This window comes from Microbacterium sp. LWH10-1.2, assembly GCF_038397765.1.
Lineage (GTDB): Bacteria > Actinomycetota > Actinomycetes > Actinomycetales > Microbacteriaceae > Microbacterium > Microbacterium natoriense.
Map to the genome: position 1 here is coordinate 3,715,429 of NZ_CP151638.1, position 54,686 is coordinate 3,770,114.

At 70.4% G+C, this 54,686-nt stretch carries 56 protein-coding genes (2 of these 56 only partly in view); 32 read left to right on the forward strand and 24 right to left on the reverse strand.

From position 1 onward, the window contains the following. The 9 genes from MRBLWH10_RS17365 to MRBLWH10_RS17405 form a co-directional block, all read right to left on the reverse strand. On the reverse strand, positions 1–404 hold the 5' portion of the coding sequence (locus MRBLWH10_RS17365; RefSeq protein ID WP_341940881.1) for a glycoside hydrolase family 130 protein. It extends 586 nt beyond the left edge of the window; 404 of the gene's 990 nt are visible here — the first part of the coding sequence; its start codon is at positions 402–404; the stop codon falls past the left edge of the window. Positions 405–419: 15 nt separating this feature from the next. Further along, the gene (locus tag MRBLWH10_RS17370; RefSeq protein WP_341940882.1) at positions 420–1,262 is read right to left on the reverse strand and encodes a carbohydrate ABC transporter permease; all 843 of its coding nucleotides are present in this window, start codon (positions 1,260–1,262) and stop codon (positions 420–422) included. Then, a complete protein-coding gene (locus MRBLWH10_RS17375; RefSeq protein ID WP_341940883.1) occupies positions 1,259–2,155 on the reverse strand; it encodes a sugar ABC transporter permease in 897 nt (298 codons plus the stop codon). Before MRBLWH10_RS17375 ends, MRBLWH10_RS17370 begins: the two co-directional genes overlap by 4 nt. A 4-nt stretch (positions 2,156–2,159) precedes the next feature. Further along, the gene (locus tag MRBLWH10_RS17380) at positions 2,160–3,434 is read right to left on the reverse strand and encodes a sugar ABC transporter substrate-binding protein (RefSeq protein ID WP_341940884.1); all 1,275 of its coding nucleotides are present in this window, start codon (positions 3,432–3,434) and stop codon (positions 2,160–2,162) included. Further along, a complete protein-coding gene (locus MRBLWH10_RS17385) occupies positions 3,431–4,462 on the reverse strand; it encodes a LacI family DNA-binding transcriptional regulator (RefSeq protein WP_341940885.1) in 1,032 nt (343 codons plus the stop codon). The genes MRBLWH10_RS17380 and MRBLWH10_RS17385 overlap by 4 nt, the downstream gene beginning before the upstream one ends. A gap of 114 nt (positions 4,463–4,576) precedes the next feature. Next, positions 4,577–4,927: a hypothetical protein gene (locus MRBLWH10_RS17390; protein ID WP_341940886.1), complete on the reverse strand. Its 351-nt coding sequence runs from the start codon at positions 4,925–4,927 to the stop codon at positions 4,577–4,579. A gap of 21 nt (positions 4,928–4,948) precedes the next feature. Beyond that, positions 4,949–5,863 carry a DnaJ domain-containing protein gene (locus MRBLWH10_RS17395; protein WP_341940887.1) on the reverse strand — a complete coding sequence of 305 codons (915 nt, stop codon included), beginning with the start codon at positions 5,861–5,863 and terminating at the stop codon, positions 4,949–4,951. A gap of 339 nt (positions 5,864–6,202) precedes the next feature. Then, positions 6,203–6,856 carry a YigZ family protein gene (locus MRBLWH10_RS17400; protein ID WP_341940888.1) on the reverse strand — a complete coding sequence of 218 codons (654 nt, stop codon included), beginning with the start codon at positions 6,854–6,856 and terminating at the stop codon, positions 6,203–6,205. 177 nt (positions 6,857–7,033) lie between these two features. Next, positions 7,034–8,014 (reverse strand): aldo/keto reductase, encoded by a 981-nt coding sequence (locus MRBLWH10_RS17405; protein ID WP_341940889.1) that lies wholly within the window; start codon positions 8,012–8,014, stop codon positions 7,034–7,036. A 260-nt stretch (positions 8,015–8,274) separates the two neighbouring features. Between MRBLWH10_RS17405 and MRBLWH10_RS17410 the strand changes: the two genes are divergently transcribed. The 3 genes from MRBLWH10_RS17410 (at position 8,275) to MRBLWH10_RS17420 (ending at position 10,757) form a co-directional block, all read left to right on the forward strand. After that, entirely contained in the window at positions 8,275–9,525 is a 1,251-nt protein-coding gene (locus MRBLWH10_RS17410; protein ID WP_341940890.1) for a sensor histidine kinase, read from the forward strand. Then, positions 9,522–10,145, forward strand: coding sequence for a response regulator transcription factor (locus MRBLWH10_RS17415; RefSeq protein WP_223585551.1), 624 nt, complete (start codon positions 9,522–9,524; stop codon positions 10,143–10,145). Before MRBLWH10_RS17410 ends, MRBLWH10_RS17415 begins: the two co-directional genes overlap by 4 nt. A gap of 177 nt (positions 10,146–10,322) precedes the next feature. Beyond that, positions 10,323–10,757, forward strand: a complete 435-nt coding sequence (locus MRBLWH10_RS17420) for a DUF2871 domain-containing protein (protein ID WP_341940891.1) — start codon at positions 10,323–10,325, stop codon at positions 10,755–10,757. Between the two features lie 108 nt (positions 10,758–10,865). Here MRBLWH10_RS17420 and cycA read toward each other — a convergent pair whose 3' ends face one another. Together cycA and MRBLWH10_RS17430 are read right to left on the reverse strand one after the other, a co-directional pair. After that, positions 10,866–12,314: a D-serine/D-alanine/glycine transporter gene (cycA, locus tag MRBLWH10_RS17425; RefSeq protein WP_341940892.1), complete on the reverse strand. Its 1,449-nt coding sequence runs from the start codon at positions 12,312–12,314 to the stop codon at positions 10,866–10,868. 109 nt (positions 12,315–12,423) lie between these two features. Beyond that, positions 12,424–13,221 (reverse strand): GntR family transcriptional regulator, encoded by a 798-nt coding sequence (locus MRBLWH10_RS17430; protein WP_308116168.1) that lies wholly within the window; start codon positions 13,219–13,221, stop codon positions 12,424–12,426. Positions 13,222–13,346: 125 nt separating this feature from the next. Here MRBLWH10_RS17430 and iolC point away from each other — a divergent pair, with 125 nt between their 5' ends. Genes iolC through MRBLWH10_RS17470 form a run of 8 tightly spaced genes read left to right on the forward strand, consistent with a single transcriptional unit; the run spans position 13,347 to position 22,374 of the window. Next, positions 13,347–14,303, forward strand: coding sequence for a 5-dehydro-2-deoxygluconokinase (gene iolC / locus MRBLWH10_RS17435; protein WP_341942606.1), 957 nt, complete (start codon positions 13,347–13,349; stop codon positions 14,301–14,303). A 1-nt stretch (position 14,304) separates the two neighbouring features. Beyond that, positions 14,305–15,201, forward strand: a complete 897-nt coding sequence (locus tag MRBLWH10_RS17440) for a deoxyribose-phosphate aldolase (RefSeq protein WP_181155935.1) — start codon at positions 14,305–14,307, stop codon at positions 15,199–15,201. 9 nt (positions 15,202–15,210) lie between these two features. Beyond that, positions 15,211–16,749 (forward strand): CoA-acylating methylmalonate-semialdehyde dehydrogenase, encoded by a 1,539-nt coding sequence (locus tag MRBLWH10_RS17445; protein ID WP_341940893.1) that lies wholly within the window; start codon positions 15,211–15,213, stop codon positions 16,747–16,749. A 7-nt stretch (positions 16,750–16,756) separates the two neighbouring features. Further along, complete coding sequence (gene iolB, locus MRBLWH10_RS17450; RefSeq protein ID WP_341940894.1) at positions 16,757–17,695, forward strand: 5-deoxy-glucuronate isomerase; 939 nt, start codon at positions 16,757–16,759, stop codon at positions 17,693–17,695. Beyond that, complete coding sequence (gene iolD / locus MRBLWH10_RS17455; RefSeq protein ID WP_341940895.1) at positions 17,692–19,617, forward strand: 3D-(3,5/4)-trihydroxycyclohexane-1,2-dione acylhydrolase (decyclizing); 1,926 nt, start codon at positions 17,692–17,694, stop codon at positions 19,615–19,617. Before iolB ends, iolD begins: the two co-directional genes overlap by 4 nt. After that, positions 19,614–20,531, forward strand: coding sequence for a sugar phosphate isomerase/epimerase (locus tag MRBLWH10_RS17460; RefSeq protein WP_341940896.1), 918 nt, complete (start codon positions 19,614–19,616; stop codon positions 20,529–20,531). The genes iolD and MRBLWH10_RS17460 overlap by 4 nt, the downstream gene beginning before the upstream one ends. Positions 20,532–20,569: 38 nt before the next feature. After that, a complete protein-coding gene (iolG, locus tag MRBLWH10_RS17465; protein WP_341940897.1) occupies positions 20,570–21,580 on the forward strand; it encodes an inositol 2-dehydrogenase in 1,011 nt (336 codons plus the stop codon). Continuing rightward, positions 21,577–22,374 (forward strand): TIM barrel protein, encoded by a 798-nt coding sequence (locus MRBLWH10_RS17470; protein ID WP_341940898.1) that lies wholly within the window; start codon positions 21,577–21,579, stop codon positions 22,372–22,374. The genes iolG and MRBLWH10_RS17470 overlap by 4 nt, the downstream gene beginning before the upstream one ends. 315 nt (positions 22,375–22,689) lie before the next feature. Here the strand turns inward: MRBLWH10_RS17470 and MRBLWH10_RS17475 are convergent, their stop codons facing one another. Further along, positions 22,690–23,874, reverse strand: coding sequence for a Gfo/Idh/MocA family oxidoreductase (locus MRBLWH10_RS17475; protein ID WP_341940899.1), 1,185 nt, complete (start codon positions 23,872–23,874; stop codon positions 22,690–22,692). 158 nt (positions 23,875–24,032) lie between these two features. Here MRBLWH10_RS17475 and MRBLWH10_RS17480 point away from each other — a divergent pair, with 158 nt between their 5' ends. From MRBLWH10_RS17480 to MRBLWH10_RS17500, 5 genes are all read left to right on the forward strand, one after another. Further along, positions 24,033–25,016 carry a sugar ABC transporter substrate-binding protein gene (locus MRBLWH10_RS17480; RefSeq protein ID WP_341940900.1) on the forward strand — a complete coding sequence of 328 codons (984 nt, stop codon included), beginning with the start codon at positions 24,033–24,035 and terminating at the stop codon, positions 25,014–25,016. Positions 25,017–25,072: 56 nt separating this feature from the next. Next, a complete protein-coding gene (locus tag MRBLWH10_RS17485; protein ID WP_105675938.1) occupies positions 25,073–26,116 on the forward strand; it encodes an ABC transporter permease in 1,044 nt (347 codons plus the stop codon). Continuing rightward, complete coding sequence (locus MRBLWH10_RS17490; RefSeq protein ID WP_341940901.1) at positions 26,113–27,018, forward strand: ATP-binding cassette domain-containing protein; 906 nt, start codon at positions 26,113–26,115, stop codon at positions 27,016–27,018. The genes MRBLWH10_RS17485 and MRBLWH10_RS17490 overlap by 4 nt, the downstream gene beginning before the upstream one ends. Positions 27,019–27,155: 137 nt before the next feature. Then, positions 27,156–28,628, forward strand: coding sequence for an MATE family efflux transporter (locus MRBLWH10_RS17495; protein WP_341940902.1), 1,473 nt, complete (start codon positions 27,156–27,158; stop codon positions 28,626–28,628). Positions 28,629–28,726: 98 nt separating this feature from the next. After that, positions 28,727–29,146: a hypothetical protein gene (locus MRBLWH10_RS17500; RefSeq protein WP_341940903.1), complete on the forward strand. Its 420-nt coding sequence runs from the start codon at positions 28,727–28,729 to the stop codon at positions 29,144–29,146. A 29-nt stretch (positions 29,147–29,175) separates the two neighbouring features. On the opposite strand, the gene MRBLWH10_RS17505 is transcribed toward MRBLWH10_RS17500, so the two are convergent. Together MRBLWH10_RS17505 and MRBLWH10_RS17510 are read right to left on the reverse strand one after the other, a co-directional pair. After that, the gene (locus tag MRBLWH10_RS17505; RefSeq protein ID WP_341940904.1) at positions 29,176–30,879 is read right to left on the reverse strand and encodes an AMP-binding protein; all 1,704 of its coding nucleotides are present in this window, start codon (positions 30,877–30,879) and stop codon (positions 29,176–29,178) included. A gap of 89 nt (positions 30,880–30,968) precedes the next feature. Further along, positions 30,969–31,436, reverse strand: coding sequence for an Lrp/AsnC family transcriptional regulator (locus tag MRBLWH10_RS17510; RefSeq protein WP_341940905.1), 468 nt, complete (start codon positions 31,434–31,436; stop codon positions 30,969–30,971). 112 nt (positions 31,437–31,548) lie between these two features. Between MRBLWH10_RS17510 and MRBLWH10_RS17515 the strand changes: the two genes are divergently transcribed. From MRBLWH10_RS17515 to MRBLWH10_RS17530, 4 genes are all read left to right on the forward strand, one after another. Next, a complete protein-coding gene (locus MRBLWH10_RS17515; RefSeq protein ID WP_341940906.1) occupies positions 31,549–32,754 on the forward strand; it encodes a PLP-dependent aspartate aminotransferase family protein in 1,206 nt (401 codons plus the stop codon). Between the two features lie 336 nt (positions 32,755–33,090). Beyond that, entirely contained in the window at positions 33,091–34,497 is a 1,407-nt protein-coding gene (locus MRBLWH10_RS17520; protein WP_341940907.1) for a hypothetical protein, read from the forward strand. Between the two features lie 143 nt (positions 34,498–34,640). Continuing rightward, entirely contained in the window at positions 34,641–35,255 is a 615-nt protein-coding gene (locus MRBLWH10_RS17525; RefSeq protein WP_341940908.1) for an ATP-dependent Clp protease proteolytic subunit, read from the forward strand. Beyond that, positions 35,252–35,842: an ATP-dependent Clp protease proteolytic subunit gene (locus MRBLWH10_RS17530; protein ID WP_341940909.1), complete on the forward strand. Its 591-nt coding sequence runs from the start codon at positions 35,252–35,254 to the stop codon at positions 35,840–35,842. The genes MRBLWH10_RS17525 and MRBLWH10_RS17530 overlap by 4 nt, the downstream gene beginning before the upstream one ends. 286 nt (positions 35,843–36,128) lie before the next feature. Here the strand turns inward: MRBLWH10_RS17530 and MRBLWH10_RS17535 are convergent, their stop codons facing one another. The 4 genes from MRBLWH10_RS17535 to ribA form a co-directional block, all read right to left on the reverse strand. After that, positions 36,129–36,467: a helix-turn-helix transcriptional regulator gene (locus MRBLWH10_RS17535; protein WP_341940910.1), complete on the reverse strand. Its 339-nt coding sequence runs from the start codon at positions 36,465–36,467 to the stop codon at positions 36,129–36,131. An 86-nt stretch (positions 36,468–36,553) separates the two neighbouring features. Beyond that, positions 36,554–37,429, reverse strand: a complete 876-nt coding sequence (locus MRBLWH10_RS17540; RefSeq protein ID WP_105677533.1) for a helix-turn-helix transcriptional regulator — start codon at positions 37,427–37,429, stop codon at positions 36,554–36,556. Positions 37,430–37,900: 471 nt separating this feature from the next. Then, the gene (locus MRBLWH10_RS17545) at positions 37,901–38,359 is read right to left on the reverse strand and encodes a MarR family transcriptional regulator (RefSeq protein ID WP_341940911.1); all 459 of its coding nucleotides are present in this window, start codon (positions 38,357–38,359) and stop codon (positions 37,901–37,903) included. Next, positions 38,359–39,018 (reverse strand): GTP cyclohydrolase II, encoded by a 660-nt coding sequence (gene ribA / locus MRBLWH10_RS17550; protein WP_105677470.1) that lies wholly within the window; start codon positions 39,016–39,018, stop codon positions 38,359–38,361. Before ribA ends, MRBLWH10_RS17545 begins: the two co-directional genes overlap by 1 nt. 102 nt (positions 39,019–39,120) lie before the next feature. Here ribA and MRBLWH10_RS17555 point away from each other — a divergent pair, with 102 nt between their 5' ends. Then, positions 39,121–39,411 carry a hypothetical protein gene (locus MRBLWH10_RS17555; protein WP_341940912.1) on the forward strand — a complete coding sequence of 97 codons (291 nt, stop codon included), beginning with the start codon at positions 39,121–39,123 and terminating at the stop codon, positions 39,409–39,411. 90 nt (positions 39,412–39,501) lie between these two features. Here the strand turns inward: MRBLWH10_RS17555 and MRBLWH10_RS17560 are convergent, their stop codons facing one another. Next, positions 39,502–40,389, reverse strand: a complete 888-nt coding sequence (locus tag MRBLWH10_RS17560; protein ID WP_341940913.1) for a DMT family transporter — start codon at positions 40,387–40,389, stop codon at positions 39,502–39,504. Positions 40,390–40,658: 269 nt separating this feature from the next. Between MRBLWH10_RS17560 and MRBLWH10_RS17565 the strand changes: the two genes are divergently transcribed. Beyond that, entirely contained in the window at positions 40,659–41,495 is an 837-nt protein-coding gene (locus tag MRBLWH10_RS17565; RefSeq protein ID WP_341940914.1) for a sulfurtransferase, read from the forward strand. Here the strand turns inward: MRBLWH10_RS17565 and MRBLWH10_RS17570 are convergent. Continuing rightward, positions 41,483–42,406: a hypothetical protein gene (locus MRBLWH10_RS17570; RefSeq protein ID WP_341940915.1), complete on the reverse strand. Its 924-nt coding sequence runs from the start codon at positions 42,404–42,406 to the stop codon at positions 41,483–41,485. The two genes, MRBLWH10_RS17565 and MRBLWH10_RS17570, sit on opposite strands and share 13 nt — an antisense overlap. A gap of 298 nt (positions 42,407–42,704) precedes the next feature. Here MRBLWH10_RS17570 and MRBLWH10_RS17575 point away from each other — a divergent pair, with 298 nt between their 5' ends. From MRBLWH10_RS17575 to MRBLWH10_RS17585, 3 genes are read left to right on the forward strand one after another with little or no spacing between them, the layout of a single operon-like run. After that, positions 42,705–43,355 (forward strand): acyl-CoA synthetase, encoded by a 651-nt coding sequence (locus tag MRBLWH10_RS17575; RefSeq protein WP_341940916.1) that lies wholly within the window; start codon positions 42,705–42,707, stop codon positions 43,353–43,355. Next, positions 43,352–43,705 (forward strand): hypothetical protein, encoded by a 354-nt coding sequence (locus MRBLWH10_RS17580; protein WP_105677477.1) that lies wholly within the window; start codon positions 43,352–43,354, stop codon positions 43,703–43,705. The genes MRBLWH10_RS17575 and MRBLWH10_RS17580 overlap by 4 nt, the downstream gene beginning before the upstream one ends. Positions 43,706–43,760: 55 nt before the next feature. Continuing rightward, on the forward strand, positions 43,761–45,191 hold the full coding sequence (locus MRBLWH10_RS17585; RefSeq protein WP_341940917.1) for an MFS transporter: 1,431 nt from the start codon (positions 43,761–43,763) through the stop codon (positions 45,189–45,191). Between the two features lie 137 nt (positions 45,192–45,328). On the opposite strand, the gene MRBLWH10_RS17590 is transcribed toward MRBLWH10_RS17585, so the two are convergent. From MRBLWH10_RS17590 to MRBLWH10_RS17600, 3 genes are read right to left on the reverse strand one after another with little or no spacing between them, the layout of a single operon-like run. Then, entirely contained in the window at positions 45,329–45,670 is a 342-nt protein-coding gene (locus tag MRBLWH10_RS17590) for a hypothetical protein (RefSeq protein ID WP_341940918.1), read from the reverse strand. A gap of 5 nt (positions 45,671–45,675) precedes the next feature. Continuing rightward, positions 45,676–47,058 (reverse strand): adenylosuccinate lyase, encoded by a 1,383-nt coding sequence (purB, locus tag MRBLWH10_RS17595; protein WP_341942607.1) that lies wholly within the window; start codon positions 47,056–47,058, stop codon positions 45,676–45,678. Between the two features lie 22 nt (positions 47,059–47,080). After that, the gene (locus MRBLWH10_RS17600) at positions 47,081–47,530 is read right to left on the reverse strand and encodes a low molecular weight protein-tyrosine-phosphatase (RefSeq protein WP_258132734.1); all 450 of its coding nucleotides are present in this window, start codon (positions 47,528–47,530) and stop codon (positions 47,081–47,083) included. A 201-nt stretch (positions 47,531–47,731) separates the two neighbouring features. Between MRBLWH10_RS17600 and MRBLWH10_RS17605 the strand changes: the two genes are divergently transcribed. Next, positions 47,732–47,995 carry a hypothetical protein gene (locus tag MRBLWH10_RS17605; RefSeq protein ID WP_341940919.1) on the forward strand — a complete coding sequence of 88 codons (264 nt, stop codon included), beginning with the start codon at positions 47,732–47,734 and terminating at the stop codon, positions 47,993–47,995. 8 nt (positions 47,996–48,003) lie between these two features. Further along, on the forward strand, positions 48,004–49,278 hold the full coding sequence (locus tag MRBLWH10_RS17610) for a hypothetical protein (RefSeq protein WP_341940920.1): 1,275 nt from the start codon (positions 48,004–48,006) through the stop codon (positions 49,276–49,278). Positions 49,279–49,326: 48 nt separating this feature from the next. Here MRBLWH10_RS17610 and MRBLWH10_RS17615 read toward each other — a convergent pair whose 3' ends face one another. Next, a complete protein-coding gene (locus MRBLWH10_RS17615) occupies positions 49,327–49,731 on the reverse strand; it encodes a phage holin family protein (RefSeq protein WP_105677266.1) in 405 nt (134 codons plus the stop codon). Positions 49,732–49,879: 148 nt separating this feature from the next. Between MRBLWH10_RS17615 and MRBLWH10_RS17620 the strand changes: the two genes are divergently transcribed. The 5 genes from MRBLWH10_RS17620 to MRBLWH10_RS17640 form a co-directional block, all read left to right on the forward strand. Beyond that, positions 49,880–50,143 carry a hypothetical protein gene (locus MRBLWH10_RS17620; RefSeq protein WP_341940921.1) on the forward strand — a complete coding sequence of 88 codons (264 nt, stop codon included), beginning with the start codon at positions 49,880–49,882 and terminating at the stop codon, positions 50,141–50,143. Between the two features lie 18 nt (positions 50,144–50,161). After that, complete coding sequence (locus tag MRBLWH10_RS17625; protein WP_341940922.1) at positions 50,162–51,229, forward strand: histidinol-phosphate transaminase; 1,068 nt, start codon at positions 50,162–50,164, stop codon at positions 51,227–51,229. An 85-nt stretch (positions 51,230–51,314) separates the two neighbouring features. After that, positions 51,315–52,442 (forward strand): pyruvate dehydrogenase (acetyl-transferring) E1 component subunit alpha, encoded by a 1,128-nt coding sequence (gene pdhA, locus MRBLWH10_RS17630; RefSeq protein ID WP_341940923.1) that lies wholly within the window; start codon positions 51,315–51,317, stop codon positions 52,440–52,442. A 94-nt stretch (positions 52,443–52,536) separates the two neighbouring features. Continuing rightward, complete coding sequence (locus tag MRBLWH10_RS17635) at positions 52,537–53,517, forward strand: alpha-ketoacid dehydrogenase subunit beta (RefSeq protein ID WP_341940924.1); 981 nt, start codon at positions 52,537–52,539, stop codon at positions 53,515–53,517. Between the two features lie 124 nt (positions 53,518–53,641). Next, a protein-coding gene (locus MRBLWH10_RS17640) for a dihydrolipoamide acetyltransferase family protein (RefSeq protein WP_223585582.1) crosses the window boundary here: on the forward strand, positions 53,642–54,686 show its 5' portion. It continues 305 nt past the right edge of the window; the window shows 1,045 of its 1,350 coding nt (coding positions 1–1,045); it begins with the start codon at positions 53,642–53,644; its stop codon lies off the right edge, out of view.

Sequence of the window (54,686 nt, forward strand, 5' to 3'; positions counted from 1 at the left end):
TCGAACAGCGGGCCGTGCTTGGTCCAGGTGCGCAGATCGGTCGAGGTCGCCAGGCACAGCTGGGCGCTGCGGCGGTCCCAGCCCGTGTAGGTGAGGTAGTAGGTGCCGTCGATCAGCGCGACGCGCGGGTCCTCGCAGCCGTAGCGCTCGTAATCCTCGGACGGGGAGAGGATCGGAGCATCCTCTCGCGTGAAGGTCACCCCGTCGCGGGAGCGGGCCATGCCGATGTGCGACACGATGTCGTCGGCGTGCGCGCGGTACAGCAGCACGACCTCGTCGCCGTCGACCAGCGCGGCCGGGTTGTACAGGTTGGCCGACTCCCAGCTCTCGCCGCGGGGGCGCAGGATGGGGTTGCCCTCGTAGGGGGTGAACGGTCCGAGGGGGAAGGATGCTCCGGTGAACATGGATGCCTTTCTGGGCTAGCCCTTGACGGCGGCGCCGAGGTCGGTGGCGGTGAAGAACCGCTGGAAGACGATGAACAGGATCACGACGGGGAACGCGAGGGCGGTGGCGCCCGCGAGGATCGCGCCGTTGGGGTTGGCGGTGGACTGCGCCACGTTCGAGATGTAGTTGGCGAGGGACACGGCGAGCGGCTGCAGGCTCGAGTCCTTGGTGATGAGGAACGGCCACAGGAACTCGTTCCACGGACCGATGAAGGTCACCAGCACGACGGTCACGAGCACCGGTCGGATCAGCGGGAGCGCCACCGAGGTCAGCAGGCGGATCTCACCTGCCCCGTCGATCCGCGCCGCCTCGAAGATCTCCACGGGCAGCGCCTTGAAGAACTGCGTGAAGATGAACACCGCGGTCGTGTTGATGAGGAACGGCAGGATCATGCCCAGATACGAGTCGCCCAGGCCGTAGCTGCGCGTGATCTGCACGTACAGCGGGATCATGAGCAGCTGGAACGGCACCATCTGCACGAGCAGCATGAGCACCCAGATCACCCCGCGACCGCGGAAGTCGAGCCGGGCGATCGCGTAGCCGGCGAGCAGCCCGAACACGACGGTGCCGAGCAGCACGCCCGCCGTGAAGATGAGCGAGTTCAGCAGGGAACCCGCCAGGTCGATGCGCGAGTCGATGGCGACGAAGTTGTCGACCGTCCACCCGCTCGTCGGGAAGAGCTCGTTCGGGGAGTTCGTGGGGTTCTTCTGGAACGCCCCCACGAGCATGAAGTAGAACGGGAAGGCGAAGCCGATCGCCGCGATCGTGAGCACGATGATGCTCAGGATGCGGGGGACTGAACGTCTGCGGGTCATCATCGCTCCCTGGTCGCGCGGTTGGCGGCGAGCGACAGCATCCCGACCAGGACCACGAGGATCATGCCGATCGCCGCTGCGGTGTCGGGGTTCTGCTGCTGGATGCCCAGCTGGTAGATGAGCAGCACAGGGGTGGACGAGGCGCCGTCGGGGCCGCCGCCGTTCGTGAGCAGGTAGGGCTCGGTGAAGAGGTTGGCGCCGGTGATGATCGAGAGGATCAGCACGAGGGTCGTCGCGCTGCGGACGCCGGGCACGGTCACGTGACGGAAGCGGGAGAGGATGCCGGCGCCGTCGGTCTCGGCCGATTCGTACAGCTCCTTCGGCACGTTCTGCAGTGCTGCCAGATACAGGAGGATGTAGAAGCCCAGCTGCTTCCACGTCACGTACAGCGCGATCATCGGCATCGCGAGTCCGCTGTTGACGAGCCATGAGGGGTCGGGGGCGAGCGGGCCGAGGATCGTGTTGATCAGTCCGTTGCCCGAGAACAGCAGCATCCACACGCCCACGAGCGAGACGCTCGCCGTCAGATACGGCACGTAGAACGCCACGCGGTAGGCGGCGACCCAGCGGATGCCGGTGTTCAGCGCCGCCGCGAGGATCAGCGACAGCACCGCGGTCAGCGGCACGTTGATCACGAGGAACACGAGCGTGTTGCGGAACGAGCCGATGACCCGCGGGTCGGTGAGCACCGTGACGAAGTTGTCGAAGCCGACGAACGGGCGCTCGACCTCCGTGCCGGGGGCGGTGAAGAAGTAGTCGTGGAAGGCGATGTAGACGGCGAAGGCGAGCGGATAGGCGAAGATCGCGATCACGAAGACGAAGTACGGCAGCGCGAAGAGGCCGCCGATCGGCTGCGCACCCAGCCATCGGGTGCGCAGCCGCCGGTTGTCGGTCATGACGTCACTCGGCGACGAGCTTGTCGATCTTCGAGGCCGCCGTCTTCAGGAACTCGTCGATGGAGGTCTTGCCGAAGATCACGGCCGACGAGTACTCGTCGCGGAAGGCCTGCCAGGCCTCGACGGAGTTCGGGATGCTGGGCACGTCCGCCGTCGCCTCGACCTGCTTCGCGAAGGCCGTGTAGTCCGGGTTCGCGGAGAAGTAGTCGGGGTAGGTGCCGGCGAGGTCGGTGCGCATCGGCATCTGACCGGTGAGCTCCAGCAGCTGGCCGTCGCTGTCCTCGTTCGTGGAGAACTGCAGGAAGTCCCACGCGGTGCCCTGGTTCTTGCACGCCGTGAACATCGAGACGCTCTTGGAGTCGGCGAAGGTCGTCGGGTTGTCGCGACCGTCGCTGGTCGGCACCGGCATGAAGCCGACGTCGACGGTGTCGGCGTACGACGGGATGGCCCACGGGCCGGCGAGCTGCATGGCCGTGGTGCCCGCCGACATCGCGTCGTCGGTCGAGGCCTCGTTCGGGGCCAGCTTCTCGTCGTAGATCGTCTTCCAGAACTCGGCGACCTTCTTTCCGGCATCCGAGTCGAACGTGGCCTTGCCGTCTTCGACCAGCATGGTGCCGTCGGTCTCGGCGAGGTACAGCGGATAGAAGTCGAACCACGGCTGGTAGAACTCGCTCGTGGGCGCCGGCCAGATCGCGCTCTGCACACCCGAGGCCACGATCTTCTTGGACCCCTCGAGGAAGGCGTCGTAGGTGTTCATCTGCGGGTCTTCGGGGTCGATGCCCGCGGCCTGGAAGAGCGCCTTGTTGTACATGACCATCACCGGGTTGGACTTCCACGGCAGCTGGTAGAAGCTGTCGTCGGTCTTGTAGGCGGCGAGCTCTCCGCCGCGCGAGGTGATGTAGTCGTCGCCGCCGTCGAGCTTGCTGAGGTCGACGAGGCCGCCCTGCTTGACCCATCCGGAGACGGCGGCCGGGGCCACGTTGTACACGAGGCACGGTGCGGTGCCGGCGGTGATCGCCGCGGTGATCGCCTCTTCGGAGGAGGATCCGGCCGGGATCTCCTGCGCGGTCACCTTCTCGTCGGGGTGCTCCTTGTTCCAGGCGTCGACGACGGCGTGACCCCAGGCCACCTCCTGCTCGTTGTTCGACAGCCAGACCTTGATCGGACCCTTTCCGTCGGCCGAGCCGGCGGTGGTGCCGGCTCCTGCCGAGCATCCGGTCGCGACGAGCGCGAAGGCGCTGACTGCGCCGACGAGTGCTGCTGCACGGATCTTCTTCATGGTGTCCTCCTCGACACGGTGGGTGTAGCTGCCGACGGCGCCGCTGTGCTCTCGCGGAAGTGCACGACGTTGCAGTCGACGATCTCGGTGCGCGGCTGCGCTCCGAGGATGTCTGCCCGCAGGAGGCGGGCGGCCGCGCGACCTCGCGCGGCGGGGTCCGACGAGACGCTGGTCAGCGCCGGAGAGAGGTGGGCGGAGAGGTGGTCATCGTCGAATCCGGCGATCGCGAGGTCGTCGGGGATCGAGAGGCCCTGCGAGCGTGCGTAGGACAGGCCGGCGATCGCCATCGTGTCGTTCGCGTAGACGATCGCGGTGGGGCGCTCGGGAAGAGCGAGCAGCTCCTCGGTCAGCGCGCGTCCGCTCGCTGCGGTGAAGTCGCCCTCGCGCAGCAGCTCGTCGCCGCCGATCTCGTCGGTGTAGGCCTCGGCGCGGGCTCGGGAGTGCACGTAGGCGAGCGGGCCGGAGATGTGCGCGATGCGCTCGTGACCCGCGTCGCGCAGGTGGGCGATGATCTCGCGCACGGGGGTCGCGTCGTCGGTGCGGACGCACGAGAACGAGTGCGGCTGGTCGTAGGCGCCGACCAGGACCGTCGGCAGCTCTAGCTCGTCGAGGAAGGGCACGCGCCAGTCATCGTCACGCAGGTCGAGCAGGAGCGCTCCGTCGGCGCGGCCGTGGGTGAGCGAGCGGTAGGCGCGCTCCTCGGCGTCGCGGTCGGGGACCACCTGCAGGATGAGAGCCGTCTCGGTCTCGGCGAGCACGGACTCCACGCCGGCGATGAAGGCGGGGAAGAACGAGTCGTTCGCGATGACCTCGGGGTCTCGGGCGAGGACGACCGCCACGGCGTTGGCGCGGCGGTTCGCGAGGGCCCTGGCGCTCTGGCTGGGCGCCCAGTTGAGCTTCTCGGCCGCCGCGAGGACCTTCGCGCGGGTCTCCTCGGAGATCGGGCGGTTGCCGCTCAGGGCGTGCGACACCGTCGCCTTCGTGACGCCGGCCTCGCGGGCGACATCGGCGATCGTCGTGCGGCTCATGCCACCTCCTCGTGGAAAGACCGGAGTGAACCGGTTTGATGAGTGTAAACCGGTTTGATTGACCGCGTCAATGCTCGGCGCGGATCCCGTCAGTTGTGAGGGGAGCGGATGTCGCTACGCCAGTCGGTTCCCGAAGAGAGGAAGGGTCAGCGCCTCACGGCCCGCGACGTAGGTGATCACCAGCAGTGCCATGAGCAGGACGATGCCGATGAGCGGAGCGAGCACCACACCGCGACTGCGCCGCAGCAGGAGGATCGCCGCCCCCGAGACGATCAGAAGGACGAGAGCGCCGATGTAGAGGGTGTTCACGATGGCGGCGTAGGCGGCGTAGTCGCACGACGTCGCCGTGCAGCTGGCGATGCTGAGAGTCTCGAGGAGCGTCGTGCCGGCCGCGAGGACACTGAGGAACAGCTGCACGATCCACACCAGGAATGCAGTTGTTGCACGGCCGGTCGAGTCGCTCATGCCTGTAACGTAGCGCGCCGCTCAGACGAATCGCACGGTCTGCTGCAGGCGCGTGCGGACGTCGAAGAGCTCGTTGCCGCCGATCGCGCGCACCCCCGGCACGCCCTGGCGGAGCACCATGCCCAGCGCGCTCCGGCGCACGACGACGACCGGGATGCCGCGCACGGTGCCCAGCGGAGTGACGGCCTGCACGAGGTCGTCGTCCGGCAGCACGACGATGGCGCCGCCGAACCGCACCCGTGCGGCACGTGCCGTCACGCGCATGCGTCCGAGGAGCGCGGTGACGGGTGCGCGGACCCCGACGGTCGGGCCCGTGATCTCGCCGCGGCGGAATCCGACCACCCCGCCGAAGTCCTCCGACATCACGCCGTAGAGACCGGACGGGCTGAGGACGACGTGATCGAGCTTGTCGTCGGCATCCGCCCCCGTGGCCACGTCATGCCAGATCGTGAAGCCCATGCCGAGGTCGGAGACGGTCCGGGCCGTCTCCTCCTCCGCCAGCGCATCGGCGAGCAGCCGGCGAAGTTCGCGCGGCGCCTGACGGACCAGCGCGGGGTCGTAGGGATCGGGGACCTCCACGCCGACGCCCGCCCACTCGCGGATCAGCGTGATGTAGCGCTCTCGGCGCCATCCGCCGGGGTGTCCGTAGGAGCGGGCGCGCGGCCGTGTGTCCGGACGGGCGGTCTGCACGCGCCATCCGCTCCACTCGCTCTCCGCGACGAAACCGTGCCCGCGGTCGTACGCGGCGCGGCCCTCGGGGGTGCCGATGAGCTCCCACGCGTACTGCACCTGGATGAACACGGCGGCGTCGCCACCCGTGTCGGGGTGCGTCTGGCGCAGGCGCAGCCGGTAGGCGCGCCGCAGCTCGTCGTGGTCGACCGTCGGGTCGACGCCGAGCACCTCGTACGCCGACGCCGAGAGCGGGCTGTCGAACATCTCGCTCCTTCCGGCAGCTCTGATCCAGCGTATCCGCCGTGCCGGGGTGCGGACGCCCCGCACCGATCGCACCCCGTTCGCCGGGGAGAAACCCAGAGCGTCGGATGCCGGCGCGGCGTGCCACCCGGTCGACACGCCGCGCCGCGTGCAGATGCTCTGGGGTTTCCCGCAGAGCCTGGCGGGATGCTGCCGTCGTGAGGCCGTGCACTCGGCGAGGTAACGCGAGGGCGATGGGCGATGGATGGCCGACGGACTCCGGCGTCGGGCGGGAGCGGCCGGACGGGACTTCGGCGTCGGGCGGGCGCGGGTGGACGGGAACGTGGATGCGGGGGCGGGCGGTCAGCCGGGCACGTCGACGATGCGCTCGGCGCCGAAGACGGGCGTCACAGCGCCGGCGGATGCGGCGGCGAGGTCGTCGGCCAGGGAGGCGAGCGCCGCGGCGGGCGCCCAGAGCTCGAGCGTCGCCGCCGCGCCGTAGCTCGGTGCGCCCAGCGTCGCGCCGTGGTGGCCGGCCCAGTCGCGCAGCAGGTTGTCGTAGCGGCCGGCATCCGCGTGGGGCACGACCACCGTCGCCTGCGTGAGCGACTCCCGCCGCACGGGCGACGCGAGATCCAGCGCCTCCGAGACGGCCGTGGAGTAGGCGCGCACGAGTCCGCCGGCTCCGAGCTTGACGCCGCCGAAGTACCGGGTGACCACGGCCACGACGTCGGTGAGCTCCCGGCGCCGCAGCACCTCGAGCATCGGGATGCCGGCTGTGCCAGACGGCTCTCCGTCATCCGATGACCGCGCCTGGTCGCCGAGCAGGCCGGTGACCATCGCACTGCAGTTGTGCCGTGCGTCCCAGAACCGTTTGCGGATGCCGGCGATGACGGCATCCGCCTCCGCCACCGAGGCGACGGGCTCGACGTGGGCGATGAACCGCGACTTCTTGATGACGAGCTCGTGCTCCACGCCCGCGGCGATCGTCGTCGGGTAGCTGCGGTCTGTGCTCACCCCGCCACGCTAGCCCCGCCGCGTGCGCACGTGAAGTCGCTGAGTGCACGGCATCCCGCCGAGTGCACGTGAACCCGGCCTGTGGGCGTGACGTCGCCGAGTGCGCGTGAAGTCGACGGCGATCCTGACGGCGACTCCGACGCGACCCGACGCGACCCGGCCGCGGGAAGTGCGGGGTCAGCGGTCGATGAAGGACATCTGCTGGGGGTTGTAGCGGGCGCCGTGGACCCGCGTGGCCAGCTGATCGAGGGCGGACATCTCGTCGGCGGACAGCGCGACGGCGGTCGAGCCCGCGTTCTCGGCGATGCGCGCCGTGCGGCGCGTGCCGGGGATGGGCACGATCCACGGCTCGCGGGCGAGCAGCCACGCGAGGGCGATCTGTCCGGGGGAGGCGTCCTTCGCGGCGGCGAGAGCGGCGACCTGACCGACGAGCTCCTGGTTCGCGGCGCGGTTCTCCTCGCTGAAGCGCGGGATCGTTCCGCGGATGTCGCCCTCGGTGAAGGGCGTGCTCTGATCGACCGTGCCGGTCAGGAAGCCCTTGCCGAGGGGGCTGAACGGCACGAAGCCGATGCCGAGCTCGGCGAGCACGGGAAGCACGGACGCCTCGGGCTCGCGCGTCCACAGCGAGTACTCGCTCTGCAGGGCCGTCACCGGGTGCACGGCGTGCGCGCGCCGGATGGTGTCCGCCGACGCCTCGGAGAGGCCGAAGTGCCGAACCTTGCCCTCGGCGATCAGCTCGCCGACCGTCCCGGCCACGTCGTCGATCGGCACGTCCGGGTCGACGCGGTGCTGGTAGAACAGGTCGATCGTGTCGGTGCGCAGCCGTCGCAGCGAGGCTTCGGCGACCCGTCGGATCTGCTCGGGCCTGCTGTCGAGGCCGACGCTCTTGCCGTCTTCGATCTTCCAGCCGAACTTCGTCGCGATCACGACCTGGTCGCGGATCGGCGCGAGGGCCTCTCCGACGAGCTCCTCGTTCACGTAGGGACCGTAGACCTCCGCCGTGTCGAAGAAGGTGACGCCGAGGTCGAGCGCCGAGCGCAGCACGTCGATCATCTCCTCCCGTGTGCCGGGATTCGGCCCGTAGCTCTGCGACATGCCCATGCAGCCGAGTCCGACCGCCGAGACCTCGAGGCCCTGTCCGAGTGTGCGCGTGTGCATGGGGTGTCCTTCCGTCGGCATCCTGTCGTTCCGACGCTACGCCCGCCTCCCCCTCCCGAGGGAGGCCCTGCCGCACCCCCTCTTGGCAGGCCCTCCATCGCCGTCGAGCGCACATGATCTCGCCGAGCGCACGGACTGTCGGCGCGGGGATGCCGTGCACTCGCCGAGTGCACGTGAACTCGACGGCGGCAGGCAAGGGCGAAGGGGCGGTCAACCGAAAGGTGGAGGCGTGCGAGGGGGTGGGGAGGAAGAATGTGAGGATGCCGTCTCCTGATCACCCCGCCGCCGAGCCCGTGCGCGTGCGCACCTGGGCGGGGCTGATCGGCTCCGTGCGGGTCGGGCAGGCCGTGATCACCGTGGTGCTCGTCGCGATCGGTTCGTGGCGGGCCGCGCTCGACGGCGTGCCCCTGCCGTGGGTGCTGGCGATCAGCCTCGTCTTCCTCGGCTGGTACGGCGGCGGCCTGGTGCTGAGCGAGCGCACCGCGGACCGTCGCCTCGCCGCCGGCTGGCTGCTCGGGCTGACGCTGATCTGGCTCGGCGCCGTCGCGCTGTCGCCGGAGTACGTGTGGCTCGCCTTCGCGCTCTGGCTGCTCTCCGGTTTCGTGCTGCGGATGCGGTGGGCGGCTCCGCTGAGCATCCTGATCCTCGCCGTCGTCATCGCGGCTCCCGTGCTGCACCACGGCACCACCAGCTACGCCAACGTGATCGGCCCGCTGGTCGGCGGGGTCTTCGCGCTGGGGATCTCGCGCGGATACCTCGAGCTCGTCCGCGACGCGCGCGAACGGCGTCGGCTCATCTCCTCGCTCGTCCAGGCGCACGAGGAGATGGCGGCCCTGCAGGACGAGCTCGCGCGCACGCAGCGCGAGTCCGGAGCGAGCGCCGAGCGCACCAGGGTGTCGCGCGACATCCACGACACCGTCGCGCAGAGCATGGCGTCGATCGGCATGCTGGCTCGGACCGGGACGGAGCAGGATGCCGACCCCGACCGCGCGCTCGAGCAGATCGCCGCGCTCGCCGCAGAGGGACTGGCCGACGCCCGACGCATCGTGAACGACCTCATGCCGGCGGAGCTGGAGCAGGCCGCCCTCGGCGACGCGCTCGGACGGATGCTGCGGCGCCTGTCGGACGAGACCGGGATCTCGGCGACGCTGCAGGCCGACGACCTCCCCGCGCTCGGCCTCGACGCCGAGGTCGCGCTGCTGCGCACGGCCCAGTCGGCGCTCGCGAACGTGCGCACGCACTCCGGCGCCTCGCGGGTGGTGGTGACGCTGGCGGATGCCGGCGACACGGTGCGCCTGGACATCGTCGATGACGGACGCGGCTTCGATTCCGCACGACTCGACGCGCCGGGGCCGGACGGCGGCTACGGCCTGCGCGCGATGCGGGCGCGGCTCCGCGAGCTCGGCGGCGGACTCGACGTGGAGAGCGCCCCAGGCGACGGCACGGCGCTCTCGGCCCATGTGTCGGTCGGAGGGTGCCCGTCGCCCCGCGGCGAGGGGAGAGCGTCATGACCGCGCTGCGCGTGCTGCTCGTCGACGACCACCCCATCGTGCGGGCGGGCGTGCGCTCGTTGTTCGACCGCCGCGACGACATCGAGGTCGTGGGGGAGGCCGCATCCGGTGAGGAGGCGGTGGCGCTGTCGCGGCATCTGCACCCCGATGTCGTGCTGTGCGATCTGCGCCTGGGCTCCGGCATGGACGGCGTCCAGACCACCGCTGCACTCCGCGCGCAGGAGCCGGCCCCCGCGGTGATCATCCTCACCACTTTCGATCGAGATGCGGAGATTCTCGGGGCGATTGAGGCAGGTGCAGCGGGATATCTGCTGAAAGACGTCGCTCCTGACGTGATCGTGCAGGCGATCCGTCACGCCGCCGCAGGAGGGCTCGTGCTCACCCCCGAGCTCAGCGAACGCGTCGTCGAGGTCATGCGGGCACCGCGGGTGCGGCTCACCGAGCGCGAGCTCGACGTGCTGCGGCTCCTCGACACCGGCTCATCGAACCGGGAGATCGCGAAGACGCTGTTCGTCACCGAGGCGACGGTCAAGACGCACCTCGTGCACGTGTTCGAGAAGCTCGGCGCCGACAGTCGCGCCCGGGCGATCGCGATCGCCCGGGACACCGGCATCCTCTGACCTCTCTGATGTCTCGCCGGTCGCAGATTCGCACGGCGCTGCCGTTCCGTGCGGGTGTAAGGCCGTGCGGGCTGTGCCGCGCCGTGCCGCGCACTGCCCGTGCATCTCAACCGAACGATGGATCCGGTGCGGGTGCCGCGGCGCGAGGCTGGAGTCAGCCTCGAAAGGACACCCCTCATGCGCAAGCTCTTCTACGCCGCGTTCGCCTACATGCTCGTCGGCGTGCTCTCCGGACTCTTCTACCGCGAGTTCACCAAGGCCAACGGCTTCCCCGAGGGGCAGTTCACCCAGCTCGGTCTCGTCCACACGCACGTGCTCGTGCTGGGCTTCGTCGTGCTGCTGATCGTGCTGCTGCTCGAGAAGGCGTTCGCACTGAGCGAGAGCCGCCTGTTCGGCTGGTTCTTCTGGATCTACAACGCCGGACTCGTGCTCACCTCGGCGATGCTCGTCTGGCACGGATGCCTCACGGTGCTCGGTCGGGAGTCGTCCGCCATGATCTCCGGCATCGCGGGGCTCGGTCACATCCTGCTCTCGGCGGGCATGGTGCTGCTGTTCCTCGCGCTGCGGAAGCGCCTGTTCGCTGCGAAGCCGGCCGCGGTGGCCTCCGCCTGAGCCGGGTCCCGGGTTCCTGGTTCACAACTCCTCAAGAAACAGGGCCGACAGACGAGGATCGGCCGATTCCGGGCGGAATCGGCCGATCCTTGAGGAGTTGTGAACGCGTTACTCCGCGGAGTCGTCGCGCAGGTGCGCGATGTGGGCCTCGTGACGGGAGATGTGGTTCGGAGACCTGCGCACGAAGAGCCACGCCACGACGAGCAGCGCGAACCAGATCGGCGTCACCGCCAGCGCGGTCAGGGTGTCGGGCTGCGTGGTCAGCGCCCACAGGATGAACACGAAGAACGCGAGCACCACGTAGGGCATGAACAGACCGCCCGGCATGCGGAACACCGAGCCCGCGGCCTTCTCCTTGCGCGTGCGGCGGTAGACGATGTAGCTGATCAGGAAGATCGTCCACACGAACATGAAGCACACGGCCGAGACCGTGGTCACCATGTCGAAGGCGGTGCCGATGTCCTTGCCCGCGTACAGCAGCACGACGCCCGACAGCAGCAGGATGCAGGAGAGGAACAGCGCGTTCTGCGGCACCTTGCGCGACGACAGGCGGCCGAAGATCTGCGGGGCGTCGCCGTCCTGCGCGAGTCCGAACACCATGCGCGAGGTGGAGTAGATGCCCGAGTTCGCGCTCGACATGGCCGAGGTCAGCACGACGAGGTTCACGACCGTCGCGGCGATGCCGAGGCCCGCGAGGGCGAACATGGCGATGAAGGGACTCTCGCCCGCGACGTACTCGGTCCAGGGGGTCACGGCCATCAGAACGATGAGCGCGCCCACGTAGAACAGCAGCACGCGGATCGGGATGGCGTTGATCGCCTTCGGCAGGTTGCGCGTCGGGTCCTTCGTCTCGGCCGCGGCCGTGCCGACGAGCTCGATGCCGACGAACGCGAAGACGGCGATCTGGAAGCCGGCGACGAAGCCCATGAAGCCGTGCGGGAACATGCCGCCGTGGTCCCACAGGTTCGCGAACGACGCGGTGCCGGCGTCGTGCTGGAAGCCGGTGAAGATCATCACGAGGCCGGTGATGATGAGCGCCACGATCGCGACGATCTTGATGAGCGCGAACCAGAACTCCATCTCGCCGAAGGCGGCGACCGTGGGCAGGTTCAGCGCGAGCAGGATGATGATGACGAGCAGGCCGGGGATCCACAGCGGGATGCCGGGGATGAGCGCATCCGTGTACCCGGCGATCGCGATGACGTCGGCGACGCCGGTGACCACCCAGCAGAACCAGTAGGTCCACCCGGTGAAGAAGCCGGCCCAGGGGCCGAGGAGGTCGCTGGCGAAGTCGCTGAACGACTTGTACTTGAGGTTCGACAGCAGCAGCTCGCCCATCGCCCGCATGACGAAGAACAGCATGAAGCCGATGATCATGTAGACGAAGATGACCGACGGGCCGGCGACCGAGATGGTCTTGCCGCTGCCCATGAACAGGCCGGTGCCGATCGCCCCGCCGATCGCGAGCAACTGGATGTGGCGGTTGCTCAGCGCCCGCCGCAGGTGCTCCTCCTCGCCGGTGCCCTTCGTGGTGCCCCCTGAGTGCTGATTCGTCACTGTTGATCCTCCGGTCGTCGTCGACTGCGCCCGCGCGCGGGCACGGTGTGCAGGCTAATACAAGCGGATGCCGTCGCCCGGACGATCCGCGGAGGGTCAGCCGGATCGGCTACTTCGCGACGAGCGTGGTCTCGAAGCTGTACATGTCGGGGCGGTAGCAGTGGTGGCCGTACTCGATGGCCCTGCCGGAGTCGTCGAAGGCGATGCGCTCCATCGTGAGCACGGGGCCGCCGTCGTCGATGTCGAGCAGTGCGCTCTCGTCTCCTTCGGCGCGCCGGGCGCCGATCTTCTGCTTGGCGATCCGGATCGTCACGCCCCGGGCGCGGAGGATCTGGTAGAGCCCGCGGGTGCCGAGGTCGTCGGTGGTGATGTCGCGGAACTCGCGGGGGAGGTAGTTCTCCAGCACGGCCACCGGCATCCCGTCGGTGCTGCGCTGGCGGCGGATGTAGACGACGTCCTCACCGACCGGCACGCCGAGTCCCACGGCGACGGCGTCGGTCGCGGGGACGACCTCGTGCGCGAGCACGCGGGTGCCGGGCTCGTGGTGGGAGCCCTGGAGGTCTTCGTAGAGGCTGGTCAGCTCGACCTGGCGGGTGACCTGTCCCTGCACGACCTGCGTGCCGATGCCGCGGCGGCGGACGAGCAGTCCCTTGTCGACGACCTCCTGGATCGCGCGACGCACGGTGGGGCGGGAGAGGCCGAGTCGCTGGGCGATCGCGATCTCGTTCTCCAGGCGGGCGCCGGCGGGGATGGCGCCGGAGTGGATGGCCCCTTCGAGGCGGCTGGAGACCTGGTAGTACAGCGGCACGGGGCCGGTGCGGTCGAGGTCGGCGAACAGCTCGTCCGGCCAATGGGGCTCGTCGCCGGCCATCGTTCCCTCCCCGGCCCGCGTGGTCGCGGGGTCCATGTTCCGACAATCTTACGTCTGCAACTTCGGCGGGCGGGATCTCTTGCGCGGACACACCTATGTGCTATTGTTAGGACATTCGAGCATCGAAGTGGATGCCGACGTACAGAGAGGTGTTCGCGCGCATGACCGAGACGCAGGACGCACCCGAGATCATCGCCTTCGGACGCCTCGGAGTGGACCTCTATCCGCTGCAGAGCGGGGTCGGCCTCGAAGACGTGACGAGCTTCGGCAAGTACCTCGGCGGCAGCGCGGCCAACGTGAGCGTCGCCGCGGCGCGGCACGGGCGCCGCTCGGCCCTCGTCTCGCGCGTGGGCGACGATCCCTTCGGCCGCTACCTGCTCCGCGAGCTCGACCGCCTCGGCGTCGACCCCTCCGGCGTGGCCGTCGATCCGCTGCTGAAGACGCCCCTGACGTTCTGCGAGATCTTCCCGCCCGACGACTTCCCGCTGTACTTCTACCGCGACCCGAAGGCGCCCGATCTGAATCTCGACGCCGACCAGATCGACCTCGACGCCGTGCGTGCGACCGATCTCCTCTGGCTCACGGTCACCGGCCTCAGCCAGGAGCCCAGCCGCTCCGCCCATCTCGCAGCGCTCGCTGCCAGGGGGCGCGCTCGGCACACGGTGCTCGACCTCGACTACCGCCCGATGTTCTGGAGCGATCCGGCCGCAGCGTCCGCGCAGGTGGATGCCGTGCTCGACGCCGTGACCGTGGCCGTGGGCAACCGCGAGGAGTGCGAGATCGCCGTCGGCGAGACCGACCCGCACCGCGCAGCCGACGCGCTGCTCGACCGCGGCATCGAGCTTGCGATCGTGAAGCAGGGGCCCAAGGGCGTGCTCGCCAAGACCCGAGACGAGACCGTCGAGGTGCCCCCGCTGGTCATCGACGTCGTCAACGGCCTCGGCGCCGGCGACGCGTTCGGCGGCGCCCTGTGCCACGGCCTGCTGAGCGGGTGGGAGCTCGAGCGGATCATCCGCTTCGCGAACGCGGCGGGGGCGATCGTCGCCTCGCGCCTGGAGTGCTCGACGGCCATGCCCACGACGGCGGAGGTCGACGAGGCGATGGCAGGGGGGAACTGACATGGGCATCCTGACGGCATCCGACTTCGCGCGGCTGCGGGAGATCCGCTCGCGACGTCCGCACGAGATCACCGAGGCGCTGCGGGCGCGCACGCGGCGCGAGATCCTGGGAGCCGACGACCGCATGTTCATCGTCGCCGCCGACCATCCGGCCAGGGGCGCGCTCGCGGTGGGACCGGACGCGACGGCCATGGCCGACAGGTACGACCTGCTCGACCGGCTCGCCACGGCGCTCTCGCGACCGGGCGTCGACGGCGTGCTCGGGACCCCCGACATCATCGACGACCTCGCCGCTCTCGGCCTGCTCGACGGAAAGGTCGTGGTGGGCTCGATGAACCGCGGCGGCCTCCGCTCGGCGACCTTCGAGATGGACGACCGCTTCACGGCCTACGACGTGCCGAGCCTCGTCGACTCCGGGCTCGACTTCGCGAAGACGCTCATGCGCATCAACTTCGACGACGAGGGCACCTCGGCGACGCTCGAGGCGACCGCCCACGCCGTCACGCAGGCCGCCGCCGCTCGACTGCCCATCATGCTGGAGCCGTTCGTGAGCCAGTGGAAGGACGGGCACGTCGTCAACGACCTGACGCCGGATGCCGTCATCCGCTCGATCGCGATCGCCGCCGGCCTCGGTGGCAGCAGCGCGTACACGTGGATGAAGCTGCCCGTCGTGGCCGACATGGAGCGCGTGATGGCGGCGACGACCATGCCGACCGTGCTGCTCGGCGGCGACTCTCCCGACGACCCCGACGAGACCTTCGCCGCCTGGGAGGACGCGATGTCGCTCCCCGGCGTGCGGGGCCTCACCGCGGGTCGCACCCTGCTCTACCCGCCCGACGGCGATGTCGCCGCGGCCGTCGACATCGCGGCCCGACTCGTCCACCCCACGCTGATCTGAGGAGCCCGCATGACCATCGACACGACAGCCGCCCTCGCGGGTGTGCAGGAGATCGGCCACTGGATCGACGGGGCGCCGCGCCCCTCGACGAGCGGCCGCACCGCCGACGTCTTCAACCCCGCGACCGGAGCCGTGATCGGCCGGGTGGCGCTCGCCGACGAGGCCGAGATCGCCGAGGCGATCGCGTCGGCAGAGCGTGCGCAGAAGGCCTGGGGCGCCACGTCGATCGCGAAGCGCCAGGCGGTGCTGTTCGCATTCCGCGAGCTGCTGAACGCCCGCAAGGGCGAGCTCGCCGAGATCGTCACGCGTGAGCACGGCAAGGTGCTCTCCGACGCGATGGGGGAGATCCTCCGCGGACAGGAGGTGGTGGAGCTCGCCACCGGGTTCCCGCACCTGATCAAGGGCGCCTACTCGGAGAACGTCTCGACCGGCATCGACGTGTACTCGATCAAGCAGCCGCTGGGCGTGATCGGCATCGTCAGCCCCTTCAACTTCCCGGTCATGGTGCCGATGTGGTTCTTCCCGATCGCGATCGCCGCCGGCAACGCCGTGGTGCTCAAGCCCAGCGAGAAGGATCCGTCCGCCGCTCTCTGGATGGCCGAGCTGTGGCGCGAGGCCGGGCTCCCCGACGGCGTCTTCACGGTGCTGCAGGGTGACAAGCTCGCGGTCGACGGCCTCCTCACGAGCCCCGTCGTGCAGTCGATCTCGTTCGTCGGCTCGACCCCCATCGCGCAGTACATCTACGAGACGGCATCCCGTCACGGCAAGAGGGTGCAGGCGCTCGGCGGTGCGAAGAACCACATGCTGGTGCTCCCCGACGCCGACCTCGACCTCGTCGCCGACCAGGCGATCAACGCGGGCTACGGCGCCGCGGGCGAGCGGTGCATGGCGATCTCCGTCCTGATCGCGGTGGAGCCGGTGGCGGACCGGCTCATCGAGAAGATCACCGAGCGGATCTCCCGGCTGCGCGTGGGCAACGGCGCGGGGGATGCCGACGGCGAGCCCGACCTCGGCCCGCTGATCAGCGGCGCGCACCGAGAGAAGGTGTCGGGCTACGTCGACATCGCGGCCGCCGATGGGGCGCGCATCGTGGTGGACGGCCGCGGCTTCGTCGTCGACGGGCACGAGGACGGCTTCTTCTTCGGACCGACGCTGATCGACGAGATCCCGCTCACATCGCGGGCGTACCGCGAGGAGATCTTCGGCCCGGTGCTGTCGATCGTGCGCGTCGAGACGTTCCAGGAGGGGCTCGACCTCATCAACTCCGGCGAGTTCGGCAACGGCACGGCGATCTTCACGAACGACGGCGGCGCCGCGCGGCGCTTCCAGACCGAGGTGCAGGTCGGCATGATCGGCATCAACGTCCCGATCCCCGTCCCCGTCGCGTACCACTCCTTCGGCGGCTGGAAGGCCTCGCTGTTCGGCGACGCGAAGGCGTACGGTGTGCACGGGTTCGAGTTCTTCACGCGGGAGAAGGCGGTCACCAGCCGCTGGCTCGACCCGGCGACGCACGAGGGCATCAACCTCGGATTCCCGCAGAACCGCTGAGGCGCGCATGAACGACGAGACCGGATGGTTCCATCGCCGCGGCGCGCTCGCCGGCGAGGGGTGGGAGAGCGTGGTCGACGACGGCATCCCCGGCTGGCAGCACACGGGTCTGCGCGTGGGCGTGCTGACCGAGGGCGAGTCCCTCGCGCTGGACGGCGGCGGGCAGGAGCGCATCGTCGTGCCGCTCGCCGGGAGCTTCACGGTGGAGGTCGTCGAGCGGGGGTCCGCGTCGACCGTGGACCTCGCGGGCCGCGCGTCGGTCTTCGACGGTCCGACCGACGTGCTCTACCTCTCCACCGATGCGACGGCGATCGTGCGGGGGAGCGGCAGGGTCGCCGTCGCCTCGTCGCCGACGACCGAGGTCCGGCCGACCAGACGCATCGCGGCGGCAGAGACCCCCGTCGAGCTCCGCGGTGCGGGTGCGTCGAGCCGCCAGGTGCACAACTTCGGCACCCCGCAGGCGCTGGATGCCGCCCGGCTCATCGTGTGCGAGGTCATCACGCCAGCAGGCAACTGGTCGTCGTACCCTCCGCACAAGCACGACGAGAACGTGCCCGGTCACGAGTCGCGGCTCGAGGAGATCTACTACTTCGAGGCGGCTCGCGCCGACCGGTCGACGCAGGGGGCGGATGCCGCGTTCGGGCTGTTCAGCACCTACTCCTCTCCCGCCGGCGACATCGAGATCGACGCGATGGTCCGCACGGGCGACATCGCCCTCGTGCCCTTCGGCTACCACGGCCCTGCGGTCGCCGCCCCAGGCTACGACCTGTACTACCTGAACGTGATGGCGGGGCCGGACCCCGAGCGCGAGTGGCTGATCAGCGACGACCCCGCGCACGCGTGGGTGCGCGACGCGTGGGCCTCGCAGCCGATCGACCCGCGCCTGCCCTTCCCCGAGGGCGCATCGGCGCACGACGACGAGCACGACGAAGGAGGGCCGCGATGACGGCGACCAGGAGGATGTCGGTCAGCCAGGCGCTGATCGGGTTCCTTGCGAACCAATGGACGGTCGACGGGGAGATCCGCGAACGGACGATCCCCGGCGTGTTCGGCATCTTCGGACACGGCAACGTCGCCGGCATCGGCCAGGCGCTGCGCCAGCTCGACGTCGAGAGCCCCGGCCTCATGCCGTACCACCAGGCCCGCAACGAGCAGGCGATGGTGCACCAGTCCGTCGGCTTCGCGCGGATGCACCGCCGAAGGGCGACGTTCGCCTCCGCGGCATCCGTCGGCCCCGGCGCGACCAACATGCTCACCGGCGCCGCGCTCGCCACGACGAATCGGCTGCCGGCGCTACTGCTGCCGAGCGACACCTTCGCGACGCGCGTGGCCGACCCGGTGCTGCAGCAGCTGGAGCAGCCGTGGGACATCGGGCTCACCGTCAACGACGCGTTCCGTCCGCTCTCGCGCTTCTTCGATCGCGTGCAGCGGCCGGAGCAGCTGTTCTCGATCGCGCTGAACGCCCTTCGCGTGCTCGTCGACCCCGCCGAGACCGGCGCCGTCACGATCGCGCTGCCGGAGGACGTGCAGGCCGAGAGCATCGACGTGCCGCTGTCGTTCCTCGCCGAACGCGAGTGGCACGTGCGCCGGCCCGTCCCCGAACGCGGTGCGCTGGAGCGGGCCGTGCGGGCGATCCGCGCCGCGAAGCGCCCGTTCGTCGTCGCGGGCGGCGGCGTGATCTACTCGGGCGCAGAGGAGCAGCTGCGCGCCTTCGTCGAGGCCACCGGCATCCCCGTCGGCACGACGCAGGCCGGCGGCGGCAGCCTCGCCTGGGACCACCCGCAGTACCTCGGCGGCGTCGGGGCCACGGGCTCGACCGCGGCGAATCGGCTCGCCGCCGAGGCCGACGTCGTGATCGGCATCGGCACGCGCTACAGCGACTTCACCACGGGGTCGCGCACGGCGTTCCAGCATCCGGGTGTCGAGTTCGTCAACATCAACGTCGCCGCGTTCGACGCGTACAAGCACGGCACGCAGCTGCCCGTGATCGCCGACGCCCGCGAGACGCTGGTCGCGCTCGCAGAGGCGCTGCCCGTCCGGATCGTGAGCGACGAGTACGCCACCCGCATCGCCGGGGAGAAGGCGGAGTGGGATGCCGCGGTCGACGCGGCCTTCGCGCCATCGGGCCTCGCACGTCCCGGCCAGCCGGAGATCATCGGCGCCGTCCAGGCGGCCACCGACCCGGAGGACGTGATCGTCCAGGCCGCTGGTTCCCTGCCCGGCGACCTGCACAAGCTCTGGCGCGTGCGCGACCCGCTCGGCTATCACGTCGAGTACGCGTTCTCGTGCATGGGGTACGAGATCGCCGGCGGCCTCGGCGCCAAGCGCGGCGCCCTCGCCTCCGGCTCCGACCGCGACGTGGTCGTGATGGTGGGGGACGGCTCGTACCTGATGCTGAGCTCCGAGCTCGCCACGGTCGTCGCCGAGGGCATCAAGCTCATCATCGTGATCGTGCAGAACCACGGCTACGCCTCGATCGGCCACCTGTCGGAGACCGTCGGCTCGGAACGGTTCGGCACGCGCTACCGGATGCAGGACGATCCGGCGCACGCCGAGCGGCTGCTGCCGGTCGACCTCGCCATGAACGCGCGCAGCTACGGGCTGGACGTCGTGGAGATCCCGGCGACGGCATCCGCGATCGACGACCTGTCGGCCGCGCTCGCCGCAGCGAAGGCCTCGCCGCGGTCGACCGTGATCCACATCGAGAGCGACCCGCTGCTCTACGCCCCCGACGGGGAGGGCTGGTGGGATGTGCCGGTGCCGGAGGAGGCATCGCTGCCGACGACCCGTCGCGCACGCCGCGAGTACGAACAGCGCCGGACGGCGCAGCGCCCGCTGCTGGGCGCGGAAGACGGAGGAGAGGCATGAAGGCGACGGTGGCCGGCGCCCCGGTGAGCTTCGGCGTGTTCGAGCTGACCCCGGAGGGCGCCGAGACGATCAGCCCCGACGACCTGCTGGCGACGCTCGCCGAGTCGGACTACCGCGGCGTGGACCTGGGCCCGTCCGGCTTCTTCGGGCGGGGCGCGCGGCTGCGGCAGCGGCTGCGGAGCCACGGGCTGGAGCTCGCCGGAGGCTGGGTGCAGCTGCCGTTCTCCGACGACGACGCCTTCGAGGCGGCGCTCCCGGAACTGCACGAGGCGCTGCGCGCGTTCTCCGACGCCGCGGAGGACGGCCCCGATCGGCTGCCGCTGCCCACGCTCGCCGACGGAGGCTCGAGCATCCGCCAGGGTGCGCCGGGCCGCGGAGGCGAGGTCGACCCGCTCGCCGAGGCCGCGTGGGGGAGGCTGCTCGCGAACACCGAGCGCGCCGCGGGCATCGTGCGCGCGGCCGGCTTCGAGCCGACCTTCCACCACCACGCCGGCACGTTCGTGGAGTCGCCCGACGAGATCGATCGGTTCCTCGCGAACGTCGACGTCGATCTCACCCTCGACACCGGTCACCTCTTCATCGCCGGGGGAGACCCGCTCGACGCCGTGCGCCGCTGGGGAGACCGCATCAACCACCTGCACCTGAAGGACGTCGACCTCGGCGAGCTGACGCGCGTGCTCTCCGCCGGCGGCGGGATGCGCGAGGTCTGGTCGTCGGGTTCGTTCGTCGCGTTCGGCGCGGGCGACATCGACCTCGCCGCCGTGATGGATGCCGTCGACGAGCGCGGCTTCGACGGCTGGATCGTCGTCGAGCAGGACGTGCTGAACGGCCCCGACGTCTCCCTCTCCGAGTTCCGCGCCGCGCGCGGGGCCGACCAGATCCGCAACCGCGAGGCGCTGCGCCCCTGGGCGTGACCCCTTCTCCCCGACCCCTCTCCCCGAAGGACCGCACGATGTCACACGCTCCCCTCCGCTTCGGCCTGATCGGCACCGGACGCATCGGCCAGGTGCACGCCGCGAGCATCGCCGCCGACCCCGACGCGCAGCTCTCCTGGGTCGCCGATCCCTTCGTCGACGGCGCGCGCCGCGTCGCGGCGACGTACGGCGGCACGGCGACCGACACCCCCGACGAGGTGTTCGCCTCGGGCGAGGTCGACGCGATCCTCATCGCCTCGCCGACGCCGACGCACGTCGACCTCATCGCGCGGGCGGTGGATGCCGGCATCCCCGTGCTCTGCGAGAAGCCGATCGACCTCGACATCGCGCGGGTCGAGGCGCTGCGTCCCCGGGTCGCGTCGGCCGGGGTGCCGGTGGCGCTCGGCTTCAACCGCCGCTTCGACCCCGCGTTCGCGTCGGCCAGGGCCCGCGTCGCCGCGGGTGAGATCGGCGCCCTCGAACAGCTCACGATCATCAGCCGCGACCCCTCGGCCCCGCCCGCCGACTACGTCGCCGTGTCCGGCGGGATCTTCCGCGACATGACGATCCACGACTTCGACATGGCACGGTTCTTCCTGCCCGAGATCGTCGAGGTCTCGGCATCCGGGTCGACGACCTTCGACGCCGGCGCCGCCCAGCACGGCGACTTCGACACCGCCGTGACGACCCTGCGCGCGGCATCCGGCGCCCTCGTCACGATCGTCAACTCACGGCACAGCGCCGTCGGCTACGACCAGCGCATCGAGGCCTTCGGCGGCACCGGGATGCTGCAGGTCGCGAACGCGCCGACCAGCCTCGTCAGCCTGTCGACCGCGGATGCCGTCGAGGCGAAGCCCCCGTACGAGCCGTTCTTCCTGGAGCGCTATGCCGCCGCCTACGCCGCGGAGCTGCACGAGTTCATCCTGCTCGCCCGCGGAGAGGAGTCGACGAGCCCGACGTTCGAGGACGGCCGCGCGGCGCTGATCCTCGCCGACGCCGCGCAGCGTTCGGCGACCGAGCGCGTCGTCGTGCCGGTCGACCTGCGATGAGCGCCGTCGAGCAGCCTGCCCGCTACCGGCTGGCCGCGTCGGCCGAGATGCTCTACACCGACCTCGATCTGGTCGAACGCGTCCGCCGTCTCGACGAGCGCGGCTTCGAGGTCGAGATCTGGGACTGGAGCACCAAGGACCTCCCCGCGCTCGCCGCCACCGGCGCGGTGTTCTCGTCGATGACGGGGTACCTCCGCGGCGACCTCACGACGCCCGAGGGCATCGCCGACCTCCTCGCGACGGCGGAGGAGTCGCTGCGGAAGGCGGAGGTGATCGACTCACCCCGGCTGAACCTGCACGGCACGGGGCTGGCGCCCGGCGGCCTTCCGGTGCGCCCGCAGACCGAGGTCGCCCCGCACGAGTGGGAGATCGCGGCGGACACCCTCGCGCGACTGGCCGCGCTGGGCGCGCGTGAGGGGCGCGTGTTCACGCTGGAGAACCTGAACACCGCCGTCGACCACCCCGGAACCCCGTTCGCCCGCGCCGCCGACACGCTGCGTCTGGCGCGGGCCGTGGACTCCCCGTGGCTGCGCCTCAACCTCGACCTGTACCACGCGCAGATCGGGGAGGGGAACCTGATCGAGCTCGTGCGGGAGGCGCTGCCGTGGGTCGGCGAGATCCAGGTCGCTGATGTGCCTGGTCGCTGCGAGCCGGGCACGGGGGAGATCCGCTACGAGGCGATCGCCGCTGCGCTGCGCGACCTCGGCTACGACGGGGTGATCGGCCTCGAGGGCTGGGCGCGCACCGACACGGATGCCGCGCTCGACGCGTTCCGGAGCGCCTTCGGGGCCTGAGCCCCCCCGCACCCTCGCGCCCTCGCTCGCGCCCTCGCTCGCGCCCTCGCGCCCTCGCGTGAGGGGTCATGTTGTGCGGGGTGCGGGCCCTTTGGCGCGACGTTTTGTGGCTCTTCACGCGGGTGCTCTTTGTGGTGCTTGGTGTGAGGGGTCATGTTCTGTCGGGTACGGGGCCCATGACGCGACGTTCTGTGGCCCCTCACGCGTGTGCTCTTGTGGCGCCTCACGCGTGCGTTGTGCGACACCTCGCGTGAGCGTGACTCACACGCGAACGGCACACGCGAGCGGGACCCACGAGACGAGAGGAGCGGAGGGTCACGCGTCGTACGTCGTGGGGCCCGTCACCTCGGGCACGGACTCCCAGGCTCCGGATGCCGTGCTCCGCAGCGCGGCATCCACGATCTCCGCCGCCGACCACGCATCGGATGCCGACGGCGCGAGCTGCCTGCCCTCGGCGACGGAGCGCAGGAACAGCGAGGCCTCGATGGTCTTCAGGTCGTCGAAGCCCATGCCGGTGCCGGCCCCGGGCTGGAAGCGCGCGAAGTCGCCGTAGTCGGGCCCGGCCATGACGGTGCGGTAGCCGGAGGCGTCGTCGGCCAGCTGGAGCTCGTTCAGGCGCTGGAAGTCCCACCGCAGCGAGCCCTTCGTGCCGTACACCTCGATGCGGTACTCGGCGCGGGGGCCGATCGCGACGCGGCTGGACTCCAGCACGGCGACCGCGCCGGAGTCGAAACGGGCGAGGATCGCGGCGTAGTCCTCGTTCTCGACGTCGCCGCGGGGGCCGTCGTCGGCGCCCTTGCTGAAGTGGCTGGCCGCGCCGGCCGACGGCAGGGGACGGCTGCGGATGAAGGTCTCGGTGAGCCCGCTGACGGAGCTGATCCGGCCGACGATGTACTGCGCGAGGTCGGCCCCGTGCGAGAGCAGGTCGCCGAGCACGCCGCTGCCCGCGCGATCGCGGCTGAACCGCCACGTGAGGGCGCCGTCGGGATCGGCCGAGTAGTCGGCGAGCAGGGCGACGCGCACGTTCGTGATCGTGCCGAGCGCCCCGTCGCGCACCAGGCGCCTGGCGTGCGCGATGGCGGGGGCGTGCCGGTAGTTGAAGCCCACCGAGGTCACGAGACCCGCGTCGAGAGCGCCCTGTGCGATCTCTCGCGACTCGCCGGCGCCGCGGCCCATCGGCTTCTCGATCCAGAACGGCTTGCCCGCAGCGATGGCGGCCAGGGCGATCTCGTGGTGGAGGAAGTTCGGCGAGCAGATCGAGACCACGTCGACGTCCGGGTGGGCGATCAGCTCGCGGTAGTCGGAGACGGTCTCGCGGTAGCCGAGCACGTCGGCGGCGTGTTCGCGGCCCCCGGCATCCGGGTCTGCGGCGACCGTGAGGTCGGCGACGACGGGCAGGTCGGGGTAGTGCCTGTGCGCCTCCAGATAGGCGCGTGAGTGCAGGCGCCCCATCCATCCGACCGAGACCAGACCGACGCCGATGTGCTTCTTCGTCACCACGGGCGACTCCTTCCGTTGGACACAGCGTATACCCCGAATGGAGATGTTGACAGAATGTATTGACATTTGGACTCCACGGTGTCAGGATCGCCCTGACACCGACGTCACCAGGTGGGACGTGTCGACGTCGACAGGATCCGCATCGAAGGGAAACCGAAATGAAGAAGCGCCTCATCGGCGTTCTGGGGATCGCCGCCGCAGCCGCGCTGCTGCTGTCGGCGTGCTCTGGAACCGGACAGGAACCGACGACCGACTCGCAGGGCGGCGGCGACACCAAGTCCTCAGGGCTGAGCTACGCCGTGGTCACGCACGCAGCGCCCGGCGACGCGTTCTGGGACCGCGTCAAGTCCGGCGCGGAGAAGGCCGGAGCCGACTACGGCGCCGACGTCACCTACAACTCCGACCCCGACCCCGCGAAGCAGTCGCAGCTCATCGACAACGCGATCGCGCAGAAGGTCGACGGCATCGTCGTCTCCATGGCCAACCCCGACGGCGTCCAGGCGAGCGTCGAGCGCGCCGTCGCCGCCGGCATCCCGGTCGTGACCATCAACTCGGGCATCGAGAAGTTCAAGGAGTTCGGCGCGATCACCCACGTCGGGCAGAGCGAGTCGATCGCGGGAGCCGCTGTCGGCGAGCGCCTCAGCACGGAGGGCGCGACCAACGCCCTCTGCGTCATCCAGGAAGCGGGCAACATCGGGCTCGAGGAGCGCTGCAAGGCCGCGGCCGGCGCGTTCGGCGGCACCATGGAGAACCTGCAGGTCGACGGCACGAACGATGCCGAGGTCAAGGCGACCATCAAGTCGAAGCTGCAGGCCGACCCCTCAATCGACGCCGTGCTGACCCTCGGCGGCCAGTACGCGATCGACGCGGTCGGCGCCGTCGAGGAGTCCGGCAGCGCGGCGAAGGTCGCGACCTTCGACCTGTCGGAAGACGTCGTGGCCGCAGTGGCCGACGGCAAGATCCTCTTCGCGGTCGACCAGCAGCCGTACGTGCAGGGCTTCCTCGGGGTGACCGCGCTCTACCTCAAGAGCATCAACGGCAACGACATCGGCGGTGGGGAGCCGATCTACTCCGGACCGGCGTTCGTCACGAAGGACAACGCGGCCCAGGTCGCGGAGTTCGCCAAGAAGGGCACGCGCTAACACCGGCGGAGGGGGCGGGATGACACCCGACCCCTCGTCCGGCGAAAGGACTGAAGATGACAACGACGGACATCGTCACGGTGGGCAACAGACCGCGACTGGAACGGCGGCCGCTGCGCACTCTGCTCGTGCGGCCCGAGATGGGAGCGCTCGTCGCAGCGCTGGCGGTGATGATCTTCTTCTCCGTCTACACGAAGAGCTTCATGACCACCGCCGGAGCGGGCGTCTGGCTCGAATCCGCATCGACCTTCGGCATCATGGCCGTGGCGGTCGCCCTGCTCATGATCGGCGGGGAGTTCGACCTCTCGGCGGGTGTGCTCACCGGCTTCACCGCTCTCGTGGTCGGCATCCTGACCACCCGGTACGGGCTGAACATCTGGGTGGCCGTGCTCGTCTCGCTCGTGCTGGCCCTCGCGATCGGCGCCCTCAACGGCCTCCTCGTGATGAAGACCGGGCTGCCGAGCTTCATCATCACCCTCGGCACGTTCTTCGTCCTGGCGGGCATCGACCTCGCCGTCACGAAGCTCATCACCGGCCAGGTGGCCATCCAGGGCATGACCAAGGTGCCCTACTACGACAGCATCCAGCCCCTCTTCGGCTCGTCGATCGAGATCGGCGGCGGCACCTTCTACATCTCGGTGCTCTGGTGGTTCGTCGTCACCGCCGTCGCGACCTGGGTGCTGCTGCGCACCCGGCCGGGCAACTGGATCTTCGCGGTCGGCGGGGCGGTCACGTCATCCCGCCAGGTGGGCGTTCCCGTGCTCAAGACCAAGATCGGCCTGTTCATGGTCACGGCCGGTGCGGCGTGGCTGGTCGGCATGATCTCGCTGTTCCGCACCTCGACGGTGCAGGCGAACACGGGCGTCGGGCAGGAGTTCATCTACATCATCTGCGCGGTCGTCGGCGGCTGTCTGATGACGGGAGGCTTCGGCTCCGCGATCGGCGCGGCGCTGGGCGCCCTCATCTACGGCATGGTCTTCCAGGGCATCACGTTCGCCCAGTGGGACACGAACTGGCTGCGCACGTTCCTCGGAGCGATGCTGCTGCTGGCGGTGTTCCTGAACCACTGGGTGCGACTCAGGGCGGGAGGAGTGAAATGACCGCGGTCAGCACGACGGCGCCCGTCGTCGAGGTGCGCGACATCGGCAAGAGCTACGGTCCGGTGAACGCGCTCGCCGGAGTCAGCACGACGGTGAACGCCGGACAGGTCACGTGCGTCCTGGGGGACAACGGCGCCGGCAAGTCCACGTTCATCAAGATGCTGGCCGGGGCGCACACCCCCTCCAGCGGCGAGCTGCTCGTCGACGGGGTGCAGGTGACGTTCTCGTCGCCGAGGGCGGCGCTGGATGCCGGCATCGCCACGGTCTATCAGGACCTCGCTGTCGTGCCGCTGATGCCGGTCTGGCGCAACTTCTTCCTCGGGTCGGAGCTGACGAAGGGCTGGGGGCCGCTCCGTCGGCTCGACGTGAAGCGCATGAAGCAGATCACGTACACAGAGCTCGCCAACATGGGCATCGACCTGCGCGACGTGGATCAGCCGATCGGCACGCTGTCGGGAGGAGAGCGCCAGTGCGTCGCGATCGCCCGTGCGGTGTACTTCGGCGCGAGGGTGCTGATCCTCGACGAGCCGACCGCGGCGCTGGGTGTGAAGCAGTCGGGCGTGGTGCTGAAGTACATCGCCAGGGCCCGCGATCGCGGTCTGGGCGTCGTGTTCATCACGCACAACCCGCACCACGCGTACCCCGTGGGCGATCGGTTCCTGCTGCTGAACCGCGGCACCAGCATCGGCAACTTCGAGAAGGAGGAGATCTCCCTCGCGCAGTTGACGAGCATGATGGCGGGCGGCGCGGAGCTCGACTCGCTCGCCCACGAGCTGCAGCGGGAGATCGGCGACGACTCACCGGTCGTCGAGGAGATCGTGCGCGAGGCCGAGCAGGCGTCGGAGCTGGGGAGCACCGACGCGGAGTCGCCGTCCGGCGGCCCCACCCCTGCATCCGCCTGAGCGCGCGGAAGAGATCGGCCGGCATCGCCCCCGCGATGCCGGCCGATTCCGCGTGTCCGGGGATACCGCTCTCCGAATCGATTCGATAAACTGGTCGGACCCCCGATCCACCCCCCAGTTCTGCGAGCCGCTCCTTCATGGCCACCTCTCTCACCACGGGCCGTCCGTGGCGTGTCATCCTTGCCTTCTCCATCCCGCTCCTGCTCGGCAACGTCGTCCAGCAGCTGTACCAGTTCGTCGATGCGATCGTCGTCGGCCGCCACCTCGGCGTCGGCTCGCTCGCCGCCGTCGGCGCGACCGGACCGCTGCTGTTCCTGCTGCTCGGCTTCGCGTGGGGTCTCACGAGCGGCTTCGCCATCCCCATCGCGCAGGCCTACGGCGCCGGCGACGAGGTCGCGGTGCGCCGCTCCGTCGCGACCGGGGTGATCCTCACCGGCATCACGAGCGTGATCCTCACGGTCGGGGCGCCCCTGATCTCGCACCCTCTCCTCGCGCTGCTGCAGACGCCGAGCGAGCTGATGGCCGAGGCCACCGTGTTCACGCAGATCAGCTTCATCGGCGCCGGCGCGACCATGTTCTTCAACTACCTGTCGGCGATCATCCGCGCGATCGGCGACTCCCGCACGCCGCTGGTCTTCCTCACGGTCTCGTGCGCCCTGAACGCGGGGCTCGTCGTGCTCATGGTCGGACCGCTCGAGTGGGGCGTGGCCGGGGCGGCGCTGGCGACGGTCGTCGCGCAGGCCGTGTCGGTGCTGCTGTGCCTGGAGTTCGTGCGCCGCCGCCTGCCTCTGCTGCACCTGCGCCGCAGCGACTGGCGCGTCACGCGCGCCGATGTGGCCGAGCACCTGCGTCTCGGACTGCCCATGGGCTTCCAGGCGTCGATCATCGCGATCGGCACCCTCACCGTGCAGGTCGCGCTCAACACCATCGGCGCCGAGGCGGTGGCCGCGTACACCACGGGTGCCAGGGTCGACAGCCTCGGCGTGGCCTTCCTCTCGTCGCTCGGCCTCGCCGTCTCGATGTACACGGCGCAGAACCTCGGCGGGCGCCGTCCCGACCGCATCCGCCGCGGCGTCGTGGAGGCGACGTGGATGGCGGTGGCCGCCGGTGCGGTGATCGGCATCGTCATCATCGCCTTCGGCGTGCCGATGGTGCGGCTGTTCATCGGCGACGGCTCCGACGAGGTCGTGAGGCTCGCGCACCTCATGCTCATCGTGAACGGATGCGGCTACTGGGCGCTCGGCGTGCTGTTCGTGCTCCGCGGCGCGCTCCAGGGCCTCGGGCACACGCTCGTGCCCACCGTCACCGGCGTCATCGAGCTCGTGATGCGCGTCGCCGCCGCGGTCGCCCTCGGCGCGTGGATCGGATTCCCCGGTGTCGCGCTCAGCAACCCGCTCGCCTGGGTGGGGGCGATCGTGCTGCTCGTGCCCGCGTACATCAGCGCGCACCGCGCCCTCGGACGGATGCCGGTGAACCCCGCGGAGGCCACCGAGACGTCGGCGATCGCCATCGTCGGACCGGTCGACGGATCGATGGTGGTCGACGCCGTCGTCACGCAGCCGGTGCGCGTGGTGAAGAGGTCGCCGCTCGCCCGCCTGAAGAGGCGTTAGACCGCAGGAGTACGAAACATCATCCTTGAGACGGATGCGTTCATCCAGACACTTTCCTAATGTAGAAGGTGCGGAGATACCGCTGACGGGGGGTCGTCATGACGACATCGAGGGTGGCCAGCGATCTGGCCCAGATCATGGTCCCGATCGGAGTGGTCGGCGCGGTGCTCGCGACGGTCTGCGCGATCGTCGCAGCCGTCGCGATCACACGCGGCGCGAGCGGTCTGAGCGGAGGCGCGGTGGGGCTCTGGATCCCCAGCGCGATGATCAGCTCCATCGCCGGATTCGCCAGCCAGTGGATGCCGCTGCTGGCCTCCGTCGCGGCGCTCGTCGGCCTGCTGGTGATCGGCGGCGTCGTGCGTGCGATCATGAACGCATCCGGCGCCGAGTGGCCGACGCGGACGGAGAAGGCCGAGGCGGCGGCCGCTGCACCGGCCGTCGTGGCTCCGGCATCCGTCGCCCCGGCGACCAGCACGATTCCGACGCTCACGCGGCCGAATCCGGTCCGCGCGGCCTGACCCAGTCCGCGCGGCCTGAGCCGCGCGACTCAGCGGTAGTCGCGGTCGCGGTGCTGCCCGGTCTCGTCTCCGGACTCGACGCGTGCGGCCTCGCGGGCGCGCAGCTCGACGCGACGGATCTTGCCCGAGATGGTCTTCGGCAGCTCTGGAGCGAACTCGATGATCCGCACCCAGAGGTGCGACGACAGGCGGTCGTGCGCGTAGGCGAAGATCGATCGTGCGGCCTCCGCCTCGTCGGCTCCGGCATCCGTCCGCAGGCACACGTACGCCTTCGGCACCGCCAGGCGGGTCGGATCCGGGCTCGGCACCACCGCCGCCTCGACCACGAGGTCGTGCTCCAGCAGCACCGACTCGAGCTCGAACGGCGAGATCTTGTAGTCCGATGCCTTGAAGACGTCGTCCGCCCTGCCGACGTAGGTGAGGTAGCCGTCGGCATCCCTCGTCGCGATGTCGCCCGTGTGGTGGAACCCGCCTGCACGCGACTCCGCCGTCTTCTCCGGGGCGTCGTAGTACCCGGCCATGAGGCCGAGGGGCGGCTGCGACAGGTCGAGGGCGATCTCACCCTCCCCGTCGGTCACGGCGCCCGTCACGGGGTCGAGCAGCACGACGGGGTAGCCGGGGAGCGGTCGTCCCATCGACCCGATCTTGATCGGCTGGCCGGGGGAGTTGCCGATGCACGCCGTCATCTCGGTCTGACCGAATCCGTCGCGGATCGTCCCTCCCCACGCGTTCCGCACGCGCTCGATGACCTCGGGATTCAGGGGTTCGCCGGCGCCGACGAGCTCACGCGGCGGATGCGTGAGGCGTCCGAGGTCGGCCTGGATCAGCATGCGCCACACGGTCGGCGGTGCGCAGAACGTCGACACGTGGTGGGTGTCCATGACCTGCATGAGGGCGTTCGCGTCGAAGCGGTCGTAGTTGTAGACGAAGACGGTGGCCTCGGCGAGGAACGGCGAGTAGAAGCTTGACCACGCGTGCTTCGCCCACCCGGGCGACGAGATGTTGAGGTGCACGTCGCCCGGCCGCACGCCCAGCCACCACATGGTCGACAGGTGGCCGATCGGGTAGGAGGCGTGGGTGTGCTGCACGAGCTTGGGACGACTGGTGGTGCCGCTGGTGAAGTAGAGCAGGGCGGTGTCGGATGCCGGGGTCGGGGCATCCGGCTCGAACTCCGTCGGGGCGTCGGCGGAGTCCGCGAAGCGCTCCCACCCAGCGGGGATGCCGTCGCCGACGCCGATCCGCAGGGTGTCGATGCCGTCGAGCCGCCCGGCGAGTGCGCCGAGGGTCACGACGGCGCGGGCGCGGCCGTGCTCGATGCGGTAGGCGAGGTCGGATGCCGACAGCAGCGTCGAGGTCGGGATCGACACCGCGCCGATCTTGGTGATCGCGAGCATCACCTCCCATAGCTCGATCTGGTTGCCCAGCATCACGATGACGTGATCGCCGCGGCTGATGCCGAGACCCGTGAGCCAGGCGGCGACCTGGTCGGAGCGGGCGGAGAGCTGCCCGTAGGTCCACTCCGCGAGCGACAGGTCGGCGGACACGATCTGCACGGCGGGGCGGTCGGGGTCCTCTCCCGCGACGACGTCGAACCACTCCAGCGCGAAGTTGAACTCGTCGGGGTGCGGCCAGGAGAAGCCGGCGCGTGCGGCGTCGTAGTCCGTGGCGTTCGCGAAGAGGAAGTCCCGCATCTCGCGGATCGTGTTCGTGGCTGCGGTGGCGCTGCGGCTCATTCGGTGCTCCCTTGCTTCACGTGCCGTTCCATCCTCGCGCTCTCGGGCCCTGCGCGCGAGTGCGGGCCGGGCATCCGTCGAGCGCGCGGCTATCGGCCGAGCAGTCCGCTGCCGTCTCGGAGCTCGAACACCAGCTGGGTCTCGGTGCCCCGCACGACGGGGTGGATCGTGATGTGCTCCAGCACGATGTCCCGCAGCGCCGTCGCATCCTGCACGGCGACGTGCACGAGGAAGTCGTCGACCCCGGCGACGTGGAAGACCTGCAGCACGCGGGGGATGCCGACGAGCGCATCGAACAGCGCGGTGACCTTGGGGCCGGTGTGGTTCGCGAGGCGCACCTTGATGATCGCCTGCAGCGGGAAGCCCAGGGCGGCCTCGTCGACGCGGATGCGGGTGTCGCGGATGACGCCGCGCTCGCGCAGCGCCCGCACGCGGTGCGCGCACGTCGACTCGGCGAGACCCAGACGGGTGGCGAGCGCCTTGTTCGTGACCACTGCATCGGCGGTGAGGGCGGCGAGCAGTTCGAGGTCGAGCTCGTCGAGTTGCGGTTTCGCCAAGATGGCTCCTCTTCGAAGGTCGCTTTCGGCACAGAATAGCGAATACGGCGGAAGAACTGGCGGATGCTGTCGAATCCCTGCGCCCGGATCGGGATTCGGGCAACGTGGAGACATGACTGCACCGTTGCATCCCGACACCGTCGCCGTCCACAGCGGCCGCTCCGACCTCGAGGGTCTCGGGGTCCACGCGCTGCCGATCGACCTCTCCACGACGAACCCGCTGCCCGACATCGAGCGCGGAGGGGACTCGTACGAGGCGATGGCCACGGGCGGCCGCCCTCCCGTCGACGGCAGCATGGTCTACGCCCGCCTGTGGAACCCCACGGTCGCGCGCTTCGAGGAGGCGCTCGCCGAGCTCGAGCACGCCGAGGCCGCGGTCGCGTTCGCCTCGGGCATGGCGGCCATGACCGCGGTGATCCTCGCGCACGGCCCCGCGACGGGCATGCGCCACGTCGTCGCGGTGCGCCCGCTGTACGGCGGAACCGATCACCTGCTGGGCTCCGGACTGCTCGGCGTCGAGACCACGTACTGCCACCCCGACGAGGTCGCCGCCGCGATCCGGCCCGACACGGGGCTCGTCGTGGTCGAGACCCCCGCGAACCCCACGCTCGACATCGCGGACATCGCCGACGTCGTGCGTCAGGCGGGCGGGGTTCCGGTCGTGGTCGACAACACGTTCGCGACCCCCGTGCTGCAGAACCCGATCGACCTCGGTGCGGCCATGTCGCTGCACAGCGCCACGAAGTACCTGGGCGGTCATGGAGACGTGATCGCAGGCGTCGTCGCGTGCAGCGAGGAGACCGCCGAGGCGCTGCGTCGCGTGCGCGCCGTCACGGGAGGGCTGCTGCATCCGCTCGGCGCGTACCTGCTGCATCGCGGACTCACCACCCTGCCGGTGCGGATGCGCGCGCAGCAGGAGAGCGCCCGCCGCATCGTGCAGTGGCTGATCGATCGGCCCGAGGTCGCCGAGGTGTTCTACCCGGGGCTGGACGGCGATCCGCGCGGCATCCTCGGACGGCAGATGCGCGGCACCGGCGCGATGATCGCGATGCGGATGCGGGGCGGCTTCGCCGCGGCATCCGCCATCACCACGGCGACCGAGCTGTTCACGCATGCGGTCTCGCTCGGAGGAGTCGACTCGCTCATCCAGCATCCGGCGGCCCTCACGCACCGCCCGGTTCCGCCCGAGGCCCGGCCGGGCGCCGACGTGCTGCGCCTCAGCATCGGACTGGAGAACGTCGACGACCTGATCGCCGACCTCGCCACCGCGTTCGCCGCCCTCCCGCAGCACGCCCCCGAGCTGCACGCCGCCCGCTGACCCCCGCCCTCACCCCGAGGGTGGCGTCGAGATCCCGTGCACTCGTCGAGTGCACGGGATCTGCGCGTGAAGATCTCGTGCGTTCGAGAGGATGCCGTGCACTCGCGCGGCGCGTTGCCACGAAGGGCAGGGTGGCGGGCGCTGTTGACTCGGGGTCAACGGGAATTGTGAGATCGCTACAAGGAACCGAGTATCAGTGCTCCTGAGACTTGGTCCCGAGCGGCAAAGCTGTGCGGAGGCTGGGAAAGCCGCCCATACACTCGCCGGTGGCAACGACGCCACCGACCCCAGGAGTCCTCAATGACGAGTGCTAGACCCCATGCCCACGGACTTGGAATGCGCATCGCCGTGATCGTGCTCAGCGTTCTGCTGGCCGCGATGGTGATCCTGTTCTTCATCGTGACCGGCAAGATCGCCGCCGGTGCGGCCGAGCTCGCCGGCGGAACGACGACGGCCGAAGACGGCTCCGCCGCGCTGGCCGACGGGGCGGGAGACCTCTCGTCCGGCGCAGACAAGCTCGCCGCAGGCACCGAAGACCTCGCCGCCGGAGCGACCACCGCACACGACGGCGCGCAGAAGCTCGCCGCCGGAGCGCAGTCGGCCGCCACCGGTGCGGCGACGCTCTCCGAGGGCGCCGGGGCCCTCGCCGCAGGAGCGTCGAACGCCGTGGCCGGTGCGGGCAAGCTCAGCGCCGGGGCCCAGACGGCCCTCAGCGGCGCCCAGGACCTCCAGGCCGGGACCACGAGGGCGGATGCCGGGGCGCAGTCCGTGCTCGACGGCGCCACCAAGCTCTCCGCGGGCGTGTCCGGTGCTCACAAGATCGCCAGCGATCTTCTCGCCGGCGCCGCCGAATTCACGTCCAAGATCGACGCGGCCGTGCCCGCGGCGATGATCCCGAAGCTCCAGGCGCTCTCCGACCCGACGGCTGCCGCGGGTATCAAGGGTGCGGCCGCGGGTGCGCCGGCGAACTCGCAGATGCTCGCCGACAAGCTCGCCCTGCTCGCCGCGAACGACGGGGTCACCGGTTCGGACATCGACCAGCTCGCCCTGCTCGCGGCAGGCCTCGACAAGCAGGTCGACGGCATCGCGGGCGCCGCGGACGCGGCTCCGGCACTCGCCGCGGGCACGCTCGCCACCGTCGACGCGTCGAAGAAGCTCGCAGGAGGTGCGAACGCGCTCGTCAACGGCGAACCCAGCCTCGGCTGGCCGGGAACCGTCGGCCTCGTGGACGCGCAGAAGGGCGCCCCGGCGCTCGTCGCCGGCGCGCAGACCCTCAAGGACGGCACGTCCCAGCTGTCCGCGGGAGCCGCCAAGCTCTCGGGTGGCCTCCAGGCACTCTCGTCCGGCGCCTCCACGCTCCACTCCGGAACGATCAAGCTCGACTCCGGCGCGACCTCGTTGAGCCAGGGCGCGGTGTCCCTCGCCGAGGGGGCGGCGACGCTGCAGTCCGGAGCATCCGACCTCAGCTCCGGCGTCGGCGACCTCTCCGAGGGTGCGGCCACCGTGGCCGAGAAGACCGGGGAGCTCGCGGCGGGCGGCGACAAGATCGAGGCGGGCGCGACCGATCTCGCCGAGGGCACCGGCCTGATCGCCGACGGCTCCGGCACCCTGGCATCCGCCACCGCCGGTGCGGCCCCGTCGACCCTTCCGTGGATGCTCGGCATCGGACTCGTGGGCCTCATCGCCCTCGGATTCTGGGTCGGTCACCGCATCTCCCACCGCCGCGCGCTCGCCGCGGCCTGAAACCCCACTCCCCACCCCACCCCCGCAGACCGCCCCCTCGACACGACGTCGAGGGGGCGGTCGGTGTGTGGGCGCCGCTCAGGGCAGAACCGCCCACAGCAGAAACCGGTCAGCGCAGAGACGGGGCGGCGGATGCTGGGGGCATGAGCGAAGACACCCCCATCCCGCAGTTCGGCCCCGAAGCGCGGCGTGCGCTGTTCCACGACCGCATCCTCGTGCTCGACGGCGCCCTCGACGACGACAACGGCACGCTGCTGATGACGCAGCTCCTCACCCTCTCGGCCGAGGACCCCGTGGCCGACATCGCACTGTGGATCCACTCGCCCGGAGGCTCGGTTCCCTCGATGCTCGCGATCCGCGACCTCATGAGGCTCGTGCCGAACGACGTCTCGACGCTCGCCCTCGGCCTCGCCTGCAGTGCCGGGCAGTTCCTGCTCTCCGCGGGCACGAAGGGCAAGCGCAGAGCCCTGCCGCACGCGCGCATCCTCATGCACCAGGGGTCGGCGGGCATCGGCGGATCGGCGGTCGAGATCGAGACCCAGGCCGACGACCTCCGCCACATGCGCGACACCGTGCTCGGGCTCATCGCCGGCGACACCGGTCAGCCCCTGGAGCGCATCTTCGAGGACTCTCTCCACGACCGTTGGTACACGGCGGAGCAGGCGCGCGACTACGGCTTCATCGACGAGATCGTCGGCTCGTTCGCCGAGATCATGCCCCGCAGACGCGCCCGCGTCGGGCTGGGGGCGGACGCATGAGCAGCTACACGATCCCGAACGTGATCGCACAGCATCCGCGGGGCGAGCGCGTCATGGACGTCTATTCGCACCTCCTCGCCGAACGCGTGATCTACCTCGGCACCGGCATCGACGCCGGCGTCGCCAACGCACTCATCGCGCAGTTGCTGCACCTCGACGCCGACAGCCCCGAGAGCGGCATCCAGTTCTACATCAACAGCGAGGGCGGCGATCCAGGGGCCGCTCTCGCGATCTACGACACCATGCGGCACATCCGTCCGGTGATCGCGACGACGTGCGTCGGCCAGGCGATCGGCCCCGCGGCGCTGCTCGTCGCATCGGGAGCACCGGGTCAGCGGTCCGCCCTCGCCCACGCCCGCATCGTGCTGCATCAGCCCGCCGGGCAGTCGCGCGGCGCGATCCCCGACCTGATCCTCGCGGCCGACGAGGTGGTGCGGGTGCGCGCGGACATGGAGGAGATCCTCGCCAGGCACAGCGGCCGCACGGTCGCCGAGCTGCGGGCCGACACCGACAGGGACCGCGTGTTCGCGGCATCCGCTGCCAGGGACTACGGCCTCATCGACACCGTGCTGGGGGAGCGGGGCTGACCCCGGACGCCGTGCGGGGCGCCGGTGCGATAGGGAACGTGTCGGATGCGCGGTCGCGGTTCCCGCGGTGCCCTGACGTTCTGTCGGCCCCGACCCCGTTCTGTCGGCGCGCGTGCACGCACCGCGCCGACAGAACGGCACCTGCGCCGACCGAGTGCCGGGCCGTCGGGCCGTGGGGGAGACACAGGCGACGGATGCCGGATTCGCGCCGACAGAACGGCACCTGCGCCGACCGAGTGCCGGGCCGTGGAGGTCGAGGCGACGGATGCCGGTTTCGCGCCGCTCCTCAGGCGGCGAGGGCGAAAGCTCCCCGCGCGGACGAGAGGGCGGATGCGGATGCCGGCTCCGACCGCAGCTCGTCGGCGACGGCGCTGGTGAGCTCGATCAGGGACGTGTCGAGGGCGCCGGCGATCGCGGCGATCATCTCGCTCGACGGCTCCTTGAGTCCGCGCTCGACCTCCGAGAGGTACTGGGGCGAGACGCCCGCCTTCTCTGCGGTCTCCGTGAGGGTCTCGTCGCGGTCGTGGCGTCGTCGGCGCAGCTGGTCGCCCAGCAGCTGCCGCCACAGCGGCTCGGGCTCGGAGGGGCGACGCGGTGCACGGGGGAAGGGGACGAGTGCGGCCATGCCTCACGGTACGTCGGGCCGTGGCGCGGCATCCATCGATTCTGCTCTGAGCAGAACGACCAGGATGGCTCTCACGCGGAGGAGCGTCAGGCCTCCGTGGTGAGGCGGACGGATGCCGCGGCATCCGTCGCCGCCCAGCTCGCCAGCAGCCCCAGCTTCTCGGCGGACGCCGAGCCGGGCTCCGCGGTGTACGCCGACAGTTGGAGTCCGGGGTCGGCGGGAAGCTCGAACGCCTCGTAGGTGAGCTCCATCTCGCCGACGACCGGGTGGTTGATGCGCTTGCGGCCCGTGCGATGGAAACGCACGTCGTGCGCCGCCCACAGGGTGCGGAACCGGTCGCTGCGCGTCGACAGCTCTCCGACGAGATCGGTGAGCTTCTTGTCGAAGGGGTTGCGGCCGGCCTCGCCGCGCATCGCGGCGACGAGCTCCTGCGTGTTGCGCTCCCACTCGGGGTAGAACTCCTGGGCGGCAGGGTTGAGGAACGCGAAGCGCGCGCTGTTGGGCCGCGGCTCCGCGAACACGGGGGCGTACAGCGCCCGGCCGAGCGCGTTCGCCGCGCGGTAGTCGAAATGATTGTCGCGCACGATCGCCGGCGCCTCGGTCATCGCGTCGAGCAGACGCAGGATGCTGGGCCGCAGCTGTCCAGGCTTGGTGCGGGGCGAGCGCGGAACGGGGCCGGCGTTGGCGGAGCGAGCGAGGTCGAACAGGTGCGCGGTTTCGGCCTCGTCGAGCTGGAGCGCGCGGGCGAGGGCGTCGAGCACGCTCTCGGACGCCCCGGACAGGTCTCCGCGCTCGAGGCGGGTGTAGTAGTCGACGCTGACGCCCGCCAGCAGCGACACCTCCTCGCGCCGGAGCCCCGGCACACGCCGGTTGCCCCCATACACGGGGAGTCCGGCCTGGTCAGGGGTGATGCGGGCGCGCCTCGACGAGAGGAACTCGCGCACCTCGCTGCGGGTGTCCATGCCTTCGACCGTACGCCCTGTCGGCTCCACGAGACAGGTACTGACGGTACCTCGCACGGCGGGCCGCGCGTTCGGGCTGGGTTCGCACGTTCGGGCTGAGGTTCTCCCGGCATCCGTCCTCCCGAGCGTGTTCTCTCCTCCCGAGCGTGCTCTCTCGTTCGGGGCCTGAGGGCGTGCACGCGGGCCGCACGTTCGGGCTGAGCGTGAGGCGTGCACGCCGCGCCGCACGCTCGGGCTGAGTTCGCACGCTCGGGCTGAGTTCGCACGTTCGGGCTGAGGTTCTCCCGGCATCCGTCCTCCCGAGCGTGTTCTCTCCTCCCGAACGTGCGGGCGTGCGAGGCCGCACGCGTCAAGCCGCAGCGCACCCGCACCCCCCCAGCACGACCCCGCACCGCACGACCCTGCACCGCACCCCCGCACCGCACCCCCCCGAAGCACGACCCCCGAAGCATGACCCCCGAGGCTCGCGCGCTACAGGGCGGCGGTGATCCCGGGCAGGAGCTTCGAGAGGATGCCGCCCAGCTGGTCGCGCTCGTGCGCGGTCAGCGGATCGAGCACCAGCTCGCGGATCTGCGCCACGTGCACGGGGGCCGCCGAGCGCAGCAGTTCGCGTCCGGCATCCGTGAGTGCTGCCGTGAGGGTGCGCTTGTCGCTGCTGCAGCTCGTGCGGGTCACCCACCCCCGCTCCTCGAGCGAGTCGATGGCGTGACTGAGGCGTGAGCGGCTGAGTCCGGCGATGTGCGCCAGCTCGGTCATCGGGATCGCCCTGTCGGCCTGACCGGCGAGGGTGACGAGGATCGCGTAGTGCGCGTGGTTGAGTCCGGTCTCGGCCTTCAACGCCCGGTCGAGCACCTGCGGCAGCAGCTGCACGAAGCGGATGGTCGGCAGCCAGGTCGCCATCTCGGCGTCGTCGAGCCGCCGCTCGCTCATCAGGCGGCCGACAGGTCGAGCGTGTGCGAGGTGTGGTCGCGCTTCGCCTGCAGGTACCGCGTGTTCGCCTCCGACAGGTGGACGCCGGTCGGGATGCGCTCCGCGACGCGGATGCCGAGCTCTTCGAGCTGCACCGCCTTGTCGGGGTTGTTGCTGAGCAGGCGGATGCCGTCGACGCCCACGGCGCGCAGCATCTGCGCGGCGACGGTGTAGTCGCGCTCGTCCTCACCGTGACCGAGGGCCACGTTCGCCTCGTAGGTGTCGAGTCCCGCGTCCTGCAGCGCGTAGGCGTCGAGCTTGGCATACAGGCCGATGCCGCGTCCCTCCTGGCGCAGGTACAGCAGGAAGCCGCCCTCGTCGGAGATCCGCTCGACCGCTTCGCGCAGTTGCGGACCGCAGTCGCAGCGCTCCGAGCCGAACACGTCGCCCGTGAGGCACTCGCTGTGCGGGCGCACGAGGGGTGCGTCGCCGCCCTCGGCCGCGCGCTCCATCGCTCCGCGCCAGTCGCCGAGTCCCAGCAGCAGGTGCTCGCGTCCGTCGACGAGACCGTCGAAGGTGACAACGTCTGCGGTGGTGGAGAAACCGTCGGCGAAGCGCATCGGCACGCGCACACGGGTCCGCTCTGTGGCGATCGGAACGACGGTTGAAGTTTCAATCATGACTGGTGCAACGCGGACGCCCCGTCTCTATTCCCGGCATCTCCCGGTCACGATCGGGTTGCGGAGTCGCGGCGTTCTCAGCGTGTGGCGTAGAAAGGGAGGATGACGAAGGGGGCGAAGAGGGCGCTGTGGATCGTCCTCGGCTGTCTTCTCCTGACCACCGTGCTGTTCGCCCCCGTGTTCGGGGCTGGCATGTGCGTGGACGCTCAGGACTCCGCGAACTCGTACTGCCGCGAGTGGCAGACCTCGCTCATCGGGCTCGAGACCACGCCGTGGATGTGGCTGGCACTGAGCGCTACGGCCGTGGTCGTCGCGCTTCTCGTGGTGCGTCCGTTCCGCGCGAACGACTCGACGCCCCCGGAGAGCCCGCTCCCCGGCGACGACCTCACGTGACGTCGACGAGTGCACGGCATCCTCGCGTCGACAACCCGTGCACTCGCCGAGTCCGCGTGACGTCGAAGGCGGCCGCGGGGGACAGAAGGGTCAGGGCTGTCTGCGGGGGCGGATGAGCTTGAGCTCGCTGGCGAGGATGCCCAGCACGACGAGCCCGCCGCCGATCAGCGCGGTGACGGGCAGACGCTCGCCGGCGATGCGTCCGACGACGGCCGCCCAGACCGGCTCCCCGGCGTAGATGATCGTGGCGCGGGTCGGCGACACCGACTTCTGCGCCCAGTTCATGGTGAGCTGGATCAGGCAGCTCGCGGCTCCCAGACCGATGGCCGCCCCCACCCACACCCATGAGAACGCGGGAACGCCCTCGCCGACGATCGGCATGGTGAGGATGCCGAGCACCCCGGCCGTGAGCAGCTGCACGATCGTGACCCTGCCGAGGTCGACGCGGGTCGCGAAGAAGCTGATGAGGATGATCTCCGCCGCGATCGGCAGCGTGCTGATCATCGTGGCGAACTCGCCGGGGCCGAGCGTGAACGTGAGGGCGTCCGGCCCCGCGATCAGGAGCAGTCCGACGAACGCGAGCCCCGCCCCGACGAACGCCATCACGGGCGGACGCCTGCGGAACACCGCCCACTGCGCGAACGGCACCAGGGGCACGTACATCGCCGTGATGAATGCCGAGGTGCTGGAGTCGATGGTCTGCAGTCCTACGGTCTGCAGGCCGTAGCCGAGGTGGATCATCACGCCGATCGCGGCGCCCGCGCCGATGTCGCGCCAGCGGATGCCGCGCAGCGACCTCCGGAAGATCACCACGCTGATGAGACCGGCCACAAGGAACCGGATGCCGACGAAGAACCACGGCCCCGAGTGCTCCATGGCCCAGTGCACGAGCAGGAACGTGCTGCCCCAGACCGCGGTGATCGCGACGAGCGCGACCTCCTGAGGGCGGAGACGCATCCAGCGGAGACGAGCGGGCATTCGGTGCCTTTCTCGATCTGCCTCCCCGAGCCTATCGCCGACGCGGCGTCCGTCACCGGCATCCCCTTTTCGCGTTCACAGCGTTCGGACGGCGGGCGAATCGTCGGCGGGGAGGCCGGTGTGCCGGCGGGATTCTCCGGATGCTGCCGACACACCGCCGACCGCGCCGACAGGATGACCCCGTCCGCGGTCGGAGGACGCCGCCGCGGCCCATGACGGAATGCGACCGGATCGGCGAGCCGAGGGTCGCCGGCGGGTAGCCTCGCCCCATGAGCAACTTCGTGACCGCCGCCGAACTCCACGACCTGCTGACCACGGGCGCGCCCGTGCGCGTGATCGACGTGCGCTGGCGGCTCGACCGTCCGGACGGACGTGGCGAGTACCTGGAGGGGCACGTCCCCGGTGCGGTGTACGTGCCGCTCGATCAGGAGCTCGCGACGCACGGGGAGCCGTCAGAGGGCCGGCATCCGCTCCCATCCACCGCGACGCTGCAGGCGGCGGCCCGCCGCTGGGGCGTGCGCCCTGGCGACACGGTGGTCGTGTACGACGACGCCAAGGGCATCGCGGCGGCGCGCGCGTGGTGGCTGCTGCGGCAGGGCGGGGTCGACGTGAAGGTGCTCGAGGGCGGCATCCGCTCCTGGAAGGCGGCCGGTCTCGACACGACGACCGACGACGTCGCGCCGGAGGCCGGAGACGTCGTGCTCGCCGAGATCGGGGCGGACGCGATCTCCATCGACGAGGCCGCGGCGTTCCCGGCATCCGGAGTCCTGCTCGACGTGCGCGCGCCCGAGCGCTACCGCGGCGAGACCGAGCCCCTCGACCCGGTGGCCGGCCACGTGCCCGGCGCCCGCAACCTGCCCACCGTGCTGCACTTCGACGCCGAGGGGCGGATCCTCGATCACGACACCGTGCGGGCGACCTTCGCGTCGGTCGGCGTCACCCCCGGCACGGCCGTCGCCGCGTACTGCGGGTCGGGCGTCACGGCCGCGCACACCGTGCTGATCCTCGACGAGGTCGGCATCCCGGCGAAGGTGTTCCCCGGTTCGTGGAGCCAGTGGTCGAACACCCCCGGCCGCCCCGTGGCGACCGGCGATCAGCCGGGCTGATCCGTCCGCTCCCCGAAGCCCCAGCGCAGCTCCACCGTGCCGGGGCCGAACGCCCTGCGCACCTGATGGATCGACGACCGGCCCTCGAGCGACAGCGGGGCGAGGTGGATGCCGGTCGGCGTCTCGATCTTCTCCTCGATCCAGTCCGGCAGCGCGTCGGGGTGGAATCGCGTCCAGACCATCAGCTCACGGCACTGCCGGGCGACCGCATGACCCGTCTCGCGCGTGGGCGGATAGTCGTCCGGGTAGGCGATGGACCACTCGATGACCGCGGTGCCGGGGGCGGTGAGAGGGCTCTCCAGCTCGAACAGCGCGCCGTGGACCTCGCCGGTCGGGTGCGAGTACCGCGCCGAGATGCTGCCGCCGGAGACCGCGTCGAGCAGCGGCGCCGGAGTGCTGATCCCGGGGCTCAGCTCGAGGAAGGGGATGGCCGACACCGTGCCGACGGTCGACTGCACCACGCTGCGGGTGATGCAGCGGAAGACGTTCCCGTCGGCGTCGACGTCGGTGACCGAGTGCGTCGTGAGCTCGCGGCTCGTGTCGGGGTAGGGGGTTCCGAGGGCCTCGAAGGTGTCCTTCACCGCCTGTTCGAGCTCCTTCTCGTCGAGGGGGAACTGGTTCGGCCCCAGAGGACCCGTGCGGTTGGTGCGGCCGAGCAGAGCGGTCAGCGCCCCATCGGGGAGGTGCAGCAGCTCCTCGATGTCGTGCAGCGCCGCCATCGACTGCACACCCTCGGGGCGTCGAGCCCCGGACCGCCAGTAGCTCAGCGTCGCCATCGACACCCTGTTGCCGCGGACGCGGAGCTGCTCGTGCAGCCACGCGAGGGTCACGCCTCTGGCGTTGATGCCGTCGCGGAGAGCGGCGGCGACAGCATCCGTCCCGGACGTGCGGAGAACTTTCTTCGAACTCATCACAGGCCCCCTCCGGTATGTGAAGATCTTCGTCCTAGAGTGAGCTTACGACCGCGCACGTGCACCTCAGGGGACGGAGGTGCCGGAGTGGGGTCACTTGGCTGTGTCGCCGCAAGCAGGGTGCCCGACCTTGCACGACCAGCCTGGCGCAGTGATGCCCCCCTCGCTGCGTATGTCGTGGGGCCTGGTGATCGATCTGGGGAGATCCACCCGGCCCCACGAACGTCTCCGGGCACGGCCACAGCTCTCCGCGCCCGCGCGTAGACTGGGTGAGACACCTCGGAGGACCCTGCTCGTCATGTCTGCCCCTGCTCGCACGTTCACCGTGCGCCACGTCCAGTTGGTGCGCGCGCTGTTCGCCGCGGCCGCTGCGCTGATGATCACCTTCTCGCCCGACCACTCGGCGGCGGTGGGACTCGCGGTCTTCAGCGGCTTCGCCCTGACCACCGCCCTCGTGCTGGCCCTCTCGGCCTGGCTCGTCTTCCCTGCGGGATCGCGCTGGCCATACGTGCTGCTCGCGGCCCTCGGGTTCCTGTTCGGCATGGCGGGCGGCGTGCCCGCCTGGCGCACCGACGACCTGTTCTTCGTCATCGTCGTCGCCTGGGGTGTCACCACCGGGGTGGTCGAGCTCATCGCGGGTCTGCGAGCACGGCGTGCCGGAGAGTCGACCGCACGCGACGCGATCACCGTGGGCGCGTTCGGCATCCTGCTCGGCATCCTGCTGCTGGCGATCCCCGCCGGGTTCACGCAGCCCTACGCGATCAAGGACGCGGGGGAGTTCGTGCTCACCGGCATCATCCTCGGCGTCGGCATGTTCGGCGGGTACGCCGCGATCGTGGCGGTGTTCCTCGGCATCGCGGGTCTCACCCCGAAGCGAGCGGATGCCGTCGCCACGGCATCCGATGACGGACTGAGCGCGGCCGAGGCCGCGCGCGGAGGAGAGCGATGAGCGACGAGAAGCCCACCAGACGGGACATCCTGCGCCCCCTCCACCTGCTCGGCATCGCGCTCGGGTGCGGTGTGTTCGCCGCGCTGGTCACGCTGATCTCCACCGGCGCCTTCACGTCGCGCGTCAACACCGCGATCGCCAACGGCACCTATCAGGGGCTCACCCCGATCGCGCTGGGCCTGGTCGTCGGCGGGGGCGCGTTCATCGTGACGCTGCTCGCTCTGGCCATGCTGATCCTCGCGGTCGACCCCGCCGACGTCACGAAGACGGTCGATCGGCCCGTGCTGTACGACCCCGAGACCGAGGGCGACGCCGAGTCCGAGTCGCCGAAGGGCACCGCCTCCTCCTGACCGGCATCCTCCGCCGACTCGGAATAGTCCGGCACCGCGGGGACTTGTCCCTGTGGTGACTGCCTCGATCGACCGCGCCTCCATCGGACTCCGATCGGAACGCGGACCGGTCCTCGCGGCGCTCATGCTCTCGACCGGTCTCATCGCGATCGACGCGACGATCCTCGCCACCGCGGTGCCCAGCATCGTGCGGGATCTCGGCAGCTACCAGCAGTTCCCCTGGCTGTTCTCGGTGTACCTGCTCGCCCAGGCCGTCAGCGTGCCCATCTACTCGCGCTTCGCCGACACCGTCGGACGCAAGCCGATCATCCTGCTCGGCATCGGGCTCTTCCTCCTCGGCTCGATCCTCTGCGGCTTCGCGTGGAGCATGCCCGCGCTGATCCTGTTCCGCATCATCCAGGGACTCGGCGCCGGCGCGGTCGCCCCGATGTCGATGACGATCGTCGGCGACATCTACACGGTCGCCGAGCGCGCCAAGGTGCAGGGGTACATCGCGTCCGTGTGGGCGATCTCCTCGGTGGTCGGCCCCGCCCTCGGAGGTATCTTCGCCCAGCTGGACGCCTGGCGGTGGATCTTCTGGGTGAACATCCCGCTGTGCCTGATCGCGGGGTGGATGCTGCTGCGCAACTACGAGGAGAAGAAGCAGACCCAGCGCCACCGCATCGACTACGCGGGGGCCGTGCTGCTGACGGTCGGGCTCACCGGTCTCATCCTCGGGATGCTGGAGGGCGGCAACGCGTGGGCGTGGCTGTCCCCGCAGAGCGCGCTGTGCTTCGGCATCGGCGCGCTGGCCCTCGTCGCTTTCGCCCTGGTCGAGCGCCGGGCCGCGGAGCCGATCGTCGACCTGCGGCTCGCCGCACGCCCGCTCATCCTCACGACCACGATCGTCTCGCTCGGCATCGGCGCGCTCATGACCGGCGTCACCAGCTTCGCTCCGGCCTACCTCGAAGGATCGATCGGCATCGCTCCGCTGTTGTCGGGGCTCGCGGTCGCCGCGCTCACGCTCGGCTGGCCGATCTCGGCGGCCAACGCGGGGCGCCTCTATCTGCGGATCGGATTCCGCCGCACGACGCTCACCGGCATGAGCATCACGACCGTCGCCGCGATCGCGCTCGCCGTCGTGTCGCCGTGGCCCAACCCGTTCTCCGTGGCCGCGATCGCCTTCGTGCTGGGCTTCGGTCTCGGCTGGAGCGCGGCGCCGACGCTGATCGCCGCCCAGGCGTCGGTCGGCTGGGGCGAGAGGGGCGCCGTCACGGGCATGAACGCCTTCGCCCGCTCGGCGGGAAGCGCACTGGGCGTCGCCGTGTTCGGTGCGATCTCCAACTCCGTGATCGCACAGGGAGCCGGCCCCGACGACCCCGCGACGATCATCTCGGCATCCGTCTGGGTGTTCGTCGGCGCCGCGGTCGTGGCCGCGCTGACCCTGGCCGCCGCGTTCTTCATGCCCCGCGACTCCGTGGAGGAGCACTCCGGCGAGGCACGCTAGCCCCCTCTCGTACGCCTCAGCGTCGCGTCGACTTCGCGTGCACTCGTCGAATGCACGGGTTCTCGACGCGAGGATGCCGTGCACTCGACGAGTTCACGTGCACTCGACGGCGGCGGTGCGACGCAGGGGAGAGCGGGTCAGCTGCGGGGGCGCTTCTCGATGTCGTCGAGCATGGCGCGGAGCTCAGCTTCCTGCGCCTTCTCCTGCGCCGACTCCGGGTCGTATGCGCGCAGCCGCACGCTGACCTCGTCGAGCAGGTTGTCCACGGCATCCGCGTCGTAGCCGGTGCCGAAGAACGGCACGTTCCGGAACTGCGCGAGCACGATCTCATCCACGCGGAGCGCGGGGCGGAACCCGCGCTCCCCGGCCCTCAGCGCCTCCCCGCACCGCGCGAGGAACGCGTCGACCTCCTCGACGTCGTACCGGCTGCCGGTGCGACGCAGCGGCAGCGTCGCCGCCGCGAGCTGTGCGCTGTCCATCCGGGTTACTTCGCCAGCTGCTCGGCGATGCCCGTGTAGGTCGCGGGGGTCAGCGCGAGCAGTCGCTGCTTCGCGGCATCCCCGATCTCCAGCTTCTGCACGAACTCCGCGAGGTCCGCAGCGCCGACGCGGTGGCCGCGGGTGAGCTCCTTGAGCAGCGCGTACGGGTCCTGGATCGTGGAGCGCCCGGCGACGACCTCCGCGCGGATCACGGTCTGGATGGCCTCGGCGAGCACCTCCCAGTTCACGTCGAGGTCGGCGAGCAGCACGTCGCGCGACAGCGAGATCGCGTTCAGGCCGCGGCGCAGGTTGTCGAGCGCGAGCAGCGAGTGCCCGAACGCGACGCCGATGTTGCGCTGCGTCGTGGAGTCGGTGAGGTCGCGCTGCAGGCGGCTCGTGACCAGGGTCTGGCCGAGCGAGGCGAGCAGGGCGCCCGAGATCTCCAGGTTCGCCTCGGCGTTCTCGAAGCGGATCGGGTTGATCTTGTGCGGCATCGTCGAGGAGCCGGTGGCGCCGGCGACGGGGATCTGCGCGAAGTAGCCCAGCGAGATGTAGGTCCAGATGTCGGTGGCGAGGTTGTGCAGGATGCCGCCGGCGTGACGCACGCGGTCGTACAGCTCGACCTGCCAGTCGTGCGACTCGATCTGCGTCGTGAGGATGTTGAAGCCCAGCCCCAGGCCCTCGATGTACTCCCGCGCGATGGTCGGCCAGTCGGCGTCGGGGTCGGCGGCGAGATGCGCCGACCACGTGCCGGTCGCGCCGGAGAACTTGGCGAGGTAGTCGGATGCCGCGATCTGGCCCCGAACGCGCTCCAGGCGCCACGCGAAGACCGCGAGCTCCTTGCCCATGGTCGAGGGGGTCGCCGGCTGCCCGTGCGTACGGGAGAGCATCGCGGCATCCGCGTGCTCGACGGCCAGCTCGCGGAGCGTGGTGATGATCGTGTCGAGCGCGGGGAGCCAGACCTCCTCGACCGCGCGCTTGACGGTGAGCGCGTAGGAGGCGGAGTTGATGTCCTCGCTCGTGCAGGCGAAGTGGGTGAGCTCGGCGATGCGGTCGAGTCCGAGCGTCGAGAGACGATCGCGCACCAGGTACTCGATGGCCTTCACGTCGTGCTGCGTGACGGCCTCCTTCTCGGCGAGCCAGTCGATCTCGGCCTGGCCGAAGTCGCGGTAGAGGGCGCGCAGGCGCTCCTTGTCGGCATCCGACAGGGGAGAGGTCTCGAACAGCGAGCGGTCGGTGAGGGCGATCAGCCACTCCACCTCGACCTCGACCCGTGCGCGGTTCAGGCCCGCCTCGGAGAGGAAGTCGGCGAGACCGGTGACGGCGCCGCGGTAGCGGCCGTCGAGGGGGCTCAGGGGCTGGGGCGGGAGCGAGGGCTGGAAAGTCAGGGGAGTCCTCCTGATCGGGCCCCTATGCTCGGGGCGTGCGAGGGGCGCGAAGGGCCGGTTCGAGCTGGCGGAACAGGCCGCGCGTCGCCGCCTCAATCATACCGAGCACGGCATCGAACATCTCCGTGCCGGCGTAGTAGGGGTCGGGCACGTCCTGGGTCGAGGCGTCAGGGTCGAACGCGAGCAGCAGCGTGACCTTGCCCTCCTCGTCTTCATCGTGCGCCCACTCGCGGAGGATGCGCTCATGGGTGCGGTCGAGCGCCACGACCAGGTCGTTGTCGGCGAAGGATGCGGTCGTGAACTGCTTCGCTCGGTGCTGCGAGCCGTCGTAGCCGCGGCGGGTGAGGGAGTCGATCGTGCGCTGATCGGCCCTTTCCCCGAGGTGCCAGTCGCCCGTTCCCGCGCTGCGCGAGACGATCCGCGACCCCAGACCCTGGCGCTCTGCGAGATCGCGGAAGACGACCTCCGCCATCGGGGAGCGGCAGATGTTCCCCGTGCACACGAAGATCACGCGGAAGGGATCCGGGGATGTCACCGTTCCATTCTGCCGGTCTCCGGCTCATCCCGCAGTCTCATCCTCCACATTCAGCCTCTGGAGCGACCTGTCCACCGTCGTCGCCGTTCTGCGGATCGCGGCCCCGCACGTCGATCACGGATCGTGGATGCTGGCCGCATGTACGCATTCGCCATCGCAGACACCGGCGGCTCAGAGGCGGCCTGGGCCCTGATCCTCGCCGGTCACGCCGTCGACGAGGCCGTCCAGGCGCTGGATGCCGTCGGGGCCGCACTCGGCCCGCTGATCGCCGACACCGAGTGGGAGTCCGAGGGTGTGCGGGCCCTCCGACGCGAGCTCCTCGGCTATCGCGACGGCGCGGCTGCGGAGGTCGCGCGTCTGCACGAGAGGTCTCGGGAGATGGAGAGGGCCCTGGCATCGTGAGCGGCGGGATGGAGATCGACCACGGCGGAGCGATCTGCGTCGACCCCGAGTCGCTGCGGGAGGTCGCGGCGCGGCTCGCGGCGCTCGCGACGGACATCGACGGAGCGCGCTCCTCGATCATGCGGGCCCATCGCATCATCGTCGACGCCCCTGGGGCGGGCGAGCAGGTCGACACCGTGGCGCTCTGGGCGAGTGGAGAGCGCGCGGAGGAACTGCGGTCTGAGTGCGATTCGGCCGTGATCGGGATCAGGCTGATGGCCGATGTCTACGAGTACGTCGAGCTGCAGGCAGAGGCCGACGCGCTGGCGCTCGCCCACGACGCCGGGGCCGATGTGCTGCGCCGGAGGATGGAGCGGCTCGCCGACGCAGACGCCCGCATCCCCGACATGGCGACTCTGCTCGTGCAGGGCTGGAAGGACGAGCGGTTCCGAGGGCTCGACAGCCAGTTCGACCTCGGCGGGCTGCTGGCGCCGCTGTTCCTCGGGGCCGGCGCGGTCGGCGCAACGGGCCTCGGGGTGATCCCGGCGGGGTCGCGCCTCACGGGCACGGCCGATCCCGTCTCGGTGACGCCCGTGCGCACCTCCTCGCCGTCGGGCGCACCCGCCGGGGCCGCCGATGCCCTCCGCAGGATGCCGAGTGCGGCGGGCGCGCAGATCGCCGTCGAGAAGTACACGATGCCCGGAGGGGAGGCGAGGTACGTGACCTACCTCTCAGGCACGCAGAACGCCTGGCCGCAGTCGCTGCTCGGCGGGAAGGAGCCGTGGGACATGAAGTCCAACCGGGAGCTTTACACGGGCCGGCGGTCATCGTCCTATCAGGCGACGCTCGACGCGCTCGCGGCGGCCGGGGCGAAGCCGGGCGACGAGGTCGACGTCGTCGCCCACTCGCAGTCGGGCATGATCGCCGCGCACCTCGCGATGGAGTCGGACTACGACGTGAAGGTGCAGATCACCGCGGGGAGTCCGGTCGAGCCCGCTCTCGGCGACGATCAGACCATCGTCCAGTTCCGGCACACCGACGACCTCGTCTCGAGTCTCGCGGGTGGCGGTTCCCCCGGGGGCACGGGCTCGGCCGACAGCGTCACCGTCACGCGCGAGGGCGACCCGCGCGACGGCATCCAGGACGCGGGGCTGGAGACCCATCAGCTCCGCACCTACATCGAGACGGCGGAGATGGCCGATGCCTCCGGCGACCCGCGGATCGAGGCGCTCGGCGAGTTCTGGGCAGACCTCGACGAGGCCGTCGAGGTCGAGCGGACCGAGTACCGGGCGACGCGGGACTGATCGATGGCGCACACGAGAGGAGCGCGCCGACCGGTCAGGGCGGGGGAGTCAGTCGCGGCGGGACTTCTTGGTCTGCGGGCGGAGGATGAAGCCGAAGACGCCGTTGATGACCGAGATGATGAGCGCGGCGAGCACGCCCCACCAGAAGTCCCCGACGGTGAGACCCCAGCCGAATCCGCTCGTGATCCACGCCGTGAGCCACAGGAGGAACCCGTTGATCACGAAGCCGATCAGGCCGAACGTGATGATGTAGAGCGGGAACGCGACGATCTTCACGATCGTGCCGATGATCGTGTTCACGAGGGCGAAGATCGCCGCCACCGCGAGCAGGGTCAGCACGAGCTGCAGGGTCTCGCCGGGCGCGAAGGCCTTGATCTGCACCTGCAGCGCGGGGATCAGCGTCACCACCCACAGGGCGAAGGCGTTCACGACGACACGGATGATGAAGCGCATAGTCCCTCCAGTCTCACACGAGGACGCCGAGATGTCAGCGGGGTGCCTCAGCGGTCGTGGCATGGACAGCGGCACTCGGCATTCTCCGGGGAGGTAGTCGGAGACCGATCGCACCACGGATCTCGACACGTGCGGTTAGCGTAAGGCCATGGATCCCGAGCAGACGACACAGGTGGAGTTGTACACGACACCGGATGGGGTGACGAACCTCGAGGTGCGCACTGACGGGACGACCGTGTGGCTGACCCGACAGCAACTCGCCTCCCTCTTCGGCCGTGACGTCAAGACCATCGGCAAGCATGTCGTCAACGCGTCGAGGGAAGAGCTCGAGTGGATTCCAACTGTCGCAAGATTTGCGACAGTTGGAATCGAAGGGGCTCATGATCGCGCTCATCACGCGGATGATCGCTGAATCCCTAGACTCGTGACCGTGACCGACCCGATCCTGCCCCGCATCCGTCCCGCCATCGCCGCCCTCGCGCCGTACCGCCAGGGCAAGCAGGCCGGCCCCGACGCGTACAAGCTGTCGAGCAACGAGAACCCCTTCGAGCCGCTGCCGTCGGTCCTCGACGCGCTCCAGCACACGACGCCGATCAACCGCTACCCCGACGCCACCGCCGGACGCCTGCGCGAGCGCCTCGGCATCCGCTTCAGCGTCGACCCGAACCAGGTCCACGTCGCCGCCGGAAGCGTCTCGATCCTGCACCAGCTCATCCTCGCCACGGCATCCGTCGGCGATGAGGTCATCTACGCGTGGCGCTCCTTCGAGGCCTACCCGAGCCTTCCTCTGGTCGCGGGGGCGACCGGTGTCCAGGTCCCGCTGACCGCCGACTTCCGCCATGACCTCGACGCGATGGCGGATGCCGTCACCGACCGCACCCGCGCGATCATCCTCTGCACGCCGAACAACCCGACGGGCCCGATCATCACGAGCGACGAGTTCGCGAACTTCGTCGCCCGCGTCCCCGGAGACGTCCTCATCGTCCTCGACGAGGCGTACGCGGAGTTCGTCACCGCCCCCGGCGCGGTCGACGGACTCGCCGAGCGCGTCTTCGAGCGGCATCCCAACGTCGTCGTGCTGCGCACCTTCTCCAAGGCGTACGGTCTCGCGGGGCTGCGCATCGGCTACGCGATCGGCAACGAGAAGGTGCTCGACGCCGCCCGCAGCACCGGCATCCCCCTCTCCGTGACCTCCGCGGCCGAGAACGCCGCCATCGCCAGCCTCGACGCCGAGTCCGAGCTCCTCGCCCGCGTCGCCGAGATCGTCGAACGCCGCACGCGCCTCGTCGAGCGTCTCCGCGCCCAGGGGTGGGACGTGCCAGACGTTCAGGGCAACTTCGTCTGGCTGCCGACGGGCGAGCGGACGGATGCCGTGGCCGCGCTCTTCCTCCAGAACGATCTCGTCGTCCGGCCGTTCCCCGGCGACGGCATCCGCATCTCCGTGGGCGAGGAGGGCTCCATCACCCGAGTCCTCGACGTCGCCGCGACAGCCCTCTGACCGGGGATTCTTCGGGTTCCCGACAGATACAAGGGCGTCCTAGGTATGCGTGCCGGGGCATGCGGGCGCGGGTAGCGTAAGAGCCGTGACTACCTCCGAGACCCCCCTCGTGCGCGTCCTCGACGCGACCGGACGGTTCGCCCCGTCGGATGCCGCCGAGCGCTACCTCCCGCTGATCGAGAAGATCAGCGATGCGGAGCTCGAGCAGTTCTACCGTGACATGGTCGTCATCCGGGCCATCGACACCCAGGCGACGAACCTGCAGCGTCAGGGCCAGCTGGCGCTGTGGCCGCCGAGCCGCGGTCAGGAGGCGGCCCAGGTCGGCTCCGGTCGCGCCGCCCGCGCGCAGGACACGATCTTCCCGTCGTACCGCGAGCACGCCGTCACCCGCATCCGCGGCGTCGATCCGGTCGACATCATCAAGCTCATGCGCGGCGTCTCGCACGGCGGCTGGGACCCGACCGACCCGAAGAACGGCAACACCCGGCTCTACACCCTCGTGCTCGGCTCGCAGGTGCTGCACGCCGCGGGCTACGCGATGGGCCTCTCCTTCGACGGCCGCACCGGCACGGGAGACCCCGAGCACGACGAAGCGGTCATCGTCTACTACGGCGACGGCGCGTCCAGCCAGGGTGACGTGCACGAGGCGATGGTCTTCGCCGCCAGCTACCAGGCCCCGACGGTGTTCTTCCTGCAGAACAACCACTGGGCGATCTCGGTGCCGGTGTCGACCCAGTCGCGGGTGCCTCTCGTCGAGCGCAGCGCCGGCTACGGCATCCCCAGCGTCCGCGTCGACGGCAACGACGTCCTCGCCAGCTACGCCGTCTCGCGCGTGGCCCTCGACGAGGCCCGCGCCGGCGGCGGACCCCGCGCGATCGAAGCCGTGACCTACCGGCTCGGCGCGCACACCACCAGCGACGACCCCACGAAGTACCGCGGCTCCGAAGAGGAGCAGTCGTGGGCCGAGCGCGACCCGATCGTGCGGATGCGCGCGTTCCTGGAGAACCGCGGAGCCTCGGCGGAGTTCTTCGCCGACGTGGACGCCGAGGGCGCCGACGCCGCGGAGGACCTCAGGGCGCGCACCGTGGAGCTGGGCCCGCCCAGCGCCGACAAGATCTTCGACCACGTCTACAGCGAGCCGCATCCGCTGATCGCCGAGCAGAAGGCGTGGCGCGCCAGGTACGAGGCGTCGTTCGACGGAGGCCAGTCGTGAGCGGAATTCGGACGGATACCGTTTTCTCGGACGATCCGTGCCGCAGCATCCGATATTCCTGCAATCGTCCGAATTCCGTGAAGGGGCACCAGGCATGACTCTCGAGACGATGCCGTTCAGCAAGGCCCTGAACGCGGGGCTCCGCGCGGCCATGGAGAATGACGACCGGGTCCTGCTCATGGGCGAGGACATCGGCAAGCTCGGCGGTGTCTTCCGCGTGACGGAGCACCTGCAGCGCGACTTCGGCGACCGCCGCGTGCTCGACACCCCGCTCGCCGAGTCGGGGATCGTCGGCACCGCGATCGGACTCGCCATGACCGGGTTCCGGCCCGTCATCGAGATCCAGTTCGACGGCTTCGTGTTCCCGGCGTTCGATCAGATCACCACGCAGCTCGCGAAGCTCACGAACCGGCACGAGGGCAGGCTCTCGCTCCCGATCGTGATCCGCATCCCCTACGGCGGGCACATCGGCGCGGTCGAGCACCACCAGGAGAGCCCCGAGGCGTACTTCACGCACACCCCGGGTCTGCGTGTGGTGTCGCCGTCGACGCCGAACGACGCGTACTGGATGATCCAGGAGGCGATCGCCTCGAACGATCCCGTGATCTTCATGGAGCCGAAGAGCCGCTACTGGACCAAGGGCGAGGTGGCGCTCGACGCGTCCGCGGCGCCGCTGCACTCGTCGCGCGTCGTGCGCACCGGCACCGACGTCACGCTCGTCGGCCACGGCGCCATGGTCACGACCCTGCTGCAGGCCGCCGCGCTCGCCGAGGCCGAGGGCACCAGCTGCGAGGTCGTCGACGTGCGCTCGCTGTCGCCCATCGACTACGAGCCGATCCTCGACTCGGTGCGCAAGACCGGCCGCATGGTCTACGCCCAGGAGGCGCAGGGCTTCACGAGCCTCGGCAGCGAGGTCGCCGCGACCGTGATGGAGCGGGCGTTCTACGCGCTGGAGGCTCCCGTGCTGCGGGTGTCGGGCTACGACACCCCGTTCCCCCCGGCGAAGCTCGAGGGCGCGTACCTCCCGGATGCCGACCGCATCCTCGAGGCCGTCGACCGTTCGCTGGCCTACTGATGTACAACCGGCGCTCCAGAACTCCGGAGAATTGCGCCCCTTCGCCGCTGAATCTGCGTCAGAGTGGGGATCAGGCCGTGGATCTCCGGAGTTTCGGACGAGGCGCCAGCCGAAAGGACTCGAAATGAGCACGCAGAACTTCACCCTCCCCGACGTCGGCGAAGGCCTCACCGAGGCCGAGATCGTCGCCTGGAAGGTCGCCCCCGGCGACGCCGTCGCGATCAATGACGTCATCTGCGAGATCGAGACGGCCAAGTCGCTCGTCGAGCTCCCGTCCCCGCACGCGGGGGTCGTCGGCGAGCTGCTCGTCGCCGAGGGGACGACGGTCGAGGTCGGCACCCCGATCATCAGCTTCGTGACGGATGCCGCACCCGCTGCGCCCGCGGCCCCTGCCGCCCCGGCGGCCGAAGAGGGCGGCGGCTCCGTGCTCGTCGGCTACGGCTCAGGCGGCGGCGCCACGTCGCGCCGCAAGCGTCCGGCCGAGCGTCCGGTGCGGTCGTCGGTCGGCGTGATCGCGAAGCCGCCGATCCGCAAGCTCGCCCGCGACCTCGGCGTCGACCTCACGACGGTCACCCCGACGGGAGCCGACGGCGAGGTCACCCGCGACGACGTGATGAAGCACGCCTCGCAGGCGAGCGTGTTCCGCAACATCGAGACGCCCGAGTGGGGCGCCGTCCGTGAGGAGACCGTGCCCGCCCCGCAGAGCGCACCGGTGGGCCTCGCCCGAGGTCTCGCTCCGGCTCCGGCATCCGCTCCGCACGTCGACGAGCCGGGTCGCACCGAGTCCATCCCGGTCAAGGGCGTCCGCAAGGCGACCTCCTCGGCCATGGTGCAGAGCGCCTACTCGGCCCCGCACGTGACGGTGTGGAAGGAGATCGACGCGAGCCGCACGATGGAGCTCGTCAAGCGGCTCAAGGCCTCGCCGGACTACGCCGACATCCGCGTCTCGCCGCTGCTCATCATGGCGCGCGCCGTGATCTGGGCGGCCCGCCGCACCCCGATGGTGAACGCGGCGTGGGTCGAGACCGAGAACGGCGCCGAGATCGTCGTGCGGCACTACGTGAACCTCGGCATCGCCGCGGCCACCCCGCGTGGGCTCCTCGTGCCGAACATCAAGGACGCGCAGGACCTCGGCATGAAGGACCTCGCCCGTGCCCTGAACCGCCTCA

What these genes read in the sequence shown, in the direction of transcription:
- MRBLWH10_RS17525 (WP_341940908.1), top strand. Translation starts at nt 34,641, where the DNA reads ATGAGCGAAGACACCCCCATCCCGCAGTTCGGCCCCGAAGCGCGGCGT.
- MRBLWH10_RS17555 (WP_341940912.1), top strand. Translation starts at nt 39,121, where the DNA reads ATGACGAAGGGGGCGAAGAGGGCGCTGTGGATCGTCCTCGGCTGTCTT.
- iolC (WP_341942606.1), top strand. Translation starts at nt 13,347, where the DNA reads ATGACCGAGACGCAGGACGCACCCGAGATCATCGCCTTCGGACGCCTC.
- MRBLWH10_RS17515 (WP_341940906.1), top strand. Translation starts at nt 31,549, where the DNA reads ATGACTGCACCGTTGCATCCCGACACCGTCGCCGTCCACAGCGGCCGC.
- MRBLWH10_RS17405 (WP_341940889.1), bottom strand. Translation starts at nt 8,014, where the DNA reads ATGCACACGCGCACACTCGGACAGGGCCTCGAGGTCTCGGCGGTCGGA.
- MRBLWH10_RS17610 (WP_341940920.1), top strand. Translation starts at nt 48,004, where the DNA reads ATGGAGATCGACCACGGCGGAGCGATCTGCGTCGACCCCGAGTCGCTG.
- MRBLWH10_RS17470 (WP_341940898.1), top strand. Translation starts at nt 21,577, where the DNA reads ATGAGCGCCGTCGAGCAGCCTGCCCGCTACCGGCTGGCCGCGTCGGCC.
- MRBLWH10_RS17635 (WP_341940924.1), top strand. Translation starts at nt 52,537, where the DNA reads ATGACTCTCGAGACGATGCCGTTCAGCAAGGCCCTGAACGCGGGGCTC.
- MRBLWH10_RS17395 (WP_341940887.1), bottom strand. Translation starts at nt 5,863, where the DNA reads ATGTTCGACAGCCCGCTCTCGGCGTCGGCGTACGAGGTGCTCGGCGTC.
- MRBLWH10_RS17410 (WP_341940890.1), top strand. Translation starts at nt 8,275, where the DNA reads ATGCCGTCTCCTGATCACCCCGCCGCCGAGCCCGTGCGCGTGCGCACC.
- iolB (WP_341940894.1), top strand. Translation starts at nt 16,757, where the DNA reads ATGAACGACGAGACCGGATGGTTCCATCGCCGCGGCGCGCTCGCCGGC.
- MRBLWH10_RS17380 (WP_341940884.1), bottom strand. Translation starts at nt 3,434, where the DNA reads ATGAAGAAGATCCGTGCAGCAGCACTCGTCGGCGCAGTCAGCGCCTTC.
- MRBLWH10_RS17415 (WP_223585551.1), top strand. Translation starts at nt 9,522, where the DNA reads ATGACCGCGCTGCGCGTGCTGCTCGTCGACGACCACCCCATCGTGCGG.
- MRBLWH10_RS17545 (WP_341940911.1), bottom strand. Translation starts at nt 38,359, where the DNA reads ATGAGCGAGCGGCGGCTCGACGACGCCGAGATGGCGACCTGGCTGCCG.
- MRBLWH10_RS17390 (WP_341940886.1), bottom strand. Translation starts at nt 4,927, where the DNA reads ATGAGCGACTCGACCGGCCGTGCAACAACTGCATTCCTGGTGTGGATC.
- iolG (WP_341940897.1), top strand. Translation starts at nt 20,570, where the DNA reads ATGTCACACGCTCCCCTCCGCTTCGGCCTGATCGGCACCGGACGCATC.
- MRBLWH10_RS17500 (WP_341940903.1), top strand. Translation starts at nt 28,727, where the DNA reads ATGACGACATCGAGGGTGGCCAGCGATCTGGCCCAGATCATGGTCCCG.
- MRBLWH10_RS17530 (WP_341940909.1), top strand. Translation starts at nt 35,252, where the DNA reads ATGAGCAGCTACACGATCCCGAACGTGATCGCACAGCATCCGCGGGGC.
- MRBLWH10_RS17430 (WP_308116168.1), bottom strand. Translation starts at nt 13,221, where the DNA reads ATGGACCCCGCGACCACGCGGGCCGGGGAGGGAACGATGGCCGGCGAC.
- MRBLWH10_RS17460 (WP_341940896.1), top strand. Translation starts at nt 19,614, where the DNA reads ATGAAGGCGACGGTGGCCGGCGCCCCGGTGAGCTTCGGCGTGTTCGAG.
- MRBLWH10_RS17575 (WP_341940916.1), top strand. Translation starts at nt 42,705, where the DNA reads ATGTCTGCCCCTGCTCGCACGTTCACCGTGCGCCACGTCCAGTTGGTG.
- MRBLWH10_RS17420 (WP_341940891.1), top strand. Translation starts at nt 10,323, where the DNA reads ATGCGCAAGCTCTTCTACGCCGCGTTCGCCTACATGCTCGTCGGCGTG.
- MRBLWH10_RS17540 (WP_105677533.1), bottom strand. Translation starts at nt 37,429, where the DNA reads ATGGACACCCGCAGCGAGGTGCGCGAGTTCCTCTCGTCGAGGCGCGCC.
- MRBLWH10_RS17520 (WP_341940907.1), top strand. Translation starts at nt 33,091, where the DNA reads ATGCGCATCGCCGTGATCGTGCTCAGCGTTCTGCTGGCCGCGATGGTG.
- MRBLWH10_RS17440 (WP_181155935.1), top strand. Translation starts at nt 14,305, where the DNA reads ATGGGCATCCTGACGGCATCCGACTTCGCGCGGCTGCGGGAGATCCGC.
- MRBLWH10_RS17480 (WP_341940900.1), top strand. Translation starts at nt 24,033, where the DNA reads ATGAAGAAGCGCCTCATCGGCGTTCTGGGGATCGCCGCCGCAGCCGCG.
- ribA (WP_105677470.1), bottom strand. Translation starts at nt 39,018, where the DNA reads ATGATTGAAACTTCAACCGTCGTTCCGATCGCCACAGAGCGGACCCGT.
- MRBLWH10_RS17590 (WP_341940918.1), bottom strand. Translation starts at nt 45,670, where the DNA reads ATGGACAGCGCACAGCTCGCGGCGGCGACGCTGCCGCTGCGTCGCACC.
- MRBLWH10_RS17505 (WP_341940904.1), bottom strand. Translation starts at nt 30,879, where the DNA reads ATGAGCCGCAGCGCCACCGCAGCCACGAACACGATCCGCGAGATGCGG.
- MRBLWH10_RS17485 (WP_105675938.1), top strand. Translation starts at nt 25,073, where the DNA reads ATGACAACGACGGACATCGTCACGGTGGGCAACAGACCGCGACTGGAA.
- MRBLWH10_RS17600 (WP_258132734.1), bottom strand. Translation starts at nt 47,530, where the DNA reads ATGGCGGAGGTCGTCTTCCGCGATCTCGCAGAGCGCCAGGGTCTGGGG.
- MRBLWH10_RS17535 (WP_341940910.1), bottom strand. Translation starts at nt 36,467, where the DNA reads ATGGCCGCACTCGTCCCCTTCCCCCGTGCACCGCGTCGCCCCTCCGAG.
- MRBLWH10_RS17495 (WP_341940902.1), top strand. Translation starts at nt 27,156, where the DNA reads ATGGCCACCTCTCTCACCACGGGCCGTCCGTGGCGTGTCATCCTTGCC.
- MRBLWH10_RS17605 (WP_341940919.1), top strand. Translation starts at nt 47,732, where the DNA reads ATGTACGCATTCGCCATCGCAGACACCGGCGGCTCAGAGGCGGCCTGG.
- MRBLWH10_RS17370 (WP_341940882.1), bottom strand. Translation starts at nt 1,262, where the DNA reads ATGATGACCCGCAGACGTTCAGTCCCCCGCATCCTGAGCATCATCGTG.
- MRBLWH10_RS17490 (WP_341940901.1), top strand. Translation starts at nt 26,113, where the DNA reads ATGACCGCGGTCAGCACGACGGCGCCCGTCGTCGAGGTGCGCGACATC.
- MRBLWH10_RS17375 (WP_341940883.1), bottom strand. Translation starts at nt 2,155, where the DNA reads ATGACCGACAACCGGCGGCTGCGCACCCGATGGCTGGGTGCGCAGCCG.
- MRBLWH10_RS17620 (WP_341940921.1), top strand. Translation starts at nt 49,880, where the DNA reads ATGGATCCCGAGCAGACGACACAGGTGGAGTTGTACACGACACCGGAT.
- MRBLWH10_RS17615 (WP_105677266.1), bottom strand. Translation starts at nt 49,731, where the DNA reads ATGCGCTTCATCATCCGTGTCGTCGTGAACGCCTTCGCCCTGTGGGTG.
- MRBLWH10_RS17445 (WP_341940893.1), top strand. Translation starts at nt 15,211, where the DNA reads ATGACCATCGACACGACAGCCGCCCTCGCGGGTGTGCAGGAGATCGGC.
- MRBLWH10_RS17570 (WP_341940915.1), bottom strand. Translation starts at nt 42,406, where the DNA reads ATGAGTTCGAAGAAAGTTCTCCGCACGTCCGGGACGGATGCTGTCGCC.
- MRBLWH10_RS17385 (WP_341940885.1), bottom strand. Translation starts at nt 4,462, where the DNA reads ATGAGCCGCACGACGATCGCCGATGTCGCCCGCGAGGCCGGCGTCACG.
- MRBLWH10_RS17580 (WP_105677477.1), top strand. Translation starts at nt 43,352, where the DNA reads ATGAGCGACGAGAAGCCCACCAGACGGGACATCCTGCGCCCCCTCCAC.
- MRBLWH10_RS17565 (WP_341940914.1), top strand. Translation starts at nt 40,659, where the DNA reads ATGAGCAACTTCGTGACCGCCGCCGAACTCCACGACCTGCTGACCACG.
- iolD (WP_341940895.1), top strand. Translation starts at nt 17,692, where the DNA reads ATGACGGCGACCAGGAGGATGTCGGTCAGCCAGGCGCTGATCGGGTTC.
- MRBLWH10_RS17560 (WP_341940913.1), bottom strand. Translation starts at nt 40,389, where the DNA reads ATGCCCGCTCGTCTCCGCTGGATGCGTCTCCGCCCTCAGGAGGTCGCG.